Origin of the sequence: Aerosakkonema sp. BLCC-F183 (assembly GCF_041929145.1) — a bacterium.
Classification (GTDB): domain Bacteria; phylum Cyanobacteriota; class Cyanobacteriia; order Cyanobacteriales; family Aerosakkonemataceae; genus Aerosakkonema.
The window spans coordinates 57672-114702 of the sequence record NZ_JBHFNU010000074.1 but is presented as its reverse complement, the minus strand read 5'-3'; the positions used below and the strand labels follow the sequence as shown (position 1 = coordinate 114702).

General features: G+C 43.6%; 61 protein-coding genes and 1 pseudogene (2 of these 62 only partly in view). 34 read left to right on the top strand and 28 right to left on the bottom strand.

All coding sequences use genetic code 11. The features are described from left to right. Positions 1-707 carry the 5' end (the start) of a molecular chaperone DnaK gene (gene dnaK / locus ACE1CD_RS22335; protein WP_374794658.1) on the bottom strand. 1213 nt of this gene lie to the left of the window's left edge, so only the first 707 of its 1920 coding nucleotides appear in the window; the start codon lies at positions 705-707; its stop codon lies off the left edge, out of view. A gap of 231 nt (positions 708-938) precedes the next feature. Between dnaK and ACE1CD_RS22330 the strand changes: the two genes are divergently transcribed. The 4 genes from ACE1CD_RS22330 to dusB all read left to right on the top strand — a co-directional run bounded on the left by ACE1CD_RS22330 (position 939) and on the right by dusB (position 4086). Continuing rightward, entirely contained in the window at positions 939-1076 is a 138-nt protein-coding gene (locus ACE1CD_RS22330) for a hypothetical protein (RefSeq protein ID WP_374794657.1), read from the top strand. Between the two features lie 42 nt (positions 1077-1118). Next, the gene (locus ACE1CD_RS22325) at positions 1119-2060 is read left to right on the top strand and encodes an Rpn family recombination-promoting nuclease/putative transposase (protein ID WP_374794656.1); all 942 of its coding nucleotides are present in this window, start codon (positions 1119-1121) and stop codon (positions 2058-2060) included. A gap of 169 nt (positions 2061-2229) precedes the next feature. Then, the gene (locus ACE1CD_RS22320) at positions 2230-2910 is read left to right on the top strand and encodes a Uma2 family endonuclease (RefSeq protein WP_374826273.1); all 681 of its coding nucleotides are present in this window, start codon (positions 2230-2232) and stop codon (positions 2908-2910) included. Positions 2911-3015: 105 nt separating this feature from the next. Then, positions 3016-4086, top strand: coding sequence for a tRNA dihydrouridine synthase DusB (dusB, locus tag ACE1CD_RS22315; protein ID WP_374794654.1), 1071 nt, complete (start codon positions 3016-3018; stop codon positions 4084-4086). 191 nt (positions 4087-4277) lie between these two features. Here dusB and ACE1CD_RS22310 read toward each other — a convergent pair whose 3' ends face one another. The 5 genes from ACE1CD_RS22310 to recN all read right to left on the bottom strand — a co-directional run bounded on the left by ACE1CD_RS22310 (position 4278) and on the right by recN (position 12053). Further along, positions 4278-5282: a DMT family transporter gene (locus tag ACE1CD_RS22310; RefSeq protein WP_374794653.1), complete on the bottom strand. Its 1005-nt coding sequence runs from the start codon at positions 5280-5282 to the stop codon at positions 4278-4280. Between the two features lie 42 nt (positions 5283-5324). Further along, positions 5325-5462, bottom strand: a complete 138-nt coding sequence (locus ACE1CD_RS22305) for a hypothetical protein (RefSeq protein ID WP_374826272.1) — start codon at positions 5460-5462, stop codon at positions 5325-5327. Positions 5463-5598: 136 nt separating this feature from the next. Further along, a complete protein-coding gene (locus ACE1CD_RS22300) occupies positions 5599-6138 on the bottom strand; it encodes an SET domain-containing protein (protein ID WP_374826271.1) in 540 nt (179 codons plus the stop codon). A gap of 267 nt (positions 6139-6405) precedes the next feature. After that, positions 6406-8997, bottom strand: coding sequence for a GAF domain-containing protein (locus ACE1CD_RS22295; RefSeq protein ID WP_374794662.1), 2592 nt, complete (start codon positions 8995-8997; stop codon positions 6406-6408). 1202 nt (positions 8998-10199) lie between these two features. Next, on the bottom strand, positions 10200-12053 hold the full coding sequence (gene recN / locus ACE1CD_RS22290) for a DNA repair protein RecN (RefSeq protein WP_374826270.1): 1854 nt from the start codon (positions 12051-12053) through the stop codon (positions 10200-10202). Between the two features lie 236 nt (positions 12054-12289). On the opposite strand from recN, the gene ACE1CD_RS22285 reads away from it, so the two are divergent. Continuing rightward, positions 12290-14359 carry an ABC1 kinase family protein gene (locus tag ACE1CD_RS22285; RefSeq protein WP_374826269.1) on the top strand — a complete coding sequence of 690 codons (2070 nt, stop codon included), beginning with the start codon at positions 12290-12292 and terminating at the stop codon, positions 14357-14359. Between the two features lie 129 nt (positions 14360-14488). On the opposite strand, the gene ACE1CD_RS22280 is transcribed toward ACE1CD_RS22285, so the two are convergent. After that, entirely contained in the window at positions 14489-15004 is a 516-nt protein-coding gene (locus ACE1CD_RS22280) for a hypothetical protein (protein WP_374794648.1), read from the bottom strand. A 229-nt stretch (positions 15005-15233) separates the two neighbouring features. Here ACE1CD_RS22280 and ACE1CD_RS22275 point away from each other — a divergent pair, with 229 nt between their 5' ends. Next, positions 15234-16844 carry an NCS2 family permease gene (locus ACE1CD_RS22275; RefSeq protein WP_374826268.1) on the top strand — a complete coding sequence of 537 codons (1611 nt, stop codon included), beginning with the start codon at positions 15234-15236 and terminating at the stop codon, positions 16842-16844. A gap of 7 nt (positions 16845-16851) precedes the next feature. Here the strand turns inward: ACE1CD_RS22275 and ACE1CD_RS22270 are convergent, their stop codons facing one another. Then, the gene (locus tag ACE1CD_RS22270; RefSeq protein ID WP_374794646.1) at positions 16852-17280 is read right to left on the bottom strand and encodes a DUF29 family protein; all 429 of its coding nucleotides are present in this window, start codon (positions 17278-17280) and stop codon (positions 16852-16854) included. Between the two features lie 66 nt (positions 17281-17346). Beyond that, the gene (locus ACE1CD_RS22265) at positions 17347-17601 is read right to left on the bottom strand and encodes a YlcI/YnfO family protein (protein WP_374794645.1); all 255 of its coding nucleotides are present in this window, start codon (positions 17599-17601) and stop codon (positions 17347-17349) included. Positions 17602-17659: 58 nt separating this feature from the next. Here ACE1CD_RS22265 and ACE1CD_RS22260 point away from each other — a divergent pair, with 58 nt between their 5' ends. The 5 genes from ACE1CD_RS22260 (at position 17660) to ACE1CD_RS22240 (ending at position 19515) form a co-directional block, all read left to right on the top strand. After that, positions 17660-17878: a hypothetical protein gene (locus tag ACE1CD_RS22260; RefSeq protein WP_374794644.1), complete on the top strand. Its 219-nt coding sequence runs from the start codon at positions 17660-17662 to the stop codon at positions 17876-17878. Then, on the top strand, positions 17875-18144 hold the full coding sequence (locus ACE1CD_RS22255; protein ID WP_374794643.1) for a type II toxin-antitoxin system RelE/ParE family toxin: 270 nt from the start codon (positions 17875-17877) through the stop codon (positions 18142-18144). Before ACE1CD_RS22260 ends, ACE1CD_RS22255 begins: the two co-directional genes overlap by 4 nt. 365 nt (positions 18145-18509) lie before the next feature. Then, entirely contained in the window at positions 18510-18875 is a 366-nt protein-coding gene (locus tag ACE1CD_RS22250) for a hypothetical protein (protein ID WP_374794642.1), read from the top strand. 5 nt (positions 18876-18880) lie between these two features. Next, positions 18881-19198, top strand: coding sequence for an RNA-binding protein (locus ACE1CD_RS22245; protein ID WP_374794641.1), 318 nt, complete (start codon positions 18881-18883; stop codon positions 19196-19198). Between the two features lie 74 nt (positions 19199-19272). Next, positions 19273-19515, top strand: a complete 243-nt coding sequence (locus tag ACE1CD_RS22240) for a hypothetical protein (RefSeq protein WP_374794640.1) — start codon at positions 19273-19275, stop codon at positions 19513-19515. Here ACE1CD_RS22240 and ACE1CD_RS22235 read toward each other — a convergent pair. After that, positions 19490-20083, bottom strand: a complete 594-nt coding sequence (locus tag ACE1CD_RS22235) for a hypothetical protein (protein WP_374826267.1) — start codon at positions 20081-20083, stop codon at positions 19490-19492. The genes ACE1CD_RS22240 and ACE1CD_RS22235 overlap by 26 nt on opposite strands. Positions 20084-20207: 124 nt before the next feature. Here ACE1CD_RS22235 and ACE1CD_RS22230 point away from each other — a divergent pair, with 124 nt between their 5' ends. The 3 genes from ACE1CD_RS22230 to ACE1CD_RS22220 all read left to right on the top strand — a co-directional run bounded on the left by ACE1CD_RS22230 (position 20208) and on the right by ACE1CD_RS22220 (position 21582). Further along, complete coding sequence (locus ACE1CD_RS22230; RefSeq protein WP_374794638.1) at positions 20208-20816, top strand: hypothetical protein; 609 nt, start codon at positions 20208-20210, stop codon at positions 20814-20816. Between the two features lie 200 nt (positions 20817-21016). After that, the gene (locus ACE1CD_RS22225) at positions 21017-21256 is read left to right on the top strand and encodes a DUF2281 domain-containing protein (RefSeq protein ID WP_374826266.1); all 240 of its coding nucleotides are present in this window, start codon (positions 21017-21019) and stop codon (positions 21254-21256) included. Then, positions 21256-21582, top strand: coding sequence for a type II toxin-antitoxin system VapC family toxin (locus tag ACE1CD_RS22220; RefSeq protein WP_374826265.1), 327 nt, complete (start codon positions 21256-21258; stop codon positions 21580-21582). The genes ACE1CD_RS22225 and ACE1CD_RS22220 overlap by 1 nt, the downstream gene beginning before the upstream one ends. Positions 21583-21702: 120 nt before the next feature. On the opposite strand, the gene ACE1CD_RS22215 is transcribed toward ACE1CD_RS22220, so the two are convergent. The 4 genes from ACE1CD_RS22215 to ACE1CD_RS22200 all read right to left on the bottom strand — a co-directional run bounded on the left by ACE1CD_RS22215 (position 21703) and on the right by ACE1CD_RS22200 (position 25618). Then, on the bottom strand, positions 21703-22182 hold the full coding sequence (locus ACE1CD_RS22215; RefSeq protein ID WP_374826264.1) for a hypothetical protein: 480 nt from the start codon (positions 22180-22182) through the stop codon (positions 21703-21705). 8 nt (positions 22183-22190) lie between these two features. Continuing rightward, a complete protein-coding gene (locus ACE1CD_RS22210; protein ID WP_374826263.1) occupies positions 22191-22412 on the bottom strand; it encodes a DUF4926 domain-containing protein in 222 nt (73 codons plus the stop codon). A gap of 16 nt (positions 22413-22428) precedes the next feature. After that, positions 22429-22749, bottom strand: coding sequence for a DUF6883 domain-containing protein (locus ACE1CD_RS22205; protein WP_374826261.1), 321 nt, complete (start codon positions 22747-22749; stop codon positions 22429-22431). Between the two features lie 76 nt (positions 22750-22825). Beyond that, entirely contained in the window at positions 22826-25618 is a 2793-nt protein-coding gene (locus ACE1CD_RS22200) for a valine--tRNA ligase (RefSeq protein WP_374826260.1), read from the bottom strand. Positions 25619-25731: 113 nt separating this feature from the next. Here ACE1CD_RS22200 and ACE1CD_RS22195 point away from each other — a divergent pair. After that, positions 25732-26132: pseudogene (locus ACE1CD_RS22195) on the top strand (GxxExxY protein). A 5-nt stretch (positions 26133-26137) separates the two neighbouring features. Here ACE1CD_RS22195 and ACE1CD_RS22190 read toward each other — a convergent pair. Together ACE1CD_RS22190 and ACE1CD_RS22185 are read right to left on the bottom strand one after the other, a co-directional pair. Then, positions 26138-26686: a carbonic anhydrase gene (locus ACE1CD_RS22190; RefSeq protein WP_374794630.1), complete on the bottom strand. Its 549-nt coding sequence runs from the start codon at positions 26684-26686 to the stop codon at positions 26138-26140. A 348-nt stretch (positions 26687-27034) separates the two neighbouring features. Then, entirely contained in the window at positions 27035-27295 is a 261-nt protein-coding gene (locus ACE1CD_RS22185; RefSeq protein WP_374794629.1) for a hypothetical protein, read from the bottom strand. A gap of 155 nt (positions 27296-27450) precedes the next feature. Here ACE1CD_RS22185 and ACE1CD_RS22180 point away from each other — a divergent pair, with 155 nt between their 5' ends. The 4 genes from ACE1CD_RS22180 to ACE1CD_RS22165 are packed head-to-tail and all read left to right on the top strand — an operon-like array spanning position 27451 to position 32864. Beyond that, entirely contained in the window at positions 27451-29541 is a 2091-nt protein-coding gene (locus ACE1CD_RS22180) for a GNAT family N-acetyltransferase (RefSeq protein WP_374794628.1), read from the top strand. 22 nt (positions 29542-29563) lie between these two features. After that, positions 29564-30007 carry an ASCH domain-containing protein gene (locus ACE1CD_RS22175; protein ID WP_374794627.1) on the top strand — a complete coding sequence of 148 codons (444 nt, stop codon included), beginning with the start codon at positions 29564-29566 and terminating at the stop codon, positions 30005-30007. 53 nt (positions 30008-30060) lie between these two features. Further along, on the top strand, positions 30061-31686 hold the full coding sequence (locus tag ACE1CD_RS22170) for an McrB family protein (protein WP_374794626.1): 1626 nt from the start codon (positions 30061-30063) through the stop codon (positions 31684-31686). Next, positions 31683-32864: an McrC family protein gene (locus ACE1CD_RS22165; RefSeq protein WP_374826259.1), complete on the top strand. Its 1182-nt coding sequence runs from the start codon at positions 31683-31685 to the stop codon at positions 32862-32864. The genes ACE1CD_RS22170 and ACE1CD_RS22165 overlap by 4 nt, the downstream gene beginning before the upstream one ends. 61 nt (positions 32865-32925) lie before the next feature. Here ACE1CD_RS22165 and ACE1CD_RS22160 read toward each other — a convergent pair whose 3' ends face one another. Together ACE1CD_RS22160 and ACE1CD_RS22155 are read right to left on the bottom strand one after the other, a co-directional pair. Beyond that, a complete protein-coding gene (locus ACE1CD_RS22160) occupies positions 32926-33081 on the bottom strand; it encodes a hypothetical protein (protein WP_374826258.1) in 156 nt (51 codons plus the stop codon). Further along, positions 33069-33254: a hypothetical protein gene (locus ACE1CD_RS22155; protein WP_374826257.1), complete on the bottom strand. Its 186-nt coding sequence runs from the start codon at positions 33252-33254 to the stop codon at positions 33069-33071. The genes ACE1CD_RS22160 and ACE1CD_RS22155 overlap by 13 nt, the downstream gene beginning before the upstream one ends. 289 nt (positions 33255-33543) lie before the next feature. Here ACE1CD_RS22155 and ACE1CD_RS22150 point away from each other — a divergent pair, with 289 nt between their 5' ends. Together ACE1CD_RS22150 and ACE1CD_RS22145 are read left to right on the top strand one after the other, a co-directional pair. Next, entirely contained in the window at positions 33544-35244 is a 1701-nt protein-coding gene (locus tag ACE1CD_RS22150; protein ID WP_374826256.1) for an NAD(P)H-quinone oxidoreductase subunit 4, read from the top strand. A 144-nt stretch (positions 35245-35388) separates the two neighbouring features. Next, the gene (locus ACE1CD_RS22145; RefSeq protein WP_374826255.1) at positions 35389-35949 is read left to right on the top strand and encodes a hypothetical protein; all 561 of its coding nucleotides are present in this window, start codon (positions 35389-35391) and stop codon (positions 35947-35949) included. 261 nt (positions 35950-36210) lie between these two features. Here the strand turns inward: ACE1CD_RS22145 and ACE1CD_RS22140 are convergent, their stop codons facing one another. Both ACE1CD_RS22140 and ACE1CD_RS22135 read right to left on the bottom strand, forming a co-directional pair. Beyond that, complete coding sequence (locus ACE1CD_RS22140) at positions 36211-36336, bottom strand: hypothetical protein (protein WP_374826254.1); 126 nt, start codon at positions 36334-36336, stop codon at positions 36211-36213. Positions 36337-36372: 36 nt separating this feature from the next. Continuing rightward, a complete protein-coding gene (locus ACE1CD_RS22135) occupies positions 36373-37377 on the bottom strand; it encodes a phosphoribulokinase (protein ID WP_374794622.1) in 1005 nt (334 codons plus the stop codon). 584 nt (positions 37378-37961) lie between these two features. Here ACE1CD_RS22135 and petH point away from each other — a divergent pair. From petH to ACE1CD_RS22115, 4 genes are all read left to right on the top strand, one after another. After that, positions 37962-39206, top strand: a complete 1245-nt coding sequence (petH, locus tag ACE1CD_RS22130; RefSeq protein WP_374826275.1) for a ferredoxin--NADP reductase — start codon at positions 37962-37964, stop codon at positions 39204-39206. A 166-nt stretch (positions 39207-39372) separates the two neighbouring features. Then, positions 39373-39591 (top strand): hypothetical protein, encoded by a 219-nt coding sequence (locus ACE1CD_RS22125; protein WP_374794621.1) that lies wholly within the window; start codon positions 39373-39375, stop codon positions 39589-39591. Further along, complete coding sequence (locus tag ACE1CD_RS22120) at positions 39591-39746, top strand: hypothetical protein (RefSeq protein WP_374794620.1); 156 nt, start codon at positions 39591-39593, stop codon at positions 39744-39746. Before ACE1CD_RS22125 ends, ACE1CD_RS22120 begins: the two co-directional genes overlap by 1 nt. Positions 39747-39806: 60 nt before the next feature. After that, on the top strand, positions 39807-40022 hold the full coding sequence (locus ACE1CD_RS22115; protein ID WP_374794619.1) for a type II toxin-antitoxin system VapC family toxin: 216 nt from the start codon (positions 39807-39809) through the stop codon (positions 40020-40022). Between the two features lie 273 nt (positions 40023-40295). Here ACE1CD_RS22115 and ACE1CD_RS22110 read toward each other — a convergent pair whose 3' ends face one another. Further along, complete coding sequence (locus ACE1CD_RS22110; protein WP_374794618.1) at positions 40296-40919, bottom strand: Uma2 family endonuclease; 624 nt, start codon at positions 40917-40919, stop codon at positions 40296-40298. Between the two features lie 125 nt (positions 40920-41044). On the opposite strand from ACE1CD_RS22110, the gene ACE1CD_RS22105 reads away from it, so the two are divergent. From ACE1CD_RS22105 to ACE1CD_RS22090, 4 genes are all read left to right on the top strand, one after another. After that, the gene (locus ACE1CD_RS22105; protein ID WP_374794617.1) at positions 41045-42346 is read left to right on the top strand and encodes a homoserine dehydrogenase; all 1302 of its coding nucleotides are present in this window, start codon (positions 41045-41047) and stop codon (positions 42344-42346) included. A gap of 97 nt (positions 42347-42443) precedes the next feature. Further along, a complete protein-coding gene (locus ACE1CD_RS22100) occupies positions 42444-42707 on the top strand; it encodes an Asr1405/Asl0597 family protein (protein ID WP_374826253.1) in 264 nt (87 codons plus the stop codon). Between the two features lie 88 nt (positions 42708-42795). After that, complete coding sequence (locus ACE1CD_RS22095) at positions 42796-43407, top strand: ferredoxin (protein WP_374826252.1); 612 nt, start codon at positions 42796-42798, stop codon at positions 43405-43407. Positions 43408-43448: 41 nt separating this feature from the next. Next, entirely contained in the window at positions 43449-44558 is a 1110-nt protein-coding gene (locus ACE1CD_RS22090; RefSeq protein ID WP_374826251.1) for an S-layer homology domain-containing protein, read from the top strand. Between the two features lie 17 nt (positions 44559-44575). On the opposite strand, the gene ACE1CD_RS22085 is transcribed toward ACE1CD_RS22090, so the two are convergent. The 4 genes from ACE1CD_RS22085 to ACE1CD_RS22070 form a co-directional block, all read right to left on the bottom strand. Then, positions 44576-44935 (bottom strand): type II toxin-antitoxin system PemK/MazF family toxin, encoded by a 360-nt coding sequence (locus ACE1CD_RS22085; RefSeq protein WP_374794613.1) that lies wholly within the window; start codon positions 44933-44935, stop codon positions 44576-44578. Continuing rightward, complete coding sequence (locus tag ACE1CD_RS22080; protein WP_374794612.1) at positions 44922-45158, bottom strand: hypothetical protein; 237 nt, start codon at positions 45156-45158, stop codon at positions 44922-44924. Before ACE1CD_RS22080 ends, ACE1CD_RS22085 begins: the two co-directional genes overlap by 14 nt. 54 nt (positions 45159-45212) lie before the next feature. Continuing rightward, positions 45213-45377, bottom strand: a complete 165-nt coding sequence (locus ACE1CD_RS22075) for a hypothetical protein (protein ID WP_374794611.1) — start codon at positions 45375-45377, stop codon at positions 45213-45215. 307 nt (positions 45378-45684) lie between these two features. Beyond that, positions 45685-45807 (bottom strand): hypothetical protein, encoded by a 123-nt coding sequence (locus ACE1CD_RS22070; protein ID WP_374794610.1) that lies wholly within the window; start codon positions 45805-45807, stop codon positions 45685-45687. A gap of 269 nt (positions 45808-46076) precedes the next feature. On the opposite strand from ACE1CD_RS22070, the gene ACE1CD_RS22065 reads away from it, so the two are divergent. After that, on the top strand, positions 46077-48179 hold the full coding sequence (locus ACE1CD_RS22065; RefSeq protein ID WP_374826250.1) for an ATP-binding protein: 2103 nt from the start codon (positions 46077-46079) through the stop codon (positions 48177-48179). A 649-nt stretch (positions 48180-48828) separates the two neighbouring features. Here the strand turns inward: ACE1CD_RS22065 and ACE1CD_RS22060 are convergent. From ACE1CD_RS22060 to ACE1CD_RS22050, 3 genes are all read right to left on the bottom strand, one after another. Continuing rightward, entirely contained in the window at positions 48829-49965 is a 1137-nt protein-coding gene (locus ACE1CD_RS22060) for a CO2 hydration protein (RefSeq protein ID WP_374794660.1), read from the bottom strand. A gap of 226 nt (positions 49966-50191) precedes the next feature. Further along, positions 50192-51685, bottom strand: coding sequence for an NADH-quinone oxidoreductase subunit M (locus ACE1CD_RS22055; RefSeq protein ID WP_374794608.1), 1494 nt, complete (start codon positions 51683-51685; stop codon positions 50192-50194). Positions 51686-51828: 143 nt separating this feature from the next. Continuing rightward, on the bottom strand, positions 51829-53718 hold the full coding sequence (locus ACE1CD_RS22050; RefSeq protein WP_374794607.1) for an NAD(P)H-quinone oxidoreductase subunit F: 1890 nt from the start codon (positions 53716-53718) through the stop codon (positions 51829-51831). A gap of 642 nt (positions 53719-54360) precedes the next feature. On the opposite strand from ACE1CD_RS22050, the gene ACE1CD_RS22045 reads away from it, so the two are divergent. From ACE1CD_RS22045 to ACE1CD_RS22030, 4 genes are all read left to right on the top strand, one after another. After that, positions 54361-54669 (top strand): carbon dioxide-concentrating mechanism protein CcmK, encoded by a 309-nt coding sequence (locus ACE1CD_RS22045; RefSeq protein ID WP_096545062.1) that lies wholly within the window; start codon positions 54361-54363, stop codon positions 54667-54669. 83 nt (positions 54670-54752) lie between these two features. Continuing rightward, positions 54753-55094, top strand: a complete 342-nt coding sequence (locus tag ACE1CD_RS22040) for a carbon dioxide-concentrating mechanism protein CcmK (protein WP_190466705.1) — start codon at positions 54753-54755, stop codon at positions 55092-55094. A 2-nt stretch (positions 55095-55096) separates the two neighbouring features. Then, positions 55097-55402 carry a EutN/CcmL family microcompartment protein gene (locus tag ACE1CD_RS22035; RefSeq protein ID WP_190466702.1) on the top strand — a complete coding sequence of 102 codons (306 nt, stop codon included), beginning with the start codon at positions 55097-55099 and terminating at the stop codon, positions 55400-55402. Positions 55403-55578: 176 nt separating this feature from the next. Then, a protein-coding gene (locus ACE1CD_RS22030) for a ribulose bisphosphate carboxylase small subunit (RefSeq protein ID WP_374794606.1) crosses the window boundary here: on the top strand, positions 55579-57031 show its 5' portion. The gene runs 182 nt beyond the window's last position; only the first 1453 of its 1635 coding nucleotides appear in the window; it begins with the start codon at positions 55579-55581; its stop codon lies beyond the right edge, outside the window.

Sequence of the window (57031 nt, the reverse complement as noted above, 5' to 3'; positions counted from 1 at the left end):
GCCAAGAAGTCAACGATTTTTTTGTCGAAGTCGTCACCACCCAGGTGAGTATCGCCAGAAGTTGCCAGCACTTCAAACACGCCGTCGCCAACTTCCAGGATAGATACGTCGAACGTACCGCCACCCAAGTCAAATACTAGGATGGTTTCGTTGCTCTTTTTGTCCAGACCGTAAGCCAGAGAAGCAGCGGTAGGTTCGTTGATAATCCGCAGCACTTCAATACCGGCAATCTTACCCGCGTCTTTCGTAGCTTGACGCTGAGAGTCGTTGAAGTAAGCGGGAACGGTGATTACTGCTTGAGTAATCGTTTCGCCCAAGTATTTGCTGGCATCGTCTACCAGCTTACGCAGAACTTGCGCGGAAATTTCTTCGGGAGCGAATTGCTTGCCTTGTGCGGGACAGTCGAGTTTGACGTTGCCGTTACCGTCACGCAACACTTTATAAGATACTTCGGTAGCTTCGTGGGTAACTTCCTCAAAGCGACGACCGATAAAGCGCTTGACGGAGTAGAACGTGTTTTCTGGGTTCATCACCGATTGGCGCTTGGCGATTTGACCGACGAGGCGATCGCCATTTTTAGCGTAGGCTACAACGGAAGGTGTAGTCCGAAAACCCTCTGCGTTGGCAATTACTGTGGGTTTGCCACCTTCCATTACAGCCACACAGGAGTTAGTCGTACCTAAGTCAATTCCAACTACTTTTGCCATAAGAGCGTTCCGGTTCCATTAACTACAAAATTTTTCCATCTCGATTTATCAGCCGAATCCACGGGGAGTGTAGGAGTACAAACTGAGATCGCCGAGTTTACTGAGCAGCGCTTTCCAGCTTCAATACTGTGATTCAAAGAAAGACTAATCTCTATACTGATCGCGAGAGTGCCTTCTCTTGAAGGGGGGTTTCCCGTACCTTGGCGGGACGGTTAGCCTTCAGGAGAGGTTGTGCAGCTGTCATCGCTTTACATCAGTCGATCGCTGTCACTAGAACTAATAGTAGGCACATCCACCGACTTGGGGTTTAGGGCGAACCGTAATCAATTAGTCGTGTTTGCCGTCTGGATGGCAGTTTTGGGGCATTAGGAGAGGGAGGCATGAGCTTTATTTGTATAATCTAAAGTAAAAATGAGTGATTCCAAGCTAAATATGCAGTTTATTAATCCTAAAACAGATTACGCTTTCAAAAAAATTTTTGGTTCTGATGATAGCCAGGGTATTCTGATCAGTTTTCTGAATGCGATCGTTTATCAAGGTCAGCCTGTAATTGTCAGCTTAGAAATTATCGATCCCTATGCGCCCGGTCGCATTTCGGCTTTGAAAAATACTTATTTTGATGTGAAAGCAAAATTGAGTACCGGACAAAATGTCTTGATCGAAATGCAAGCTTTTAACGTGCCTGCTTTTGCTAAACGAATTGTCTATAACTCAGCTAAAACTTATGCAAACCAATTGAGGATTGGGGAGGATTATCCAAGAGTTAGACCTTTGATTTCTGTAGCTATTCTCGATTTTACCCTGTTTGAAGTTTCTGCAACCGTTATTTCCCAATTTATTTTCAAAGAAAGGCGGCAACTATTTGATTATCCAGAGTATCCGATGGAGTTGGTGTTTGTAGAGTTACCGAAATTTCAAAAAAATCTAGAGGAGTTGGAAACTGTAACCGATAAATGGCTCTATTTTTTGCGAAAAGCACCGGATTTAGAAATAGTGCCAGAAAATATGGTAAATGTACCGGAAATTGATAAAGCATTTGCGATCGCTAATCGGATTAATTTGAGTGTAGAAGAGTTAGAAGATATAGAAAGGCGGGAACAGTTTATGGCCGAACAAAGAGGATCGATTGAATTTAGTCGTGCTGAAGGTCGTGCTGAAGGTCGTGCTGAAGGAATTCAAACAGGTCAACTAAGATTAGTGCAACGACTAATAAGCCGAAAATTTGGTGAAATTCCTGCGGAAATTATGAATCGTTTGCAGCAGTTATCATCGGATGATTTAATAGCTTTAGGTGATGCTATTTTCGATTTTGCTAGTTTAGCTGATTTAGTGGCTTGGTTGGAAAGCCGATAATTTCAGATGTGGGAAATCTATCCAAAATGGAAAATCTAACACAAGCACAAGCATATTTAATTCGATAATCCAGCCCTTTTCAGGTGATTGAGATACAACCCGGTTTCTTAGGTAAACCGGGTTGTATCTCAATGATACAATTAATTAATCAATTATCTGTCAGTCTATTATGGTACAGTTTAATCCAGAAATCCGCTTACCAACTGGTGCTGAACTCCCTAATTCCGACGATACGCCTGTGGATAACGAAAATCAAAACTTTCTGCCAAATTTACTGCTATTCTTGCTCAAATTCTACTGGAACCAGCGCAATGATTGGTTTTTTGGCGTGGATATGGCAATCTATCACACGACGGGAGTTAGTCCTCTTGTACCCGTTGTTCCTGACGGCTTCTTGAGTTTAGGAGTAGAACGGTTTAAAGGCGATGCTTTGCGCGTCAGTTATGTCGTTTGGGAAGAAAACAATATTCCCCCGATTTTCGCCTTAGAAATAGTCTCGCAAACTTACGGCGGCGAATACGATAAAAAGATGGATATTTATGCCAAATTGCGAGTATTGTATTATGTAGTTTATAATCCTTACTATTGGCGACGTGACCAACATCAACCTTTTGAAGTTTATCGTTTGGTTAATGGCGAGTACGAACAGCAAATTGGCGAGCCTTTTTGGATGCCGGAAGTAGGTTTGGGAATTGGCAGAGGTCGCTATAATGATGGGGGATCGCAACTTGAGGTATTGTATTGGTTCGATGCACGAGGTAATCGCTATCTGACCGCAGAAGAAAGGTCAAGACAAGCGGAAGAATTATTAGCTCGATATCGGGAAAGATTTGGCGAATTACCAGAATAAAAAAGTATGTTGTTGCGCTTTAGCGGGATCTTAAAGAGCGCCCAAGCGCAACTACATACCTAAGAATAATCTACAATAGAAAAGCTCGATCGCCTTCCAGTCCATATGCTATCTCTATCTCCCAGTCTGCAAGCCAGACTCTCCACTCCTCTGAAAATAGACAAATTTGAAGTAAACAGCCGGGTGCTGCAATCACCTCTCTCTGGCGTCACGGACTTGGTATTCCGTCGCCTAGTGCGTCGCTACGCGCCAGAGTCGATGATGTACACAGAAATGGTGAATGCGACGGGACTGCATTACGTCAAACAGTTGCCCAAAATTATGGAGGTAGACCCGAACGAACGACCGATTAGCATTCAACTGTTTGATTGTCGCCCGGATTTTTTGGCTGAAGCTGCTGTCAAGGCAGTCGCAGAAGGGGCTGATACTATTGATATTAATATGGGTTGTCCCGTCAATAAAATTACTAAAAATGGTGGCGGTTCTTCTTTATTGCGACAACCGGAAGTAGCAGAAGCAATTGTACGGGAAGTAGTCAAAGCGGTAGATGTCCCCATAACAGTAAAAACTCGCATCGGTTGGTCGGATAAAGAAATAACTATTCTCGATTTTGCCAAGCGGATGGAAGATGCTGGCGCGAAAATGATTACCGTTCACGGTCGCACTCGCGCTCAAGGTTATAATGGCAATGCCAGATGGGAATGGATTCGCAAAGTGAAAGAAATTCTGTCTATTCCCGTTATCGCCAATGGCGATATTTTTTCTGTGGAAGCTGCGGTGCGTTGCTTGTCAGAAACCGGTGCTGATGGCGTGATGTGTTCGCGAGGAACGCTGGGTTATCCTTTCTTGGTGGGAGAGGTTGACTATTTCTTAAAAACGGGGAAAGAGAAGGAACCTCCTACACCAATTCAACGCTTAGAATGTGCGAAAGACCATTTGCAAATGTTGTGGGAATACAAGGGAGAACCGGGAATTAGACAAGCACGCAAGCACATGACTTGGTATGCGAAAGGTTTTGCGGGTGCTGGTGAATTGCGGGGTCAATTATCGGTAATCGAAACTCTGGAACAGGGGTTTGATATTTTAGATAGGGCAATTGCACATCTTGCCTCCACTGGCAATGGTAATGCCAACTGGCAGGAAGATGACAGAGAAACATCTCTGGCGCTAGTTTGAGATCGCGAACGAAATTTTAAATTGCAAATTGCAGATTTCAAATTGTATTTTTAAAATTGAAATCTGCAATCTGAAATGTGAAATGGTCATCTCAGATCTGGCAAATCTATCCAAAAAACGGGTTTCTTTTTGGTTTAGAAAACCGTTTTTTGAGGCCCGATCGCACTCATCTCTAGAACCATAACCCACGCTTAAGAATCCAATTTCGATTCCATGAGGTTAGGGTTCAGAAGCGACACGGGAACATTAATTGGCTCGGTATCAGCAGCTGACAGCGCTGCAACAATCGGCTCGTTAACTTGTATTTCGCCATAATCCTCAGTTTCCTGAGATTTACTCTGACCGAAAATCATTGCCACCAGCACAAGCGTTGCGCCAATTACACCCCTTACTCCCAGTTTTTCTCCTAGTAGTAGAAACGAGAAAACGGCTCCGAAAATCGGCTCAAGGGTATACATTAGCGCCGTTTCGTAAGCGTTAACCCATCGTTGAGCCACTATTTGGAGAACAATAGTAGCAGCAGTATCAAATAATCCAAGATATAAGAGTACACCCAAGTTTGCAGTAATTGCCTCATGTTGTCTAAGCAAATCTGGAGCTGCCCAGATTAAAGACACTATGGTTATCACCCAAAGCTGGATCGCTGTGAGTGGCAAAATGGGGTGGCGCAACGTGATGGACTCAAGCTTGAGAATGTAGATCGAGTAGAGGAATGCGTTGCCTAACATTAACAGATCGCCGATAACTATCTCTCCACTCTCCCAACACATCACTCCCACACCAATGAGGGCAATTCCTGCGGTGAGAAAAGTTTTCAAGAATACCTGCCGACCTAGCAGTTGCCCTAGTAAAGGAACTAGGATAACGTTGAAACTGGCAATGAATGCAGCGCGATTTGCAGAGGTAGTCTCAAGGCCAACAGTTTGGAGAGTTAAGGTACTAAAGATTATCAGTCCTAAAAAGACTCCATCCCGTAGCAGGGGAAGATTAAGGAAGCGCAAATAGGGGGTAAAAGGCAATGCCGCTACTGCGAAGCGGGTTGCCAATATTGCCGAAGGAGAAAGACTACTAACGGCTCCTTTGAGGAACGGATAGCTCGTACCCCAGATGAGGGTGACGACAAGCAACACTGCTATACCCCAAGCATGGAGAGTGTTTGGCGATTTTTGAGAGTCATTATTTAATTCTATGGTCATTGAGCAGCATAGCCTATTAGCAATTTAACTACATTCCATTAGTTAACCGTAAAGAGGTTGACTGGAGTAAGAAATATCAATATTTATTGTTTCGTCATCAGCGTAGGTAAAAATCAGGTTAGTTCGCTTGACTTCTTCCCAAAGAGGCAAAACTCTAAGAACAGCTTTGTTCGTTTTCATCAAGTAGCAATCTCCAATATTATGCCCAAACCGTTTAACTAATTGTGGATCGAAATCGTTAATCTACGGGTATTCCGTACTTGCTATGCTAAGTACAGAATACCCGACTTTTGCTCCTCACGATCTCGCCTGGAAACTACTTATTTCCAAGATTCAGCATAACATCATTTAGCTTATTGTTATAGTCAAGTTCATCGACAACTGGTATGAGATAATTAGCGATAAACTCACCATACTTTTTCTTAATTTCGACAGGGAGAAATTTGAATCCAAGGGTCTTTAATCGACATTCGGGAGAGCCACAATAACATTTGGGAATAGCAATAGAAATATACTCTGTTGTCTCGTAGTCCCATGTAATCTCAGTTCCAGCAGGAATATCAACCAATGCCACGAAATCGTAGGCTCCGAATTTATTATTCCGAACCCCTGTGTTTGGGCTGCAAGAGTGATTGATTAATCGTCCGGGTTCATCTAATTCTATATGTAGGTCAAAGTCCATTTGGAAAGAGTGCATAGTTCTTTCTGGCAGAATTTTGACTCGGCGTCCAACTACCACAGTCTCACCTTTACGGAAGTAGCGGCTGGCAAAAACGCTTCTTCCTTTATTTGTTTGTTTTACGAAAATATTTAAGTCCATCATCTTTATTGAAATTGAGGCCGCGATAATTGACATTACTGTTACATATAATACAGTATGATGCTATTTTCGTCAAAGGAACATTCCAAAATTCCAAGGTTTTAATGTCTGAATAATCGGCAATTGCACATCTTGCCTCCACTGGAAATGGTAATGCCAACTGGCAGGAAGATGACAGAGAAACATCTCTGGCGCTAGTTTGAGATCGCGAACGAAATTTTAAATTGCAAATTGCAGATTTCAAATTGTATTTTTAAAATTGAAATCTGCAATCTGCAATCTGAAATCTGAAATCACCAAAGCCTATTTTTCTGTCAGAGTCCAAACTCCATCGTCCCATTCTGTTTCTACAGATTCTGGGTTGTCCAGCCAGTACTGACAGCGCTTCAGATATAGCGAAGCTGCTTTGTCGGGGATACTCATATCTTCCAGAATGATGGCAAATTCATTCATAGCTTTGCGAAACTCCTTATTGAGGTAATAGTTTCGTCCTTCGTGGTAAATATCGATCAATTTCAGCTTTTGGTCTGAAATCGGTTCGTGACGCAAACCTACAAGTTCGTAGATCCTCACCGGTTCGTTTTTACCTTTAACGCGAATGAAGTCCAGTTCCCTGTGCCAGATGCGATCGGCACAAGGTTCGTAAGTATTTTGGCTGATCACAATATCGCAGCCATATTGTTTGCTAGCACCTTCCAAGCGCGAACCCAGGTTGACCCCATCTCCGATGGAAGTCAGTTCCATACGTTGAGAAGAACCTATGTTGCCGCTAATCACAACGTCGGAATTGATGCCAATACCAATCTTAATTTCTTTCTGGTTATGTTCGCGGCGTTTGGTGTTGAATTCTGCCAAGCGATGGCGCATTTCCACTGCTGTTTGCACTCCCATCCAGGCATGATCTGCCAATGGCACGAACGCACCAAAGACAGCCATAATAGCATCACCAATGTATTTGTCTAACGTACCTTTGTAACGGAAGACAGCATCGACCATTGACTCGAAATATTCGTTGAGCATTTGCACCACTTCTTCCGCTTCCATGCTTTCGGTCAAGGTGGTGTAGCTGCGAATATCTGAGAACAGGACGGTAACTTCTTTGCGATCGCCTCCCATCTTGAAATTATCGCCGCTCGCCAGCAGCTGTTCCGCGACTTCCTGAGTCATGTAGCGATACATCGTACTCTTGAGGCGTTTTTCATCGCTGATGTCTTCCATTACCACCAAAGCGCCGCCAATTTTCGCAACATCGATCGCATCTGCGATCGTATTAATTGACAGATTGACGCTATGCTGTTCGCCATTAAGACTTTCTAAGATTTGATCCGGGTAGTATTGGTGGCGTTTTTTCTCATCCGTAGGCGTCAAAGCCATTTCAAACCAGCGGGGGAATTTATTATCCTCTTGTTCTTCTTTGTCTTTAATCTGCACCAATTCTTGAACTGGTTTGCCCTCAAGTTTGTCTTCATCGTTAAACCCTAGCAATCGCTTTGCGCTTTCATTGGCAGCGATAACATGACCGGCTTTATCTGTAGAAATTACACCGTTAGTCAAGCTGCGGAGAATATCTCGCTGCATTTGTTCCTGCTGCTTAATTGTGGCAAACAACTTAGCATTTTGCAGCGCAACGCCAGCTTGAATATTAAACACCTGCATGAATTCTTGGTCGGTGCGATTAAAACTAGCCTTCCAACATTCCGGTGCTTCCGGCCATTTAGTCGCGTCGTAGTCTGGCCAATCCCCCTGTTTTTTCTTGTTGATTAATTGCGTTACGCCAATCAACTCGTTATTGGCATTAAACACGGGCATACACAACATACTGCAAGTGCGATAACCCGACTTTTGGTCAGTTTGTTTAGAAGTCTCCGAACGCGGATCGTTATACAAATCGAATGGTATCATTAGCGGTTCGCGGGTTTCTGCAACCATACCAGCGAAACCAGCCGTTCTGGGAATGCGGATTTCTTTTAATTCACCTTGGATGGGAATTTTTGTCCACAATTGATTGCGATCGTGATCGATGAGCCACAGCGTACTGCGATCGGCATTCATCAGCTTCTTCGCTTCGTCCATCACACGCTTTAGCGTGTCTTCTAAATCGAGACTGCTCTGACTTAGAGCTTGGTTGGCTTTGATCAGCGCATCAGCTGCCCGTTGTTTCTGAGTAGCCATATAGAAAGAACGGGAACTTTCCAGAATTAAACGAATTGAAGGAGCAAATTCTTCAAAAACTCTTTCGTCTTCATCTGTAAAGCCGTTGAGATCGATGCGTTCGGCTAACGATCTGCTCGGATCGTTGGGAGTTTGTAACTTATTGATTAATTGCACAACGGAGACTAATTCTCCTGCTTCGTTCAACAAAGGCAGTACCAACATCGTGTACGTGCGGTAGCCTGTTTTTTTGTCTGTTTGCTTGGCAAATGCAGAGCGCGGATCGTTGTAAAAATCGTAGGGAATATTGATAACTTTGTGGAATGTAGCTGCCTCGCCTGCGATTCCTTGCGTCGCCGGAAAGCGAATTTCTAGAGGGCGACCATCTTCATTTTTAGCAACAATTGACCACAGTTCGTTCTTTTCTTCGTCCAATAAGTAAATTGTTGTGCGATCGGCGTTTAGTAATTCCCCAGTTTTCAGAGTAATGGCATTCAACATATCTTGCAGAATGGCATCAAAACCCTCGCTGTTAGTCAGCATGGTCAAGGTTTGATTCACTACTCGCAGTTTGTCTTCAACGCCAGTGACTACTTCTTTGAAAGAATCTTTATTTAGGGGAGCGAGAAACCCTGCAAAAGAATCTCCCCTTCTAGCCAAGGAACTACCAGGACTGGGCTCATAAGAGTTGGATTGATTTTTTCGATCGGCTGCCTCTCTTTCCTCTGTTGGAGCTAGGTCGATCGTCCTGCCGTTATAACTATCTACTTGTGCTTTTTGATACTGTGGCTTGCGATCCGCTTGCGGGATAACGTCGATCGTCCGAGGTTCATCGTTATGCACTTGTACTTTTTGATGCTGTGGCTTGTGTTCCACTGACGGGACGACATCGATCGTCCGCGCTTCATGAGTATGCTGTTGTGCTTTTTGATGCTGTGTTTTCCCTTCCACTTGCGGGACGACATCGATCGTCCGAGCTTCATGAGTATGCTGTTGTGTTTTTTGATGCTTGGGTTTCGCTTCTACTTGCGGAACTACATCTACATCGATCGTCTTGCCGTCATCAGTATACTGTTGTGCTTTTTGATGCTTGGGTGTGGCTGACACTGGCGGGACGATATCGATCGTTCGAGTCTCGCGATCGTCAGTTAGGGATACTTGCTGTACTGGCTCATATTCCACTTTTGAGGATACATCGATCGTCCTCACCTCATCAGAGGTGCTGTTGTTCGTAGTTGCTGGGAAAGAAAAGTCGGCTTTCTTCTCCTTGTCGCCGTTCTGCTCTCCATTATCGGTGGAACTTGCCCAGAAATCCTCAAGCTCTTCCACCTGAGATACTTGCTGTTTGGGTTGAAGTGGCACTTCTGCAACCCGATCGATGACTGTTGCTTCGGGAGTATGAGATTGTGTGATTTGTTGCACGGGTTGAGCTTCTGTTTCTGGGACTGCATCAATTACAGTCTCTTCATAACGAGCAACCTGTGCCATTTTATGCACGGACTGAGTTTTAATGTAGGGGACTACATCTATCACAATGGCAGTCTGTGCAACAGATGGCAGATGCAAACGCGATGCGATCATAGTTGTTTATAAAGTATTGGAGTTACAGATTGAGTATGTGAAAACCCTACAAGCTTAATTTACAGATAAGTTTACTCTGCTACTTGGGTTTAAGCATAGAATAAATGGGTGTAGCGAAGGCTACCTAATTTTTTAAGATTATCATTGCTAATTCTCACATCGCAGCACCGAATATCTGTGGCTATGATTACCAAATTTTTTACTTGCCTCCTGGGTTGACAATATTTTTAAGCCAAACCAAGAGCCGCAATTGCATTTGTAGGATTTCCGCAAACCACGAGCTTTGCATAAACAGTTTAGAACTGCTTCCCTCTTGTTCCCAACGCCCTAACCCTTACTCCATAAATCCTAGTTTGGTGAAAATGTTAAGGATTATTTAAAGTTCTGTCGATCGCAGTTTCAGTTTGAGAATCTGAATCTGGCAGAGATTCAGACTGAGAACTGGGTGACAATTGCTGCCTTTGACGGCGAGAAGCCGCTTGTGCCAGTAGGGATTCGCCGAAGGCGAAGGAGATCTCTTCAGTGGCAAAGTGTCCGCCAGCAAGCTGAGCCAGTTCTTCGCTGCGAGTGAGATGGTTATCCAGGGAAGACACCCTCACCACAGTGCGAACATCTGAGTTCTGAGTGTTGGATAGATGCCGATCGGGGATTGGTGAGTCTTGAGTATCGATGACTTGTTTATGGACTCGGAAGTGACGATCGGCCATCGCAGCAATCAGGGGTTGGTGGGTGACGCAAAGGACTTGATGATGTACGGATAGTTGATGGAGTTTTTGAGCGATCGCCGCCGCCACTCTACCGGAAACCCCTACATCAATCTCATCAAATATTAGTGTTCCCACAGAATCTACCTGAGTGAAACATGACTTGAGAGCCAGTAAAAAACGACTCATTTCTCCCCCAGAGGCAGTTTCTGTCAAAGGATGTAAAGGCTCGCCTGGATTGGGACTGAACAAAAAGGTAATCTTGTCAGCACCAGCAGCCGTAGGGGGACTCGGAGCGATCTCGACTTTAAACTGCACTTTTTCCATTGCTAAAGGTTTCAATCCCGATACCAAGCGTGCTTCCAGTTCATCGGCGGCGCTGCGACGCAATTGTGTCAGATCGGCACAAACTTTGACAAGAATGGCTTTTCGCTCTTGGTAGATTTGCTCTAGCACTTCGATCGACTGACCGCCGCCTTGCAGTTCTTCTAACTCAGCTTGGATGCGCTCGGTGTATGCGATCGCTTCCGCCAGATTCGGGCCATACTTGCGGCAAATTTGCTTCAGGTCTCGGATGCGCTGTTCCACCGTTTCCAACCGCTGCGGATCGGCTTCCAAACCTTCACCGTAGGCATTAATTTGTCGTCCCGCTTCCTCCACCTGAGCCAACGCAGCGCTGACCATATCTAAGATCTGTTGCAACTGCACATCGTAGTTCACCATATCGATGAGAGTCGCTTCCGCTTCACCCAGAATGTCCGCCGCCGCATCCGCTTCACCATCATTTTGATATAGAGCTTGATAAACCTGATAGCTTTGCTTTTGCAGTTCTACCACATGACTGAGGCGCTGACGTTCTTGGTCGAGATGTTCTAATTCATCGGGTTCTTCGAGTTTAGCGGCACTCAGTTCTTTGAGTTGAAATTCCAGTAAGTCTAACTTTTGCAAGCGCATTTGCTCTGATTGCCGTCGCCCTTCCAGGTGAGCAAATGCCTCTTGACAGGCTGTATATGCCTCAAAAACCGCTCGTCGTTGCTGGAGTAGGGGGGCACCGCCAAAACTGTCCAAGCAGTCACGTTGATGGGCTGGTTGCCCGATCAGAACGCTTTGACCTTGAGCTGTAATTTCCACAACACGCGATCGCAATTGCTCGATCTGCTTTCGATTGACCACCACCCCATTGATCCGCGATCGACTGCTACGCAGGACAGTTTGATTCGTCGTCATTTCGCGACTGCAAACCAAAGAAATTTCATCCAAAAGGTCAATTTCTTGCTCGTTAAGCCATTGGGCCAAGTCCGGCGTCAGTTTAAAAGTCGCCTCTACCAGAGCGCGTTGTGCGCCAGTCCGAATCGACCTGCTGGTAACTTTACCTCCCAAAGCCGCATCGATCGCATCGAGAATAATCGACTTTCCCGCCCCAGTTTCGCCAGTCAAGACATTCAAACCTTGGCCGAATACTAGCTCCAGACGATCGATGAGAGCAAAATTTTCAATCCGCAGCGAGATTAACATGAGGGCGTCGGGGATAGAAAGTCAAAAGTCAAAAGTTAAAAGTCAAAAATTAAGAGGGAAGAGGGACAGGAAGAGGGGAAGTCATCTTTCAAGGCCCAACCAATCCAAAATCCTCTCATCCAAAATCTAAAATCGGATGACCAAACCAGGTATAGCGCAATCATGAGGTTTTCCGGTCTTGATGAATGTCATTGTTACAATGTTTAACATAGACACCCCGACACTTTTCTATATTCATGAATCTAAAGACGGTATCGCCAGCCTCATCTAAATCTTATTCGCAACCAGGGCATCAGGAGCCAGCATACCCAGCCATTGCGGAAGATACAACAGCAATTGTTGCCCCCACAGTAAGTGTAGAGCGGGCGTCCCTGTCAGTAGCGCCAAGTAAATTTGCAACTGCGATCGCCTCTGACTCAGACACAGAAGGGCTACGATATGACCCGGAAGCGATCGCCGAATATTATCGACAGCGCCCTTTACAAGTATGGACAAGATTTTTAGGCATTGTGTGGCCGTTTTTCACCTTTGCTGCCGGCTTGTGGTGGGATCGCAAGTGGGGGCGTATCGCAGAAAACCAACGGCGACGAGCCATTCAGTTGCGGGAGATCCTGACTAAACTAGGCCCAGCCTACATCAAAGTCGGACAAGCTCTCTCCACCCGCCCAGACTTGGTTCCCCCCCTATATCTAGAAGAATTAACACACCTGCAAGACCAGTTGCCCCCCTTTCCCAACGAGGTGGCTTACCAATTTATAGAAGAAGAACTGGGTGCAAGACCGGAAGAACTTTACGCAGAACTATCGCCAGATCCCCTGGCAGCAGCTTCCTTGGGTCAAGTATACAAAGGCAAACTCAAAACCGGCGAAGTTGTCGCTGTCAAAGTACAGCGACCCGATCTAGCCCAAAAAATTACTCTCGATTTGTACATCGGGCGCTCCTTAGCAGCGTGGGCGAAAAAAACGTTTAAATTGGTACGCAGCGATTTGGTCGCCATCCTGGATGAATTTGGCAGTCGCATCTTTGAAGAAATGGACTATATCCAGGAGGGACACAACGCCGAACGATTTGAGCGGCTCTACGGCAATATACCGGATATTTACATTCCCAAGATTTACTGGGAGTACACGCAGCGTCGCGTTTTGACGATGGAGTGGGTCAACGGCACCAAGTTAACCAATTTGGATGCTATCCAACAACAGGGAATCGATGCTCGTCATTTAATTGAAGTGGGCGTTCAGTGTTCTCTCCGCCAGTTGCTAGAACACGGCTTCTTCCACGCCGATCCTCACCCCGGCAATCTCTTAGCCAGTCCGGATGGGAAATTGGTTTATCTCGATTTTGGTATGATGAGCGAGGTGAAACCCTACCAGCGATATGGCTTAATTGAAGCGGTCGTGCATTTGGTAAACCGAGACTTTGAAGGTTTAGCCCGCGATTACGTGAAGTTGGAGTTTTTGACGCCGGATACGGATTTGACGCCGATTATCCCAGCATTTGCTTCTGTATTTAACAATGCACTGGGAGCAAGTGTGGCCGAACTGAATTTTAAGAGCATCACCGATCAGCTCTCGGCGTTGATGTACGAGTATCCGTTCCGCGTTCCCGCTTACTACGCACTGATCATTCGCTCTCTGGTGACTTTGGAAGGGATTGCGATTTATATCGATCCTGAGTTTAAGGTTCTTAGCAAAGCTTATCCCTACGTTTCCAAACGCTTGCTGACCGATCCAGCGCCGGAATTACGTAATTCGCTGCGGGATCTGCTGTTCAAAGATGGCAAGTTTCGCTGGAATCGTCTGGAAAACTTGCTGCGGAATGCGCGGAGTTCTCAAGATTACGATATCAACCAGGTGTTGAATCAGACGGTGGACTTTCTGTTTTCCGATCGCGGTGAGTTTATCCGCAAAAATCTCGCTGATGAAATTGTCAATAGTTTAGATGCGCTGACGCGCAATGCTTTGCAAAACTTTACTTATGCTGTTCGGGAACGGGTTGGCTTATGGGTAAACGAGAAGCCGATCGCTAACGATACGCCCAGTAGCTTAGAGCATATCAAACGGATTTGGCAAATTCTGCAAGAGACTCCCGGCTTTGACGCTCAGCAATTGCTACCGCTGATTCCTAAATTGTTGGTGAAGCCAGAAACGCAACAGATGGGTCAGCAAGTGGCGAGCGGTTTGGCCCAACGTGCGGCGGCGCGACTGATCCGGGAAATTTTGGTCGCGGAAGAAGGCGATCGATCTCAGCAGAACGGTCACAAATCCAACCCTAGATTGGCACTACCAGGAGGAACTAGGGGCTAGGGAAAGAGCGGGGTCGCGGGGTCGCGGAAGAATTAATATTTTCCCTTTTCCCTCTTCCCTCTTCCCCTTTTCCCTCTTCCCTAGCCTCTAGCCCCGACGCCCGACGCCCGACGCCCTAGCCCCTACGCGCTAAGAATTTTTCAGCTTTGCTTCTAAGTCTTGAATCTTATTCTGACAAGCTTCAAGTTCAGAGTTAAAGCGGATCTGCATTTCCTGTTTTTCCGCTTCTAAGACTTGAATCTGTTTTTGCAGCTTGATCTCCAACTGTTGAATTTCTTCCCTACGGGCTTCTAGTTCCACGGAACGGCGGGCCAAATCTTGCTTCTCTATAGTCAGGGATTGCAGCCCTTGTTCTACCCGTTCCTTCTCCTGCTGCAAGAAAGCTGGGGTAATACCGGTGCTGAGATAGTTTTTCACCAAATCCAGCACCCAGTCTTTCGCAGCTTGAACGCTCAAAATCTGCCGTGTTGGGGAAATATCGACTAAAACCAGCGAGCCATCATTACTGCAATCCGCCTCTGTAGCTGAGATTTCCTCTATCTCGGTTATCAATGCCCAAGTATATGCAGATTCTTGGCGAGCTATCAATCGCAACTTGGGCTCGCCTGACAATCCTTGCTTTTGCACCTGGGCCAAATGTAGCATCGCCTTTATTTTTTACTACTTCACGTCCAATTTTATATACAACTCCCCCCACGAAAACCTACACCCTTAAGTCTGGGAGAACGGGTTGCACCTAAAGGTGCAGTATAGTACGCTAATGGACAACCTGGCGAAAACTCTTTAAACCCCCAAAGCAATTGAAAACGCCAGAGCCCAAACAAAGCAATACTAAGGTATTTGAGGATGGGAGGCTGGGGAAAATGAGCGATATATGGAAACAACATCCCCACGTTGGCTAGTTCGGCGAGATATAGACGGATTCTTTGGATTGGCACTTGACAATTTTATTCAAATCCTACTGATTGTAAATCTCTGTGGAGGGGTACTGGGCTTCCCCGCTGCCATGATTTACGGACGCATCTTACCGGGAGTAGCACTGAGTTTAATAGTTGGTAATTTTTATTACAGTTGGCTGGCCTACAAGCAGGGCCAACGGCAGGAAAAAGATGATATTACGGCTTTGCCTTATGGTATCAATACAGTTAGCTTGTTTGCGTATATTTTTTTAGTAATGCTACCGGTGAAGTTGGGTGCGATCGCTAAGGGTATCCCTCCAGAACAAGCGGCGGAATTAGCTTGGCAAGCGGGTTTGGTGGCTTGTTTGGGCAGTGGTGCGATCGAATTCGGCGGTGCTTGGATTGGCAATACTCTCCGGCGTATGGCTCCCCGTGCTGCCCTTCTCTCTACTTTAGGCGGTATTGCGCTCACTTTTATTGCGATCGGCTTTTTATTCCGTACTTTTGCTAACCCAGTTGTAGGTTTAGTGCCATTAGGCGTGATTCTACTCACCTATTTCGGGCGAGTCAAATTCGGTATTCCCGGCGGTTTGCTGGCGGTGTTGCTGGGAATTGCGCTAGCCTGGGGAACGGGATTGATGAGTTGGGATAGCGTCCGTTTTGCCGATGCTGTAAAACCTATAGGCGTTTACTTACCCGGTTTCTTTTTAGGTGATTTGTGGCAAGCACGGGGGGTATTGCTGGAATATGTCAGTATTATCCTCCCGATGGGATTGTTTAACCTCATCGGTAGCATTCAGAATTTGGAAAGTGCGGAAGCGGCGGGTGATACTTACCCGGCTGCACCTTGTTTGGCTGCTAATGGTATTGGTACGATCGTGGCGGCTATTTGCGGTTCCTGTTTCCCCACTACAATTTATATCGGTCATCCCGGCTGGAAAGCAATGGGAGCAAGGGTTGGTTATTCCGTCCTCAATGGCGTGGTGATGGGTTTGCTGTGCTTGAGCGGAACAGTGGCGTTACTAGCTTATTTCGTACCGATCGAAGCGGGAATGGCGATCGTACTTTGGATCGGCATCGTCATTGTTGCACAGAGTTTTGAAGCAACGCCAACTCATCACGCGCCTGCGGTTGTGGTAGGATTGTTGCCTGCGATCGCAGGTTGGGCTGCACTCATCGCCAAAAATTCCCTCCGCGCCGCTGGTTTGGGTACGCCAGCAAAACCATTTACTGCCGATTTAGTACCTCTATTTAAACTTAGCGATACTTACATCGATGGAACTTTTGCCCTCGAACAAGGTTTCATTTTCTCGGCAATGATTCTATCAGCCATCACAGTCCATATCATAGAACGGCAATTTCGTCAAGCCGCATTTTGGTCATTAGGTGCAGCTTTACTTTCCTGGGTAGGATTAATGCACGCTTACAATTGGACAGTTGCCGATACTGTAATTAAATTAGGTTGGGGTGCGGGAAGTTCTTGGGCAGTTGGTTATATTTTGCTAGCAATTTTGTTTTTATATGCGGAATGGCAGGGTAAATTTGAGAGAAGCGATCGGCCAAATAAAGAAACTGAGGCGGAGTAAATCTTTTTCACGCTTCTGGTGAAATCAAAGCTAAAGCGCGATCGATAATTTCTTCTCGATTTACCATATTTTCCAATTCCTCTGTCTCGTAGATACCTTCTGCTACCTCCAGCGATGCTTTATCAATTGCCATTGGGTATGCTGCTTCTAAAACTTCGCGTAATTCTGACGCTGTGAGATAATAACCCCCAGCCTTACGACGCTTATTCTTTTCCTGAATTTCCCTAACGCTATTGCGAATTGAAACATCCCAAGAACGAGTGGTGCGATTTTCAGCCTGCTGCTTAATTAGGTGTAACAGTAAAATTTTGGCATAGCTACGAATATTGTTAATTTTGTCATCGCGACTCATTTCTTCTAGTTCTTCGACTATTACCAACGCTCCTGAAATATCACCTTGCAATAGCAATGATTTGAGAGCGAGTAGTTCTTCCATAATCAATGCCTGAATATTGGATAGTTGATTGCTATTATTATATCCAAAACACTGGTGTCGATGCACTCAGTCACGCCGTCCCTCACCCGATCGCAACTCCCGAATCAAGTCCACAGAACTGGATTGAATACCTGTTTTGGCTTTTACTTCTGCACTACGAGCCACAATGCGCTGATGGGCAGCCAAACTTCGCCGTCGTCGGACTTCGCGTGCGATCGCATCCACAACCATCTCGTTAAAAGACTCATTGCCTTCTTTAAACTGCTTTGCTTGCGCCAACAAATCGGCTGGAATGCGAATAGTTACAGCTTCTTTTTCCATAGTTTAAATTATGCAATTATTATATGATATCATAAAGTATAACTAATTCACGATAGCTATGACTGAGTTACTTGAACGAGCGATCGCCAAACTGAAAACATTACCTACTAGCGAACAAGATGCGATCGCTGCCATGATTTTGGAAGAACTAGAAGATGAAATCAAGTGGGATGCAGCATTTGCAAGTTCTCATAACGCTCTTGCTAAACTTGCCGCCGATGCAATGGCAGAGTACAAAGCTGGGAAAACCCAAGATTTAGACCCGGAAACATTGTGAACTCACGCACAACTACCCAGTTTCGTAAAGCTTTTGCTGACTTGCCCGCCCAAGTTAAAGAACAGACACGGGAGGCATATCGACAATTCAAGCAAGATCCTGGGCATCCAAGCTTACGCTTTAAAAAGGTGCATCCAGAATTACCAATCTACTCTGCGCGAATCGGCAAAAGTTATCGCGCAGTTGGACAATTGGATGGAGATACAGTTATTTGGTTTTGGGTTGGTTCCCACGCAGAATATGATAAGTTACTGTCTCAGATGTAGCGACGCAGGCTAACATTTTGATTGAAGATACTTAAATTTATATAACTTATTGCATCATCGCGAGCGAATCGATCTCATTCTGGTAGCACAGGCAATAAATCATTCCCTGATTTTGATTAGTCGCGATCCAGCCTTTGATGCTTATTCAATTCAGAGATTGTGGTCATAAGGAAAATTAAATGAGGTTTTAGATGTTATAATATCATTCTCATAACGCTCTTGCTAAACTTGCCGCTGATGCAATAGCGGAGTAAAAAGCTGAAAAAGTTTTAGATGATTTACGATGCAATGGCTGAGTATGGAGGATGAAATGGTTGTTACACTACAACTGCGCCAAATAGATGTTCAACCAGTTTTAAATAATAATGGAACCTAGTCACTCACAATCATCCCAAATCATTACGCTTTACAAAGCACCTCAAAAACGCAAAGGGCAGAAATTACTGAAAGAAGGATTTCAAATCGTTGATTTTCCCTATAATCCTCCTTATCTTGATGGAAATTGCTATTTTGCTGGCCCCCACGATCGAAGTATTGCAGAAGAGTTTAATCAAAGCTATAAAGAAGGGATACTAGAGGTTTCAATTGATAAATCAACTTACGAGCAGTATTTCAAGTCGCTAGAAAATCGCTATGATGAGAAAGACGGTTATGAGCGAATTGAGGTAGTAGTGCCTCAACGCTTGTTTGCCATACTGAATCAATTTCCACGAGTCCTCAAACCACAGTGAATATTATGGATAGTCAAAGCTGGGAACAAATTAAGTTAAAGTACAAATTGGGGCAATTTTTGCTGGGTAAAGTTGAATATCATGCTCCTTTTGGAGTATTTGTTAATATTGGTGAAAATGATGTCAAAGGCTTGATTAAGATTCCAGACTTTTTGGATAACGGAGAGATGAGTGAAGAAATGTATCCTGAAATTGGTGCTGCGATCGGTGCAATTGTTGTCGGATATAACGATCGTAATTGTCGTGAAATCTATCTTAGTGCGAAGCCTAGTGTTTTGCATGAAATTCTTGTGCCGCTGAGAAGTCGTCCGGTTCTGGTTTGAAATAACTTAAGAATGAGGGGATATAATTAGAGCAAACTGGTAAACAAATTTTAGAAAAAAAGTTACTTACCAATGTGAACATTACAGACATCAAAACAGCGGTGGCGCAACTCTCACAAGATGAACTGGCAGAATTTGTCGAATGGCTCAACAAGTTCCAAGAGTCTCAGTGGGATAAACAAATTGAACAAGATAAAACTAAAGCAGAAATTATCAAAGATTTCCGTCAAGCTTGGCATGAAGCAATGACCGGACAAACTATTCCTATTGCCCAAGTTTGGGAAGGCATATTCATTCATCCAAATTTACCTGATTAACTACATCCAAAGGTATCTCCAACGCCTCTGCAATTTGTTCGTCACTTAAGCCAAAATTCCTTAATTTATCAATTGTTTCAACCTTAGTTTTATCCTTGCTTTGCTGTTGAAAATCTGGAGTTGCAGGCTTACTTTTTTTTGGGGTAGCAGTAGAGGGAACAGGGCAATTTTTGATAGAACCAATATTTACAGCGTTTTTATTGCGAGTATTTTTATTACCAAAAGTTATCTTTACATTTATTTGCCGTTCTAATACAGATTCAAGATTACTTTTCTTTACTTTTTCACCAAAGACATCAGATAAAATTTGCAAAAGTTCGTGACTGGCTTTTTTAACGTGCTGGGCGCTATAACCGTAAGTTTCTGAAACATCTGCATATTTTTGCCCATTTAGTATTCCCGCGATAATCCTCCGTTGCAAGTTATTCAGATGTTGATTTGTCTTAGCGTAGACAGCTTCATCAACAGATTGCAATATCTGAGGAATGTCCATAAGTGGGTAGATGAGGTAGTTATAGTTACTATATCCAACTTTTTCCCACTTTTTGCAACTTTTTTGGGTGGTCATCCCAATTATTTATATTTATTTAAGAAAGATCCAACTTTTTCCCACTTTTTTGGCTTTTCAGGCGTTGAGGGGCAGAGCTAGCATAAGAAATGGAAAGTTCCATAGGGCAAAAGGAAACAAGAGAATGCTTAAGAAAATTACTACTTCTTCAGCTATAGTTTTGATATCAGCGCTTTCGGTTGTTACTTTTTTATCTTTACCTAGTGAAGCACGCAATCGTTGCCGAGGGTTGGGGCAACATTTAGATCCTACTATGCAATGCAACGTGACAGAGTTTACTGCTCAAGCTCCAGTTCCTTCTAGTCGTCCCGGCATTGCTGAAATTCAGCGCGTACACCATGAAGTGATAGGAGTGACTGGTGGCAATGCTTACGTAGCTACTGCTCAGAATATGCTTGCTAATGGAAAAACGCTTCGAGATGTAAGAATTTATTTGATTGACAACTTCTCTGAAGCAGCAATTCAGCGTGTACACACTGAAGTGATAGGAGTGACTGGTGGCCGCGTTTATGTAGCTGATGCTAAGGCTATGCTTGCTGATGGAAAAACGCTTCGAGATGTAAGAATTTATTTGATTGACAAATTCTCTGAAGCAGCAATTCAGCGTGTACACAATGAAGTGATAGGAGGGAATGGTGGCCCCTCTTACGTAGCTACTGCTAAGGCTATGCTTACTGATGGAAAAACGCTTCAAGATGTAAGAGAGTACCTAATCAGGAACTTTAAAAGGTAACTTAAATTAATAATACTTGCATTAATTTTGGGTAAGTAGACCCCAGAAACCCGCTTTCTTCAAGAAACCGGGTTTCTATGTAAAGTCACCTGAAAAGCGCTTTATTCCTAAGATATGATAGAGACAACTTCTAGAAAATTCTCTATGAGCATCAGTCTCACTTCCGAAGAAGAACGTTTTTGTTTTGACAAGGAGAAATTATGACTACCGATACTGCTTTATGGAAAATCGTTGTTAATATGCCAGATGATCTCAAGAAAGAACTTCTGCATTATGCAGAATATTTGCTTGAAAAGTATCCAAATTCTCCAGAAAATACCAAACAAACCCAAGAAATTGCTGATAAACGTCCTTTAGCGGGTTCAATGAAAGGAACTTTTGTTTTGCCTTTGCCGGATGATTTTGATGAACCACTGCAAGATTTTGAGGAATATATGTAATGGATTCTATTTTGTTAGATACCCATGCTTTTATTTGGTTAGCAGAGGACGATCCAAATTTACCTGTTTCGCTGCGAAATGCGATCGAAAATACAGATAACGTTTTTGTCAGTATTGCGAGTTTTTGGGAAATATCTATCAAAATTAAGATAGGTAAACTTTCTTTGCTATCTGACTTTAATGAGATGGAATCTAGCTTTCAATCTACAAGATTTAAGCTATTGCCAATTTCCTTAAAAGATACAATACAGCTTTATAATCTCCCCTTATATCATAAAGATCCATTCGATATGCCTCCGGCAGGCTACGCCAACGTATTCTGGTAGCACAAGCAATAAATCATTCCCTAGTTTTGATTAGTCGCGATTCGGCTTTTGATGCTTATCCAGTTCGGCGAATATGGCTATGAATAAGCGGTAGCTACAGTTTACAGATTGGACTATTTGTTAACATGGAACTGTAGGTATATTGGTAATGCAAGTATAAGACCACATAGTATTTGGCCCAACTTTGAGAATCATATCTTCAGGAGTAAACATTTCCCAATATGGTAAACCAGAATTATCCTCAATTTCTGGGATAAGAATCAATTCATATCCATTGGAGAAACCCAAATTAAAACCTAACTCTGGAGTAGGTACAAACCAACTAATAGGATTATTTTCGATCGCTTTAATTTTTTGTCGAATATTTTCCGCATCTTCGTCAGAAGTAACAATAGTTTCTCCTTCCGATTTAAGTTTCCAAGGATTTCCTCGCGTTCCTACTATCCACTCTCCTTTTTCTTTACCAGTCATCGATTTTTGTGAGTAAGGAATTCTTGCGCCAATATGAAGACTTAACTCATCTCCATAACTTAAGTTGGCTTTCCAACAGATTTGGAAGAAAACCTTGATTGTGATATTTGCTATTTCCTTATTTTCCAAATCATTACCTATCGAGACATACTTACCACTATCGGTTCAATTTTGGAAACTGCCACTGCAATAACTGTAAACGCCTCACCTTCTTCATTCAATACCTCTAAAACATAACCATCTTCCTGTCCTTCAGGTCTTGGGCAATAATCTACTATAATTGCAGTAGTTCCCTTCAGCAAATTGTATTCAGTAATATCTTCTTTTAAACTTACTTCCGAAAACATTTCAAATTCCATAATTCACCTCTTATAGCTAATTTGGCAAAAGTGTAACAAATCTTGTCTCATTAGAAAATGAATCTACAATCCAGAAAGTCGCTACTTGAAGACTAACTCCATTAGAACCTACTAAAACTCCTTCAATCTTATAGATATTACCAAAAGAACTTTCCTTATCTAAAGTAGCTTCATTCATCAGCAAGCTTCTTAAGTCCCGTTCAAGTTGTTGCCAGTTATCAAGAGTATATCCTGCTTGAGCTAAAAATCCAGACTTATCATCTTTTGGTTTCCATACTAGCAAATATCTTGTCAGCTTTGCTTCAGGAATAACTGCATTTGGATTGAGATAGGTCACTTGCGTAATTCAGGATAAATCTAAAAGTCCAAGTTCTTGCCCCTAAAGTAAGGTGGGCAATGCCCACCCTACCATATTAACCCAATTGGTTCAATCTTTCGCGCAAAATCTCTGCTTGCTTCTGTGCTTCCGCCAACGCATCTCTAGCAGCTTGCACCACTTCCGGCGCAGCTTTATCCACAAAGTTAGGATTGCTCAAACGCCCAGAAATCGATTTAATTTCCGCTTCTATTTTAGTTAATTTTTTCTGCAACTTAGCGCTTAAAGCTGCCACATCTACGATACCAGCTAGCGGAATTAAAACTTGCACAGTACCGACAACACCCGCCATATTCTGCCCAATATCTCCATCCAAACTAGGAGTAATGGTCAGATTTTCCACCTTAGCTAAAGTTTGAATATAACTTTCGCCAGATGTCAGTATTTGCCGTTCTCTGTCGCTTTCACTTTGCAAGATTGCCGTTACTTTCGCACCAGGTTTAATATCCACTTCAGCGCGGAGATTTCGCAAAGTGCGAATTGTGTTGATTAGCAAATCGAAATCTTGTTCTAATTCGGGATTAATCAGCGCTGTATTTGCTTTTGGAAAAGCTTGCAACGCCAATGATTTATCCTCGCCAGATTGAGTGAGAGTATGCCAAATTTCTTCGGTAATATGGGGCATGAAAGGATGTAGTAATTTTAAGGTTCCTTCCAACACAAAAGCGATAGTTTGTTGGGCAACCTTTTTAGAATTAGCATCGCTATCTTTTTGCAGGCGAGATTTCACTAATTCGATATACCAATCGCAGAAATCACCCCAGAAGAAATCGTACAAACCTTTGGCAGCTTCTCCCAAACTGTAACTTTCGATATATTTGCCAGTTTGTTGCACGACCTGATTATATCGCGAGAGAATCCAACGGTCTGATAATTCTAATCCAAGGTTTGTAGTAAGGACTTCAGTCCTCGCTTCGGAAGGACTAAAGTCCTTACTACGAACGTTAATTGGTGGTTCGCCTAATTGTTGCGGCGTTTGTTCCTCCAAATTCATCATCGCAAAACGAGAAGCATTCCACAATTTATTCGTGAAATTGCGCGAAGCTTCTACCGCCAAAGATTCACCCGTTTTGCGGTTATATCCTTCCATACGGATATCTTGACCCGCACCAGCTACTTGCTTCACCAAAGTGTAGCGCAAAGCATCGGTGCCATATTTATCAATTAAGTCTAACGGGTCGATACCATTACCTTTGGTTTTCGACATCTTTTCGCCATTTTCATCCAACACCAAACCGTGAATGTAAACGTCTTTGAAAGGCATTTTCCCGGTAAAATGTCCTGCCATCATCGTCATTCTAGCTACCCAGAAAAAGATGATGTCAAAACCAGTAACTAGAGTAGAAGTTGGATAGTAAAATTCCAAATCCTTTGTATTTTCCGGCCAACCTAATGTAGAAAAAGGCCACAATCCAGAAGAAAACCAAGTATCCAATACATCTGGATCTTGTTTTAGCTCGAATGGCTTTTCCCCATTAAAAAAAGCTTTTGCTTTCTCGTGGGCTTCTACTCCGCATCGCGCCACAAAAAAGGGCGTACTATCAGTTATTTCGCCATTAGTTTCGCTAACAGCATACCAAGCTGGGATTTGATGACCCCACCACAACTGACGAGAAATACACCAATCTTTTAATTTGACTAACCAATCGCGATAAACTTTTGTCCAGCGTTGAGGTACAAATTCCGGCGAGTTTTTCTCATCCAAGAATTGTAACGCTTGGTCAGCCATCGGACGAATTTTGACAAACCATTGAGTAGAGAGAAGAGGTTCGATCGCAACTTTACCGCGATCGCTATAAGGTACAGTATGTTTATAATCCTCAATCTTGACCAAAAATCCATCATCTTCTAACCGCTGCACCACATTTTTCCGCGCTACAAAACGGTCTTGTCCCACAAACGGCCCTGCATTTTCATTCAGCGAGCCATTCTTATTCATAATATTGATAAACGGCAAATTATGCCGCTTACCCATTTCAAAATCATTCGGGTCATGCGCTGGCGTCACCTTCACACAGCCAGTACCGAATTCCATCTCCACCAACTCATCGCCAATAATCGGAATTTCCCGATTCATTATTGGCAAAGTGACAGTTTTACCAATCAAATGTTTGTAGCGATTATCATTAGGATTCACCGCCACCGCCGTATCACCCAACATGGTTTCCGGTCGAGTAGTCGCCACTTCCAAATAACCCGAATTATCAGAAAGCGGATAACGGAAATGCCACAAATTCCCATTCACTTCCTTATCATCCACTTCCAAATCTGAAACGGCAGATTGAGTAGCCGGACACCAATTTACCAAATAATTGCCGCGATAAATCAATCCTTCATCGTAAAGTCGAACAAAAGCTTCTATGACTGCTTCTGATAAACCTCCATCCATCGTAAAGCGTTCCCGCGACCAATCTACAGATAAGCCCAAACGCCTGAGTTGATATACAATTGAACCGCCAGAATTTTCTTTCCATTGCCAAGCGCGTTCTAAGAACTTCTCGCGTCCCAAATCTTGGCGAGTTATCTTCTCTTTTTCCAGTTCCCGTTCCAACATAACGTGAACTGCAATGCTGGCGTGGTCAGTTCCGGGTACCCAAAGAGTATTGCGTCCAGTCATCCGGTGATAGCGGACGACGATATCCATAATTGTCTGTCCCAAAGCGTGACCCATGTGCAAACTACCAGTCACGTTGGGTGGCGGAATGACCATGCTGTAAGATTCGCCGCCTTTTGCTGGGTCAGCTTTAAAGATTTCTTTTTCTTCCCAGAATTTTTGCCATTTGGCTTCGGTGTTGCTGGGGTCGTATTGGGGGGGGAGGGTTGAAGTCATCTGTTAAGGGAAACGCTGTTTGTATTAAAATTTTGACATAGAGTATGGAGAGAGAAGAGGAATGAACCGCTCCAGACGCAGAGGACGCAGAGAGAAGAGAGTTGGGAGAGGAGATGAATCAGCTTTATGCTGTGATTGGGGCGGCAATTGAGGTGCATCGGGTTTTGGGGCCAGGTTTTTTGGAATCGGTGTATCAGGAAGCGTTGGAAGTGGAATTTCAGATACGGGGGATACCTTGTCAGCCTTAGAAGCCAGTCGCAGTGACTTACAAAGGTCATCAAGTTGGTGAAGGTAAATTAGATTTTTTGGTTAATGATATTCTAATTGTCGAATTGAAAGCAGTAGAAAATTTAGCTCCCATCCACGAAGCTCAAGTTACTCATATCTTAAAATGACCAACTATCCCCTCGCCCTTCTGATCAACTTCAACGTCTCTGTCCTTAAAGAAGGTATAAAACGCATCATCTCCTCTGAATCTTCTCTCTGCGCTCTCTGCGTCTGGAGCGGTTCGTAAAAAAATTATCCTCTAGCCAAAGGTGAAATAGCTTTTACTTCCGCATTAAGAGTAACAAAATATAATTCTATATTCAAATCTGGATAGCGATCGCGTATTTGCCAATAAGCCCGACTCAAGTATTCTTCATGCAGTTTTTCTTCTTTTTCCTCATCTTCACTTAATTGCGGATCGATCTTATCTGCATAAGCGCTACAATCTTGATGATCGAATATCATTACTTTTTGAATATGGTGCAATCGATAAGATAACTCTAATTGATCCCAAAAAGCCTCTGCATCTGCTTGGTGAGGAATTCCACTTAATGCTAAGGAAGCACCTGCTAAAGCAGTTAAGTCATATTGATTACCGAGATGCTGTAATGATAAAAAGTAACGTTGTGCTTCTAAAAGACGAGAGTCAATGCAACTGAGGACTAAAGCTTTGGTCGTGTTGGCTGCTTTGGCTGGCTGAGTATTTGATAGAATTGCCAGAGAAAGCGCTCCTGGTAGAAGTTGCAGAAAGTTACGGCGATGGATACCCCCGCAGTTCGGGCAATTGGGACTTTGGTTCATGGGATACTAGATTCGGTGGATCGTACTGGTGATTATCACTACTGATACCAGAAAATCCTGTTTTTCGATAGAGTTACGTTATAATATTTTTTTCGATAACTTAGCAAGCTATTTCGATCGGCGATCTTGCAAATGTACGATCGCGTAATATGCCTACTGCATATTGCAACTATTGAGATAGTAGTATATTGATATTGAAGATGTGGAAGTCCGAGCGCAGCTTAGCGATCGCTCTCAATTCCAAAAGTCGATCGGCATTAATCTGTATAATATTTGCCTCCTTTTTGGACGCAAATATTTAAAATAAAAATTGACAGATTGACCTAAATATGCGTTACCTAATTTTTATCAATATTGAGTAACAACATCTTGAACTTTTTCAGCCGGATTTACTACTACAAATTGTTCGGGGAAAAGAATCACATTTTCGTAGTCGAAACCTCCCACCCACCTTTCATCGGGAATAGCGAGATCGACGGCGTAGCCTTCTTGAGGTTGTTCATAGCATTCTATAATTGTGCCTAGTGTTCCTTTTGCTAAGACTCTATTGCCAAAGTCTACAGGAATATCTACCAAGGTTTTGATTTCATCGTATATTTTTGCTTTCATGTTGATTTATCCTATTGTTGGGGAACTTTGAGCCATAGTTTACTGCACGGAAACTTGGTATGTATTAGAAGCTACGGTAGGTTATGAGCTATATTGAGGTAAAATGGGGGAGAAAGGGCGATCGCACTTAATTTAGTAGTCTATTTTTACCAAAAATGAAACCAAAAAGTCAAATAAAAATTCAAGAAATTGACGACAAATCCCCTCATTTGCAAACCGTTATATCTCTGGGTGATGCCAACAGATCAACCCTTGGTTTTTTTCCTGAAGGCGCTTTTATTCAGCAGGCAAAACAGCGGCATATTCTTGTAGCTATCGGTCCTCAAACTGGATGTATTGGCTACCTTTTATACCGACAATCCTATGATCGTATAACAATTGTTCATTTGTGCGTAGATCCCGCCTACCGAGGAAAAGGAGTAGCCAGAGAACTTGTAAAATATTTGCAGAAAATAACTCAAGAATACAGGGGTATTGGCCTTACTTGCCGTCGCGACTATGAAATAAGTAAAATGTGGCCAAAGTTAGGATTTGTTTACCAGTTTGATAAACCAGCAAGAGAACGTGGTAAGCAATTGACCTATTGGTGGTTAGAGGATAAGCATTTACCTTTAATATATACAGCTAACCAACAAATTCTTGAATCGAAATTAGGCGCTATTATTGATAATAATGTATTTTTTTATATGGTTGATGACGAAGATAAACATAGTCAAGAATCAAAGGCTTTAATAGCTGATTGGTTACAATCAGAAGTAGCTTTATACATAAGCAACGAAATTTTTAATCAAATAAATAACATTAGTCACAATGATGAAAGAGAACGGAAGCGGCAATTTGCCAAGGAATTTAATTGCTTGGCAACTATTAATAATGATAACTTGAACTCTGCTTTGCAAAAATTGGAAAATTTCTTGCATAAAAATAGCCTCGTACTAGACGAATATGGACATCGGCATTTAGCTAGAACGTTAGCCTCAGAGATTCAATTTTTTATAACTTTAAACCCTGATTTAATAAGATTATGTGACAAAATTTATAAGGAATTTAGAATTTCTATTGTCACTCCTACAGAACTAATTATTCAATTAGAAAGCATTAGCAAAAAACCAGACTATCAACCTGTTCGTTTAGCAGGTACTTCGTTACAACAAAATCCTGTTATTAAAGGGAAAGAGAATATTATAAATGACTATTTTCAAGCTTCAGATAAGGGTGAAACCAAGGCGCAATTTCAGCAAAAATTACGTCGGTTTATAGCAGAGCCAGATAAATTTGAGTGTTTGTTTGTCGTGGAGGGAGAAAAGCATCCGCTTGCCTTAATTGTTTATGACCGACTCAATAAATATGAGCTAGAAATTCCTATGATCCGCGTGGCAAATAATTCCCTAGCAGCAACTCTTGCTCACCATTTAATCTTTCAAGCTACATCACTTTCAGCTAAAGAACAGCGTCAATTTACTAGAATTACCGATCCCTACTTAGGAGAAAATATTACTACAGCAATTGCAGAAGATGCTTTTGTTAGAGTAGAAAATGGATTTTTAAGAGCAAACCTAGCCTTTTCCGAAACTGCATCTCAATTATCATCACGGATCATCAATTTAGCTAACCAAATGGGACAAGAGTATAATTTCTTACTTAAAATAGCTGAAATACTTAACAATGAAGATTCTATTAATGATATTCAGACTATGGCACAAATAGAGCGAAATTTATGGCCAGTGAAAATTATTGATGCTGACATTCCTACGTTCATAATTCCTATTGAACCTCGTTGGGCAAAAGATTTATTCGATTATAAATTAGCACTTCAATGGCTATTTGGTGCTAAGACTGAACTAGCGCTTAATCGCGAAGCTGTATATTACTGTTCTGGGCCTTTGAAAGGTTTAAAGGCTCCGGGAAGAATTCTTTGGTATGTTAGTGCTGGTGATAAGCGGTATTGTGACGTTAAAAAGATCCGAGCTTGTTCCCGTTTAGATGAAATTGTAATAGGCAACCCAGAAGATTTATTTAGACAATTTAGGAAATTTGGTGTATATGAAAAGGAAGATCTTTTAAAGTTGATAAAAAATGAGGTAAACAATGATATAATAGCTCTTAGATTTAGTGATACAGAAGTGTTTTCCAACCCTATTACATTGAAAGATGTTCAAAAAGTTTTAGGAAATAAAACAACAATGCGTTCCCGTTTTAAAATCACAAAATATTCCTTTATTACACTATATACTATGGGTATGTAAAGTTATACAAAAGGAGATAGTGATGCAAGAGAATATACTACTATTGTCGATCCGTCCTGAATACGCACAAAAAATTATTGACGGTACAAAGACTGTTGAATTGCGTCGAGTTCGTACTCGATTAAAGGCGGGTGATTTAGTTTTGCTATATATTTCATCTCCTGAAAAAGCTTTAGTAGGTTCATTTGAAGTAGAGCGAGTTATCGAATTTAAAAATTCACGAAAAGCCCTGAATAATTTTTGGAATGAAGTTAAAAACAATGCTGGGATTGAAAAACAAAAATTTGATCGTTATTACCAAGGTGCATCTGTTGCTGTAGGTATTTTCATTAAGAAATTAGAGATTTTTCCCCGTCCGCTTGAATTAGAACGTTTAAGAAGAAAGTTACCTAATCTGAAACCTCCACAAAGTTATCGTTACCTCAAAGAAAATGAATTAGAAGCTGTGAAAAGACTAACCCAATAAGCAAAATATATTTTAGATAAAATTATAAGTTAATTATATTTTGAGAGTTTGTTATGCTAGTAGAGAACTTAGATGAATTTATAAGCCTATTTAATGAATTTATCAACTCATATCCCTACACACCAAATGGGTTGAATCATAAATCTGCCTACGATAAACAGCGTCAGCAAGGGCGTCTTAATTTTGAAGCGATACTCGCCGCATCTGAGTCTGGAGAAGATGTTACCGAAGCCGTACTGTTAAAGCTACTTCCTTATAGAGAATATCCTGATAATAAGCAAAGGCTAGTTTGGATACATCATACTTCTACTCCTGCTATTGATGTGAGAAACAAGTTTGAAGCTGCGGGGTGGACACAGCCACAAGACTGGCAACCAATTGCCCAAGCTATTCTTAATTTTGTCCGTCAGTGTAATGACGATCCAAGGCAGTTATCAGCAGCCTGCAAAGAATTCTGTAAACTTCACTACTCCAAAGGCTTCCAGATATGGATGATCACCCCTATTCTTAATGCTCTGCGACCAAATGACTTTCTATTGATTAATAATGAATCACGGCTAGTTATCAACTATTTTGCAAATACATCTTATGAACAGAAATTGATAGACTATCCAAAGATAAACTTTACTGGACGTAAGCTAATTCTTGAATTAGCTAAAAAAATGCACCAAGCTGGTGTTCCAGCTTTACGAGATGATGACTTATTCGATATGTTTTCTCACTGGCTGGTAGGAATTAAAAATTATAATTTATTTGGTATCAAAAAGGATAATTTTAATTCTGAGCTAACTATTCCAGATAATAAGCTCATAAATCTTAAACATAGTAGCGAAAAAATCGATTTACAACCAGAGTATACTTTCAGTAAATGTGCTGAAGATATTGGTTTTGATGAAGAAAGATTAAAGCAGTGGGTACGCGCTATAAAACGCAAAAAACAAATAATCCTCTACGGATCACCCGGAACAGGAAAAACTTTCATTGCTCAAAAACTCGCTCAACACTTAATCAGCGATAGTGACGGCTTCTCCGAATTAATACAATTTCATCCAGCATACACCTATGAAGACTTTATCCAAGGCATCCGCCCACAAAGCCAAAATGGACAATTAACCTATTCAATAGTTCCAGGTAGATTCTTAGAATTATGTAAAAAAGCTGAATCCCGTGAAGGTATTTGTGTTTTAATTATCGATGAAATTAACCGCGCAAATCTCGCGCAAGTATTTGGCGAATTGATGTATCTTTTAGAATACCGAGATAAAGAAATTCCTCTCGCTGGCGGTAACACTTTTCGCATTCCCTCAAATGTTCGCATTATCGGTACAATGAATACAGCCGATCGCTCGATCGCACTCGTAGATCACGCGCTACGTCGTCGCTTCGCATTCATCGAAATTCGCCCCAACTATGACGTACTGCGGAATTATCACGAAAAGAAAAACACAGGTTTTAAAGTTGATGGCTTAATTCAGGTTTTGCAAAAATTAAATTTGGCGATCGCAGATAAAAACTATGAACTCGGTATCTCTTTCTTCTTAACAGAAAAGCTAGCTGAAGACATTGAAGATATCTGGAAAATGGAAATAGCACCGTATCTAGAAGAGTATTTTTTCGACCGACTGGAAAAAGTAGATGAGTTTCGTTGGGATAAAATCGAAAAGCAGGTATTTCCATGACTCCGCCGCAACATATAGAGTTAATTGAATACAGTTCAGAAACGTTTGAAATTAACGAAATTGAATATGCGATCGCAGAAAATTTATGGCGCAATTATGATCGACAAGTTACCGTAGACTTCCCATCTCCCAAAACTGGCGGTAAGTGGAAATTAACCGCTAAAGGATGGGTAGGACATATCCAATTAACTCCAGATTTTCACGTGTCATTATTGCCAAAAGTACCATTAGGTACTCTTTTCGGAATGTTTGATTATGCTTACAACCTGAAAAGCTTTCGCTTTCTCCCAGGTCTAATTAATTGTAGATCGCTAGAAGACTTTTACAATCAGCTTGCTCATGTTTTAGCACAACGAATTCTCAACCGAGGTCGGCAAGGATTTTATCGTGCTTATCTGCCAAAAACAGGCAATCTTGCTTATGTTCGCGGTCGTGTAGATATGCGCCAAACTATCCAAAAACCTTGGGAAGTAAAGCTAAAATGTCATTACGAAGAACATACTGCTGATATTGAAGAAAATCAGATTCTTGCTTGGACGCTTTTTCTTATTCTTCGCAGCGGTTTATGTAAAGAAAGAGTATTACCAAAACTAAGACAAGCATATCACGCTTTGCAAGGATTAGTAACGCTAAAACAATTTAAATCAGAAGATTGTATTGGGCGAAATTATCATCGCTTGAATCAAGATTATCAAGAATTACACGCTCTTTGTCGCTTCTTTTTAGATAATACTGGGCCAAGCCATGAAAAAGGCGATCGCACTATGTTACCCTTCCTAATTGACATGGCAAAACTATATGAACTTTTTGTCGCGGAATGGCTAAAAGAAAACTTACCATCCAACCTATTTCTGAAATTTCAAGAACATATAAATATTAGCGATCGCATTTCATTTAAAACAGATATAGTTCTTTACGAAAACTCAACAGGAAAACCCAGCTACATTCTCGATACAAAATACAAAACTACCACTTCCACAGCATCCGATGATGTGGCACAAGTTATCGCTTATGCTGTTTCCAAACAATGCCAAGAAGTAATTTTATTATATCCAGTTTCCCTGACTCATCCACTAAATGAACGAGTGGGAGACATCCGAGTTCGTAGCCTCACATTTTCCCTTGATGGCGACCTCGAACAAGCTGGTCAAAACTTTTTACAAGATTTACTTTCCTAACTCTTCAAAAAATGAAACCAGCACCGCAGCCGGTTACTCGTCCTAACTTACGCGGCTTGACCTAGTTTAACAACTGAGAACCAAACTCCACAGCCACCTCATCAGATTGATAACCTGATGGACTCATCACGACGATGCACCCGTCAACTAGCTCCATGCGATAGCCGGGATGCTCTGTCTGTAGTTTCTCCAAGTCTTTAATCGTCAAAGATGACATAGAAGCTCCAGTGCGATCGTCCGCCATACTATATATTCTGCTTGTTTCCTACCCTGTCGATATCCCAAAACACCTGAATTAGCTAGGTTTATCCCCATCTGAGTCAAAGCGATCGAAAAGTTCCTATGGGAAGCTTTGGCTTTTGCGATCGCCTCCCGCCTGTCCAGCCACAATTACCCTTCCTCGACTGCCACTTTCGGTTTTCTCGGATTTTTTGTCTAATTTGTTGTATTAATTAATACTTTATTATTCATTAATTTTATTTATTTGTAATTCCCTAAATCCATTGTTACTTGGCATTATAAAATTTTTGTATGCGTAATAAATTAAGTAATTTTTGCAACATACCTTTACTATAGATACGAATGTATGGATATCTGAGGCAAAGATTTATGACTGAATTGTTACAAAGTTTAATACAATAGACTCATCCATAAGAACTAGGTATTTTTTCTTAGTACCATGATGGCCGATCAATTTCCCTGGCTGACTGCGATTGTCCTGCTCCCACTCGTTGCTTCCTTTATCATCCCCGTGCTGCCGGATAAAGACGGCAAGCGCGTGCGGTGGTATGCCTTGGGTGTAGGCATCGCGGATTTTGTGTTGATGTGCTATGCCTTTTGGAACCATTACGATGCGAGCAGCGCTACTTTTCAACTCGCAGAAAAGTATGCCTGGATACCTCAGTTAGGTCTTAACTGGGCAGTTTCGGTCGATGGAATATCCGTTCCGTTAGTGCTTCTGGCTGGATTGGTGACGACGCTCTCTATACTGGCGGCGTGGCAAGTCGATGTCAAACCGCGTCTGTTCTATTTCCTGATGCTGGTGCTGTACTCGGCACAGATAGGAGTATTTGTTGCCCAAGACTTGCTGCTTCTCTTCATTATGTGGGAGATAGAGCTAGTTCCGGTTTACCTGCTCGTCTCCATTTGGGGTGGCCCAAAACGTCGTTACGCAGCTACAAAATTCATCCTTTATACAGCAGCAGCTTCTATATTTATTCTGGTCGCCGCCCTGGCAATGGCGCTTTACGGCGGCGGCAATTTGACCTTCGATATGGTCGAACTCGCCATCAAAGATTATCCGATCGCATTAGAACTGCTGCTTTATGCTGGATTGCTGATTGCCTTTGGCCTCAAGCTGGCGGTCTTCCCCCTGCACACATGGTTGCCTGACGCCCACGGCGAAGCTTCCGCGCCCGTATCGATGATTCTAGCAGGCGTATTGCTGAAAATGGGCGGATACGGACTGATTCGCGTGAATATGGAGATGCTCTCCGATGCTCACGTCTACTTTGCACCGATTCTAGTAATTCTGGGCGTTGTCAATATCATCTACGGTGCGTTGGCTTCTTTTGCCCAGACCAATATGAAGCGTCGCCTAGCCTACTCTTCAGTTTCCCACATGGGATTTGTCCTGCTGGGGATTGCCTCTTACACCGACTTGGGAGTCAGCGGTGCGATGCTGCAAATGATTTCCCACGGTTTGATTGCTTCGGTGCTATTCTTCTTGGCAGGCGTGACATACGATCGCACCCATACAATGGCAATGAACGAAATGGGTGGCGTCGGTCAAGCTATGCCCAAAGTGTTCGCCCTCTTTACAGTAGGTGCGATGGCGTCTCTCGCACTCCCCGGTATGAGTGGCTTTGCTAGCGAACTCTCGGTCTTCGTGGGTGTGACCACCAGCGATATCTACACCTCCACCTTCCGCACGGTCACTGTATTCCTCGCCGCAGTCGGAGTTATCCTCACGCCGATTTATCTGCTCTCCATGTTGCGCCAAGTATTTTACTACACTGGTGCCACCTGCGATATTGCACCCTCCTGCGATATTAACGATATCAGCTTGAGAAATGAGGGACATGAAGAAGCAGTTTGTTTCGGTACAAGTTGCGTCCTTCCTATTCACGCCAAGTTTAACGATGCCAGTCCGCGTGAAATATTCATCGCTGCCAGCTTTTTAGTGCTGATTATCGGTATCGGTTTCTATCCCAAGTTGGCTACGCAAGTGTACGATGTCAAAACTGTAGCGGTGAACGCTGACATTCGTCAATCTTATACCCAAATTGCAGAAGGAAATCCTCAGATTTATGCCCAGGAATTTTTGTCTCCTGTAATTGCTAAGTCTGAATTAGAACCTGTTTTGGGAATTGTGAAGTAAAGTTATCTGCTTTTACCTGGGTTGAAAATTGAGCGATCGTTCTTTCTTAATCGAAGGAGCGATCGTTTTTTTATTGCACTCCCGTTCTTGACGTGATAATAAAAATTTAAATGAGACTGCTGACATTGACACGAGAGCAAGCAGATGGGTATCGAAAGCCAGTTAAAGCAAATATCTATCCCAACTTTAGAAACGTTAAGGCAAAACCCCTCGATCGTCTCTTCATTTTTTGCTGCTAAGTGGCTTCCAGAGTCAGCGTTTTGGCAGCGAGCAACATATTTTACTGGCGAATCTGCTCAAAAAACTAAGCAAGAAGCACGCGCCAGATTTGGGCGCGTGCCACAAAATCGTAACCGATGGATAGGTAGCTACGACCGGATAGCTTTGGAGGAGCAGTTTCTTTCTGAGTGGGAAACACCAGAGTTAGATTTGCACAAAAACTTTCAAGGGTTGAATTTTCTACTGGCAGGTTATATTCCCGGTCATGTCTCATCAAAATGGACAATTCCAGAGCTTAGAGCTTTCGTAGGCACTCAAAGCCAGAAACCATTTCTGTCATCTCTTATTCAAGCTTTGGTGGGCACTCAAAGTCCGAAAGATTTTCTTTCATTCTTTGCCATAGAAAACTCACAGTGGGATGGTCTACCTCTAGTTAATGCAATTGGTGCTGGAAACGAAATTGGTTACGAAACAGGTTATGGGTAAGTCCGTTATCTGCTACCTGATGAATGTGGCCAAATATTAGATGGTTTGCTCTTTCTATCACTAGAGGGGTTTCAGGAACGGTACAGGCGGGAGTCTGAAAAGGCAGAGCCTTTACCTTGGATTGAGTGGTCTGAGCAAGAGATGCTGGACTGGCTAACAGATTATTACAACAAAATTAAAGATTACTATGAGGATACTTTCATGAGCAAGAGAGCTATGTTACTCTACTTAACCTAACCTGTACTATTTCTTAGCTGTTGGCTACAGGTCTAAATTGCCGAGATTATGGTAGAGTGTTTCCAAATTGCTAGCGATCGCAATACTAGCGCAGCTATTCGCCAATGGCGAAGGAAGCTGGTAGGCGACAAATAAAAAAATTGGGGACACTCGACGCGCCCCCAAGACATTTACCAAAATTTGGCTCTACACGTTAACTGCAACCTTGGCTTCCTTAGCAGTCAACCGCTCGTAAGTTGCTCGCATTTTTAGACCGGTGAGGACTTGGAAAAGTCCCGTTCCGTTGTTAGAACCGGGATATTCCCTATGCTGTAGCAACAGATGGGTCAGCTCTCCGTGGTACTTGGCCGAAGTTTTGCTCAAATGGCTCTCGATATAGATTACTTGCTCCAGATTGTCTAATTGTCCATCCACTTCCAGCACTGAGGCGGGGTGACCGTAGTAAGAATCTGGGCCGTAGTGCATCTTGATACCTGGGTAGGAGCAGGTGAGCTTAGTGCCGCAAGGTCTCCAGTCAATCGTAGAGCCTTCATCAAACAGGTAGGCTGGCTCAAAGCCTTCCACTCCATCCTTCTGAATCAGGCGCACCCGCAGGATCTTACCTTCTTTGTCATCCTTGAGTAATTGCGTGGGCAATACTTGAATTACAACATCGGCAAACTCTTTTTGAGGCTCGATGTAAGCGGTAAAATCTGGGCGGCGAGCGTTGATGGCAGCAATCACATCTTCGTAGGTGTGACCGCGCTCGGACATATCCCGCTGGATTTTCCAAGCAATTTTGACTTCTTCGCTGATGTCGAGGTACACGCTGAAGTCGATTAGCGATCGCACCCGTTCATCGTACAGGGGATGCAGCCCCTCGATCACCACGATATGATTTGGCTCCACCACTTCTGGTGGATCGATCATGCCGGTTTCGTGATTGTAGATCGGCTTGTTAATCGTCTGACCGTTCTTGAGCGCCTTAATTTGCTCGTACATCAGGTCAAAGTTGTTTGCCCTGGGGTCAAGCGCGGTAATTCCCGTTTCTTTGCGCTGCTTTCTGTCGAGACTGTGATAATCGTCCAGACAAATTACGGTGACAAACTCTTTCCCAAACAAATCCGTTATGCGGCGCAAAAATGTGGATTTACCGCATCCGGAGTCTCCGGCGACGCCAATTAGAACCACGCGGTCCGGCTTACTGGTCATAGCTTCCCTCTGTCGATTATGATTCTCTACTAACCGGGTCTAAACTTGAGCTAAATCCACAGCCTAAAGGTCACCCTTTGATTGGAACCGCAACTGTCTTTTTGAGGGACGTTGCGCTTTCGCGACAAAGCACGAAAACAAACCAATCCGTGTGGCAGTCTGGCATCTGCCCTTTAGGGAAGACTCAAGCCTTCGATGAGTAAGTATTTACTACTACACTATTATTGAAAGATCTTACCAGAGTGGGATCTGCCTTACAAGGCATAAAACAAAGTGGAATCGTTTTAGCTCAAGTATTTATGCTAATGTTAGTTGTGCATTTTTTATAAAAAAAATGTAAAACTGACTCGACGGTCACATTCTGTAGGAGGTTTACCCTGTAGGGTGAGGGAAGGTCTGATGTCGGATTTTCCACTCCTGGGATCTTTGACCGGTGAGCTTAGCTTTGCAACACTATAAAAGGCTGCTTTCTTCAGCTCTTTTGTTCTAACCCCAGCTATCTGGCTGGTGGTGGAATTGTCATGTGGTGGCAAGGGAACTTGGCAGCAGCAACAAGTGAAGTTCAGTTCGGAGAGATCGAAGCAATGTACAATCCTAGCGCAGCTGGTAGTGCTGCTAACACGGTATCTGGTAGCCGCGTTTTTGTTTACGAAGTGGTGGGTCTGCGTCAGAACGATGAAACTGACAAAATGAGCTACCCGATTCGTCGCAGTGGCAGCGTATTTATCACTGTGCCCTATAACCGCATGAATGAAGAAATGCGGCGGATTACGCGCATGGGCGGCCAAATTGTGAGCATCCGGCCTTCAGGGCAAGAGCAAAGCAATGGCCAAGCGATATCTGACAACGCAGGAGATGTGAAAGCGACATCAGAACCAGCACCAGAACCTGCGAAGTTAGAGGAAAAAACCAAGCCTATGACTCAAGCAAAGGCTCATGAAAATGTGGCGGTTAATACTTATCGTCCCAACAATCCCTGGACTGGGAAGTGCATAAGCAACGAGGAGTTGGTTGGCGAAGGCGGTATTGGCACTTGCCGTCACCTGATGTTCGACCTTGAGGGTAGCGAACTGCGGTATCTGGAAGGCCAAAGTATTGGGATCATCCCACCGGGAACGGACAAGAACGGCAAACCCCACAAGTTAAGGTTATACTCGATCGCCTCTACTCGTCACGGCGATCGCGTCGATGACAAGACGGTATCTCTCTGTGTCCGGAAGCTGGAGTACAAGCATCCAGAAACCGGCGAACTTGTCGAAGGTGTTTGTTCTAGCTATCTCTGCAAGCTCAACCCCGGCGATGAAGTGAAAATCACCGGGCCAACAGGCAAGGAGATGCTCTTACCGAACGACCCGAACATCAATGTGATTATGATGGCGACGGGTACTGGGATTGCACCCTTCCGCGCTTACCTGTGGCGGATGTTCAAGGATAACGAAAGAGCTGCCAACCCGGACTATAGGTTTAATGGCTTGGCTTGGCTGATCTTCGGTGTGGCAACCAGCCCGAATATCCTGTACAAGCAAGAATTAGAGGAAATGCAAGAGCGCTATCCCGATAATTTCCGCTTGACTTATGCTATCAGCCGCGAACAGAAAAATGCCCAAGGCGGCAAGATGTACATCCAAGATAGGGTGGCCGAAAATAGCGCTGAACTCTGGAAACTAATTCAGCAAGAAAATACTCACACTTACATCTGCGGTTTGAAGGGTATGGAAGATGGTATCGACCAAGCTCTTACCGAAGCAGCTAGTAAGGATGGAGTTGCTTGGAATGAGTATCAAAGAACTTTGAAGAAAGCCGGTCGCTGGCACGTAGAAACCTACTAGGCAATGGAGAATTGGGGATTGGGAATAAGATTATTTTGATTCTCGATTTCTCGGTTTTCTATTTTTAATAGGGATTCGTATAGTAGGGTGGGCATTGCTCACCCTACAATTGTTAGTAGGGTCGGCGGCACAATGATTTACGCACAAAAATAAGGAGGCGATCGAAATGACACCCCAACGGGTAGCAGATATGACTATTGAAGAACTCAAAACCCTCATTAGCCAGGTGGTTGAAGAAAAGATCGGTTACTCGCAACGACCCCAAAGTCCAAAGGATACACGCTCTGTACAACAGGTTTTAGCAGCGATGGATCGGATTAGGTGGACACCGCCAGCAGGAGCGCCATCAGTTGTGGAAATGATACGCGAGGATCGAGATAGTTAATGGCTAACTATGTTGTTGATACAAGTGTGGTGAGTCAGTATTTCATCTCCCAAACTTACACCCCACAAGCGCGGATTTTGGTTGCTCGGATGTACGCAGGCGATGAGTTATATATACCGGAATTTTCCTTGCTAGAGTGCGCTAATGTTTTGTGAAAAGAAGTACGTTTTCGCGGACTCACACAGACAAACGCAGCAGAAATTATTTCTGAATTATTGAGAATACCGTTTCAAATTGTGCCAGTTAAACATCTGCTACCGCGTGCTTTGCAATTTGGTTTAACTCATCAATTAGCAATATATGATTCTTTATACATTGCCTTAGCATTAGATCTGAATTTTCCGTTAATTACAGTTGATGATAAACAATTAAATGCGGCACTTGCTTGCGGTGTAGCGATTAAACCGATAACTGATTTTTCACCTATGTGATATAATGAGCGGAATCGGCAAAGTTTGACTTGCCATTTCGGACAGACAAAAAATGAAAAGGGAATATGGCAATTAGACTGTCAGCCTAATATTCAAGAGGAAAGCTAAAAATATGGATGAAAAAAGTTTCGAGAAATATCTCGAAAGTGAATTTGAGAAAAAATTGCCAAACTTCTCTCAAACCCTTCTATTAGGGTGCGTCATACGAAGTTATTGATTCGATCCAATAAGAATTGGAAACTCTGACCCACGCTACCATAATGTGCTGCTAGATTAAATTGTTTCCGGGTCAATTCCTAACTCTCGCAATTTTGCTGCTAATCTTACAGCTTTGCGTTCCAATTCTACAAAGTCAATAAACTTTTGTCCATCGGGTCGGTAAAGTTCCAACCCTTCATCTGAAAGCTCAAACCGCACTCCCAAACGGGGACTCACCCAACCAGACATCGACTCAATTACATCTAATATCCCTTCATTTCGCAGCCATCCATCCAAGTTCTTCTTCTTAGGATCGTACAGATAATACTCCTCCACATTATATTCGTTATAAAATAGAAGTTTTTTATTCATTTCCTTCTTGGTGTTAGTTTCAGAAAGAATCTCAAACACGACTTGAGGAGCAATATTATCTTCATGCCACTGGAGGTAAGATTTGCGTTCTTTTTTCTCTCGACCGAAGACTACCATCACATCGGGAGCTTGGCAAATGTCCTTTCTTCCTTCGACTGGATACCAGATTAAGTCTCCCGCGATAAATACGTTCGGATCGTCCTTGAATATGCCATCTAAGTTCGCTTTTATTTTGGTAATCCAGTTATATTGAATTGTGCTGTCTGCCATCGGCTTGCCATCACTAGACGGATAAATAATTACGGGTTTTTCATCTGTTTGTTGCATAATTTATACCGTTTAGATGAATAAGAAATAAATATTAATGCTGACCTGGAAGGGAATAGTTAACTTTGGTAACTATAATATCTTACAATGGGTGGGGTTTAATTACGTTTCAACGGGTCAGAAGCGTGGGTTTCAAAATAGGTTTGCTGGGATTGGGAACGGTAGGCGCGGGGACAGCGGAGATTTTGCTGTCGCCAGAAGGTCGTCATCCGCTGGTAGGGGAGTTGGAAATTTATCGGGTGGGGGTACGATCGCTCGATAAACCCCGCACGGTACAATTGCCACCGGAGATCCTGACAACGGATCTGCAAGCGATCGTCACTGACCCGAATGTTGATATTGTGGTAGAGGTGCTGGGTGGATTGGAGCCGTCGCGATCGCTCATGCTTACAGCCATTGCCCACGGTAAGCACGTCGTTACAGCCAATAAAGCAGTAATTTCCCGTTTTGGCAGCGAAATCTTCACCGCTGCGAACGAAAAAGGCGTTTACGTGATGCTAGAAGCTTCTGTCGGCGGCGGTATCCCGGTAATTCAACCGCTCAAACAAGCTTTGGGAGTTAACCGCATTCAAACGGTTATCGGTATTGTCAACGGTACAACTAACTATATCCTCACCCGAATGCGAGATGAAGGTGCCGACTTTGGGGAAGTTCTCGCCGACGCGCAACGGTTGGGTTATGCTGAAGCTGACCCGACGGCAGATGTGGATGGTTTGGACGCTGCGGATAAAATTGCCATCCTCGCATCTTTAGCTTTTGGCGGACGCATCAAATTAGAGGATGTCTATTGTGAAGGAATTTCTCAGGTAGGTGCGGCGGATATCGCCTACGCCGAGAAGTTGGGATTTGTGATTAAGTTGCTGGCAATTGCCAAAAAATTAGATGCCAACTCGGAACTACTCTCGATCAGAGTTAATCCCACCCTTGTCCCGAAAACTCATCCCCTAGCCAGTATCAACGGTGTCTATAACGCGATTTTGGTAGAAGGGGAACCGATCGGTCAAGTCATGTTCTACGGAAGGGGTGCGGGTGCGGGCCCAACTGCCACCGCCGTTGTCTCCGATATTTTAAACATTGTCTCTGTCGTCAAGTCTTCCCAACCATCCCAAATCGAATCCCTGCATCCACTTCTCGCTTGTTCTCATCAACACTATTGCCAAATTGCGCCAATAGAAGAATTGGTAACGCGATTTTACGCTCGCTTCTTGACCAAAGACTTTCCTGGTGTTGTAGGCAAACTGGGGACTTGCTTTGGCGATCGCGGCGTCAGCCTGGAGTCTGTCGTACAGACAGGCTTCCAAGGTGAATTGGCAGAGATTGTCGTTGTCACTCACGATGTCCGCGAAGGTAACTTCCGCCTAGCTTTGGACGACATTCGCAGCCTGGAAGCTGTGGATAGGGTTGCCAGTCTGCTGCGGGTTCTTTAAATTTTTGCAGAAGTTTTGAAAATTAATGTCAACAAGTACCTCAACTTAGTGTATAAATGAATTGAGAATAATTTGCAGTTAAGTTGAAACAAATCGGATGGAGCAATCGAGCGTTAACCAGGTGGCCAAACAGGTTGTGGGCATTCCGCGAGGCGAGCGCTGGCAAGCTTACCAAAGACTGCAATCGCTAGGTATTGCGTGCTGGTGTACCGAGGGGGGTGACCTGCAAGTCGAGGTAAATAGCCCCTTGGCAGCGATCCAAGTGTGGAGTGCGATCGGGCAATTAACTCGCCCTCGACACGACTTGGCAGTATGGCTGGATCGGTGTTGGCAACTGAAATTTAACAAAACCGGTATGTGACCTTGGCGAGATGAATTTCTCTCAAATTGAGAATAATTATTGAATGTAAAAAGGATTTGCGATCGTGGGTAAACACAAAAGCTCTCAAATGTCGCCATTTCACCTGGAAGGACGTTTCCTGGGTTATGAAGTGGAGGAAGCCTGCAAAATCAAGCGGATGAGACTTGCTACTGCCGAAGGCGAGCTCTGGCTTAAACTCTCGAAAGAAGCGAGGGCGACGCTCAGCCGCTATCGGGTTCTCGTACCGGGGGATTGGATCGAAATTTTTGGTGAAGAAAAGCTCGATCGAGAAACAGGCGAACATAAGATAAAAGTCTATGAAGTATTGCCTAAAGCCGCTCTAGCGGCGACATCAGCATCGCCCTTAGAGACTGTTACCTCAACCAAAGCCGCTAAGCCTGCCAAAGTGCAGGCTTGTATTTTAGTATGTCAAAAATCAGATTGCTGCAAGCTTGGCGCTAGACAGGTTAGTCGCTTCTTGGAGGAAGGGTTGCGCGATCGCGGTTTGTCGGGAGAAGTTACAGTCAAGGCAACTGGCTGTATGAAGCAGTGCAAGGCAGGGCCAAATATTGTCATGCCCGATAAAACTCGTTACAAGCGAGTAGATATGGAAGAAGTACCCCAGTTGCTGGACAAGCATTTTCCCGTTGCAGAAACTATGCCGGTAGAGGCAGTTCCAGAATTGGCAATAGTACGGTAATCTATATTAAAATTGCCGTTTGCTGTAGGAGGGCGATCGAGATGACAAATTCCCCTTTACCAGACCCCCAGTCATCTCCAAAAGATCCATTAGGATTTGATGAGTTCATCGGCATCTTGGTTGCCTTGTCCACTATCGGCAGTATTTTGTTTTGGGCGGTATCTCAAAAACCGCAGAGTTTGAATTTTATCGGCGTTGCTCCGCCTGAATTAGTCCCCGCTACACGAAAGTCTGCTTCTCGTTCACCAGTTCCACCTGTAAGTGCCAGTCCTTCGGCAAAAGATCCCGTGGCGATCGTTCCGGGTGAAAGGGCAAAATTGCCTACAGGGATAGCTGCCGCAATCCTTCCTATTCAAAAGGCACAAACTTCTCCAAAAGCAGCTGCTGCGATCGTTCCCCGCCAGAAAGCGCAACCTTCTCCCAAGGTAGTAGGTGCGATCGCGCCAGGAAAGAAGGCCCAACCTATTGGCAACCCAAAACGGTCTGGTATCGAAACCCTACCAAAGATAGTCACCGCAGTTCCAGCTGCATCGGCTGCACGAAAAGCTTCTACACCAGCCAAACAAGTTAAATTTTCCGATGTTCCGGCTAACTTGTGGGCAACTCCATTTATTGCAGCTCTGACTCAGCGCGGTGTTTTTACAGGATTTACCGATAAAACTTTTCGCCCATATCAAGCAATGACGCGAGCTGAATTCGCAGTCAGACTAGATAAAGCATTTAACAAGAAACCAGAAGAAGCGGCGACAGCTTTTGAAGATGTGCCTAACAACCACTGGGCATATTCATCAATTAAAGAAAGCGATATGGCAGGATTTATGGAGGGATATCCTAAAGATTATTTCCGACCGGCCAAACCGGTGACCAGAACAGAAGCTATTGTTGCACTGGCTAGCGGTTTGGATTTGAAAGTACCCGCGAATCCAGAAAAAATATTACAAAGTTACAAAGACGCAGCTCAGATTCCCAAATATGCTAGAGGCAAAGTAGCAGCTGCTATCCAGGCTGGTTTAGTAGTAGGATCTAACTCAAATTTGTTGAGACCGAATCAACCAGCTACTCGTGCGGAAGTGGCAGCTTTTCTCTATCAAAGTTTGGTGAAACGGGGTAAGGTGAAAGCAATTAATTCTAAGGCGATCGTCAAACCTTGATTTAGTTCGGGGTCAGCTTAGAATTCTCTTAGGAATCTTTCTACTGTAGCAATTACTTGGGTCAATGTATCGTCTGGCATTTTACACAAAAACTCTGCCTGTCGTGTTTGCCAGTCGAAAGATTTAACTTGATCTGCAAGTATTACTCCCGATACTGCCAAACCTTCTGGAATAGCTACTTCAAAAGTATACCCCTTGACTTTGCTAGTAATAGGGCAAACTAAAGCTAGCCTAACCCTGCGATTGTATATGTTTGAGGAGATAACTAAAGCAGGACGACGACCAGCTTGTTCCCTTCCAGACTGAGGATCGAAGTTAATCCAAACAACATCTCCCTTAGCGGGAATATATATGTCAGAACTACTAGATGATTTCACTAGGTATTACCTCTTCAAGACCAATTTCACCATGTAGCTGTTCGGGGGTAATTTTGTTTAGTCTTTCGTTCATTTCTTGTACTTCCTTAGTTAAGGAAGGCAGTCTGAAAGCGATGATTCGGATGGCTATTGATTCGATCGATTCCTCGCTCAATTCAGCAACGTGGTTAAGCTGCTCAAATAGAGACTCGGATATTTCTAACGTTAGTTTTTGGGTACGCATTTTTTACCTGCTGCGATCGATCTTTGTCCTGAGTTTATTTTGCTTGGGTTAATTTTAGCATTTTTGCCCTACCGCTTCCCCAGCATCAGGTTGGTTAGATTCATCTTTTGATTCATCTGTAACAGATGAATTAGATTTTTCTGCGCCATTCAATTCATCTTCTTCAAACAAATATGGACAGGCTCGTTTTAAACCTTCGAGAAACTTTTCAGTTGTCACTTCCTCAAAATGTTTGAGAAGTATAGCTAGGGCGTCGGGTCGAGGGTGTCAGGAATTAAGAATGTCCTAACCGCCAAGGCGGTTGCTATATTTCGCCAAATTTTTTTGGGTCTATCATTATTCAATTCCTCGCTAAATTTCTATCAAATGAGAATCTTCGATAAGAGAAGTATCCCGGACGGCTATCTGAACGTGGGCGCGATCGAATACAGCAGAATTGGGGAAAATGCGATCGCCTTCTTGAAACTAACTTCCAATAGCAACAATTATTTGCTTATATACCTGCTAAAATTTTTCAACAGTATAGTCAAAAAATGCACAGTTTAACCTGTGAGCTTTCGATCGTTCGCGGTTCTGTTGAGGCAAAGGCTATTGCTGCTGCTTCAGCGCTTGTGCCATGATAGCCGTAGATGCGAATCCTGTCAGTCATCCACGGTTAATTAGTGTTTAAATAATATAATAGCTAAAGGAAAGATTTAACTTCTTTATCGTAGTATATATTATATTGTTAATATACCGCTAGCAAAAATAGTGAATAAAACCAACTTTAGTAAAATAAGCGAAGCAGAACCTCAAAAGACCGAGCTTTCAAAAATTAAGACTTGTAAATTAATTATAAATAAAGGATTACCATTACAGCTTCTTCTAATTGTTCCGTTCGTTTTACAAATCTTTGGAGCAGTCGGTTTGGTCGGTTATTTGTCGTTCAGAAATGGACAAAAAGCTGTTAATGAACTGGCGAATCAGGTGATGGATCGCACTAGCGATGTGGTAGAGGAACATCTTAAATCTTATCTATCAATTCCTCAAACCCTCAATGAGATCAATGCAGATGCGGTTCGCCGGGGATTGCTGAACGTGCGCGATCGTGAAATAGTAGGAAAATATTTTTGGGATCAGATGCAGGCGTATGACCTGACTTATATCGGCATCGGACTGACGACGGGCGAGGGGATTGGAGCGGCTCGTTACGATGGCAAAACCATCACCATCGATGATTGGACTGCCAAACCGCCTAACAACGTCTATACTTACGCTACAGATAACCAAGGTAATCGAAAAAAGCTCAATTATCGTTGGGATTGGAACAATTTTACCGAACGCTGGTATATCGAACCGATTCAGGCTCGTAAACCAATGTGGACAAAGATGATTACTAATAACTTTCCTAGTGGCCCCTACATTGCGATCTCTGCTAGCCGTCCCATTTATGATGCCCAAAATCATTTGCTGGGGATGATTGCCACTGATATCCATTTGCTCAAACTCAGCAGTTTTTTGCGTAATTTGAATATTATTCAATCAGGAGAAGTATTTATTTTACAACGCGATGGAATTTTGATTGCCACTTCTAGAAACCAACAACCATTTGCCGTCATTAATCATAAAGTTCAGCCATTAAAAGCGATCAATAGTAATATTTTCATTATTCGATCAATTACCCAAAAAATTGAGCAAGAAGTAAATGGTTTAGAGGCAATTACTGAAGATCAAGAATTTCATTTATATCTTAACGGCAAAAAGCATTTTGTGCAAGTTCGACCTTGGCAAGATAAATATGGATTGAATTGGTTAGTAGTAATTACTGTACCGGAAAGTACATTCATGGCGCAGATTGATGCCAATACCCGCACTACGATCGCTCTTAGCGTGGCAGCATTAGTCGTTGCCTGTGCAATTGGCGTACTCACCTCTCGTTGGATTGCACGTCCAATTCTACGTCTAAATCAGGCAAGTGAGGCAATGGCATCTGGTGATTTAGACCAGACAGTGAAAAATAGCAAAATTCGAGAACTCAATACCCTGTCTAACTCCTTTAATCGCATGGCAGAGCAACTGAGTGAATTATTCGCTGCATTAGAGAAAAGTAAACAAGAACTGGAACAGCGAGTCGAAGCACGCACCCTTGAACTTAAAGATACACTCAGGGAATTACAGCGTAGCCAATCTCAAGTCATTCAAAATGAAAAAATGTCTAGTCTAGGACAATTGGTAGCTGGAGTTGCTCACGAAATTAATAATCCTGTCAGCTTTATTCATGGCAACATTATCCATTTAGAAGAATATATCCAAAATTTGTTAAAATTTTTGCAATTATATCAGCAACACTATTCTAACCCAGTTTCTGAAATTAAAATTGCCGCTAATGAGATGGAACTGGACTTTTTACAAGAAGATCTTCCGAAGATAGTTTCTTCTATTAAAACAGGTACTGATCGCATTCGCCAAATTGTACTTTCTTTGCGAAACTTCTCTCGTATGGATGAAGCTGAGATCAAGCTGGTCAACATCCATGAAGGTATCGATAGCACCTTAATGATTTTGCAACATCGTCTGAAAGCTCAACCAGAAAAACCAGAAATTGAGTTAATTAAAGATTACAGCACTCTACCTCTTGTAGAATGCTATGCTGGACAGCTTAACCAAGTATTTATGAATATTTTGATGAATGCAATTGATGCCTTAGAAGAAAACAATACTAAACGTAATTATCAAGAGATGAAGGCGCATCCCAGTCAGATTAGGATTCGTACATCAGTTATTGATGCCAAGTGGGTGGAAATTGCGATCGCCGATAATGGAATTGGTATGTCCAAACAAATTCAGGAGCGAATATTCGATCCCTTTTTTACTACCAAACCTATTGGGAAAGGAACCGGACTGGGTATGTCTATTAGCTACCAAATCGTTACTGAAAAACATCACGGTAACTTGGAGGTATTATCTACGCTTGGCGAAGGTACGGAGTTTAAAATTCAAATTCCGATTAAACAGGAAATTGGCGAGCTGTTTAACGGTTGAATATCCTTGGCAATTAGCAGATTATAGCAAATGTCCTAACTGACTTTTATCGGTTGCTGTAACGCTCTTGTGTCACTTTCAGCAGATAAAAAGCTGAAATTATTATGCAGAGTGACTTCTAGCAACTAAGCTACGTTTCAACGTTTCTATCAGCTTGCGATCGCTAAATCATTCACTAGGGAAGCTTCTCACGATTTGGCTGATATTTTCCTCTCATCAGAATGACAAAAGAGCGGTAATACCAAATCTGCTTCGATGACCCCCTTTTATCTCACTCGGCTGTTGAGACGTTTTATGAAACGTCTTTACAATGAAATGGCCAAAAATTCAAGGGTGTAACAAATCCGGATTTGGTAAAACTAGCAGTTCGGTTAATATCTTGTGGGTAGAAAACTTATAATTTCCTCAGAAAACCGGTTTCTTAAATAATATAGCAACCGCCAGGGCGGTTAAGGCATCCTAAAACGCCAGAACCAATTCACAGCAAGCATTTCACTTTTGACTTTTGACTTTTGACTTTTGACTTTTGCTATACCTTTGCCAAACCCAAAAAGGAATGATTTGTAGGTTGGGTTTCGCTTCTTTCAACCCAACCTACCGAAAAATGGCGAGGGTATTGTTAAAGAAACCGGGTTTTTCTTCCGTCGCCTCAAAAGTTCACTTGACACGTATACAAACACGCATTTGGATCGCTATTCGCCACCATCAAACGAGAAGTAATAAACCTATCCATCCATTTTTCCAAATAAACGCGATTTGCTTGTTGCTCAGATGGATCTGTTGTATTAATCGGATAAGGTGCTAAACCCAAAATTGCCGCTGTCGTCACGCAAAACATCGACTTTTGGAAACTTACACAAATTTGCACGCGCAAGTCATCTTCTCGACGGCGATTGCGATTGTACAAATCGTGCAGGTAATCTGGAATAAAATGGCGCATATCCTGCATTAGCTGAGTTGGAGGAATCCCCGCACCACCTATAGGTAATGGGTCAGCATACAAAGCGCCATATTCAAATTTGCTTTGATCTATGGGAATTTGACGAGCTTGTGCGTTGAACGAAACTGTACCGGGAAAAGGCGTTCCTCGGAAGAAAACCGCCTCCACGTAAGGTACGCCCGTATCCATCAGGAAAGTTAAACCCGCTGATTTGGGAATAATTTCATATTCCTTACCCTCAATTTTTACCGAGTAGGTAATCGGCAAATTAGCAGATTCTACCAATCCGTTGAGGATATGCTCGACTACCAGGGGAATGGAGTTAATTTCGCCTCGATCGTAGCGGTCAGATAAAGTCAGGAATATGGGAGCCATTACCCGCCAAAATTGACCGAGCGCACTGTAATAAACTTGTAGACGTACCTGTTCTAATAGAAAGTTAGGGAACAGTTTGTCTAAACCTCTAATTAAGAAATGGCCCTTAGTTTTGGCATTAATTGCGGCTCTCGCTCTTTCCTTAAATTCCTCAGAATCTATGTAAGTATCCAAACCGCCGCCACCGTGCCACATCATTGTTCTCATGCAGTACTCGGCGTACTCAAAATTAATGCGATCGTGCCACCAGTGTTGCAGCAATTTTTTTATGGAAACTTCGCCGTTGAAATATTTAAAAAATGGAAACAGCACTAAAAATTGATGCTCGGCGATGTAGAGAAGATTGTTATAGTACGCATCTAACACTACACCGTAGCTTTTCAGAACACCCACAACTTCTATCAGATTTTCTGGCGTATCGGCGAGTAACGCACCGCCTGCTTTCAGCCGTTCTATGTATGGGGAAAGCATATGAGCGGGTTTAGAGTTTAAAATTGGGTATTTTATATTATTTGTATTCTCAACTTGTCCAGATTCTGCACTTGTTTTTGTCATTATTTATTCCCTCTCCATCTAATATCTAAAATTGCCGACACCATCATTTAAAATTTTAGATTTTAGGCCCCAAGCAATTTTTTATTTAGATATGATGAATCTAAAATTGCTGGGGGCAAAGTCAATCTAAAATCTAAAATCTTTAATCTAAAACCGTTTGAGTGTTCGCCGTTAACTGTTGACTGGTAAGAGTCATAGTTGTTGTAGTGGTTTCAGTCCAACGCACGATCCAGTTAGGTTGCAGTCCCAGCATCACGATCAGCATAGCTAAAGCGATCGCAGGAGCTCTCTCTTTCCACTGCACTTGCGGTAAGTTTTCTACCACTTCCGATAACCGTCCGAAAAAGACACGGTTCACCAAAAGCAAGAAGTACACTGATGTTAAACCAGTACCCACCAAGCAAAGCAGAGTTTGGATCGGGAAAACCGGGTAACTGCCGCGAAAAACCAAAAATTCCGAGATAAAACCCACCATACCAGGTAGACCGGCACTAGCCATCACCCCTAAGACCATAAGGCTACCAACTACTGGCAAACCGCGTTCTGGGTTAAGCAGTCCTCGCAGTACTTCAATGTCGCGAGTACCAGTCTTTTTATATACAACGCCCACCAGTAAAAACAGCAGTGCCGAGATTAAGCCGTGGCTCGTCATTTGAATGACAGATGCCAGTAAGCTCAGAGGTGTAGCGGCGGCTATGGCTAAAAGGATGTAGCCCATGTGACCGACAGAACTGTAGGCCACCATTTTCTTCATATCTGTTTGCGCGATCGCATTCAACGACCCGTACAGCACGCTTACTACCGCCCAAGTAGCAAGACTGGGTGCCAAAATTTGCCAAGCCTCTGGAAACAAACCCAAGCCGAAGCGCAGCAAACCGTAAGTTCCCAACTTCAGCAACACTCCAGCCAAAAGTACCGAAATCGATGTTGAGGCTTCTACGTGAGCATCCGGCAACCAAGTATGAAACGGCACCAAAGGTATCTTGATGCCAAAGCCCACCAACATAGCGCCCAGAAGCAGGAATTGCGTTGCCAAAGGTAAACTATGATGACGTAGCGATTCGTATGCAAAAGTGGAAGCGTCGCTGAGGAAAAATAACCCAAAGAAAGCTGCGAGAATTATAATTCCCGAAATAGCCGTATAGATTAAAAACTTGGTTGCTGCGTAGCCACGTTTTTTGCCACCCCAAATGGCAATTAAAAGATACAGAGGAATCAGTTCTATCTCGTAAAATACGAAAAACAGCAATAGATCCTGAGCTACAAACGCACCGGCGACACAGGCATTCAACACTAACAGCAAAGCGTAATAAAACCTGGGTCGTTGGATAGCCTCATCTGTACTGACGATCGCAAGACAAGTCAAAAAAGCATTTAAAACTAGCAAAGGCAAAGATAAACCATCAACACCGAGGTGATAGCTCAAGCCCAAAACATCAATCCAAGGTAGGATTTCTACAAATTGCTGGCTGGCACTTTCTGTGTGAAATTGATTCGCCAGTACAAGCGACAAGATAAACACGCCACTGGCAACTATCAAAGTAAATTGACGAGTTACCTTTGGAGTTATATTTCCGGGCCAAAACGCCATTATAGCGGCGGTTATAATTGGCACCCAAATCAAAGCACTCAGCATAGGTAATAGGGGGGAAAGGGGGAAGAGGGGCAGGGGAAAATGATTAATTCAAATTGGCGATTTGAGACAAATTTGAGATTTGAGATAGCAAATTTAATAAATCTGAAATCTCAAATCTGAAATTTGAAATTGACTGATGAGCGCTAATCAAAAGCTAATCGCCAAAATTCCCCGTCTAAAATCATTTTGAAAAATGAGGGCTCAAATAACCAGGTCATTAGGAAGCCAAAAAAGCTGATTCCCAGAAGAATTATCAGCACATAAAATTGGGACTGACCGGAAGCGCTGTACTTCAAAGTTTGACCGCCGAAAATTGTGCCCAGACCGAGTAAGTTAACGAATCCATCAACAACGTAGCGATCGATCCAAGCGTTTAATTGGGAAAGGCGATCGACTGCAAATACTACAGTCAAGCGATAAACGCGATCGATGTAAAAGTCGTAACCCAACAAATCCTGCAAAAACCGCCAAGGCAGAAACAGCGATCGCGACCAAGCTTTGTTGAGATAAATAATTGACCCGATCGCACAGCCTAGAACACCCGATGTCACCAGCAACACCGCCGCTTTTGGGTTGACGTATTCCCAATCGGGTAGCAGCAACAAGCGCTGCATGATCGAAGGTACTAATAAAGTCGCGATGGTTAAAGTTACCATCGGCACAGCCATTGGCCAGGGAACCTCTGGTGCCCGTTTCGTCTTAGGTTGAGGTTGGCCCAAAAAGACGAGACGAAATACGCGGGTTAAATTTAACGCCGTCAGGGTATTGACCAACAGCAAGATTGCCACCAGCAAAGGTCGATCGAACAAATAAATATCAACGCCTCGGTGCAGGGCCCAAAAGCCTCCCAAAGGCAGCAATCCCACCAAGCCAGCGCTGCCAACCACAAAAGCAGTAGTAGTTGCAGGCATCCGAGACCACAGACCGCCCATTTCGGTTAAGTCTTGGTTGTTGGTTGTCATAATCACAGAACCAACACTCATAAACATTAGCGCTTTGGCGATCGCATGAGCAAACAGCAACAGGAGAGCAAAACCCGTCCATTGCGTGCCTACAGCGATAAATACCAAACCCAAATAAGCGCTGGTGGAATGGGACAAAGCTCGCTTAATATCGATTTGGGCGATCGCCACCAAAGAAGCGCCGATCGCTGTCACAGAACCGATCACCACCAAAGCATCCAAAGCTACAGGCGAAACATTCAAAATCGGTTGAAGTTTGATCAACACATAAGCACCACCAGCTACCACCACCGAGTTCCGCAAAATCGAAGCTGGGTTCGGCCCTTCCATCGCCTCATCCAACCAAAGGTGCAGCGGAAACTGAGCGCATTTACCTATGGGGCCAGCGATCAAAGCCAAGCCCAACAAAGTCGCAGCGGTGGGAGGTAAATAGGCAGTATCCGCCCATTCGTATAAATCGATAAAATTCAAGCTTCCTGCTTGAGTGGCCAACACCACCACTCCCATCAGTAGCAGCACGTCTCCCACGCGCTTGGTCAAAAAGGCATCTCGCGCTGCCGTCACCACCAACGGTTGAGCGTACCAGAATCCCACCAACATATAAGTAGAAAGGGTGAGAATTTCCAGCAGCGCGTAGCTGAGAAACAGAGAATTACTCAGCGCCAGACCGCTCATTGCCCCTTCAAAAAATCCCATCAGCGCAAAAAAGCGAGCTAGCGCCCAGTCTTTTTCCATGTATCCCAAGGCGAATAGCTGCGCCAGCAAGCTCAGCCCCGCTACCAAATCCATTGCCCCAACGCTCACTTGCGAGATTTCCAGGGCAAAGGACAAATCTAAATCTGCTGCTTTGAGCCAGTGGAATACTAACTCATAGGGCTCTCGATTCCAGGTCAATCTGAAGACGATAAAGCCATGCAAAAATGCCAAAAACGTCATCAACAGATTAAAGTAGGCAGCCGGTCGCGGGCCTGTACGATGGATGATGCCCATTGACCAGGGTAGGGTCAAAACCGCACCAAATAAGCCGTATACGGGCACCCACCAACTCGTTTCTAGCAGGAACTCAGTCATCGACATATCCCCATAATTTGCCTCAACCGCATCGAACTCCTTTAAAGCAATTTATGCCTTTTGTCAATCTTTATGTGAATGTAGAAGGCTTTGCTAAAAGGTGAGCAATAACTTTTGTATATTATTGATTTTTGTATATCTTAACCATATAAAGCACTCTATAGAAGGATTGTGATGCCAAAAATCCTTAATTACCTATATAAATTTTTGTTATAAATAAAATATTTCTCGGTATTCTTACAGAAGAACCGAGATCGATCGGTATTAGGGCCAAGGCAGCCGACAGGGGATGAGCAATTGTCGTCGGTTGTTATCGGTTATTGATGACCGATCGCCTATTACCATATTTAGCGCCCAGTTTCGATAAGTCTGGTTTAACTAAAAGTAATAAAGAAATTATAAAACATTTCGTCCGCACCAGATAAATACATAGAATAGTCAAATATTAAGTTATTTTAATATTTTTAATTTGAAATCATCATTGTAATTAATATTGTCAAGGAACCCAGGCTTCTTTATTCTTAAATTTGGGAATGCTAAAAGCTTTTTATTGAGCCAAGCAAAATGGGCATTTCCGTCAAATTTTCCAGTAAAAGTACCTAATAGTACAATTACTTACGCTCGTCCGGTAGGAGAATCAAAATGCCAATTGCTGTCGGAATGATTGAGACCAAAGGGTTTCCGGCTGTGGTAGAAGCAGCCGACGCTATGGTCAAAGCAGCCCGCGTCACACTTGTAGGTTATGAAAAAATCGGCAGTGCCCGCGTGACCGTAATAGTACGGGGGGATGTCTCGGAAGTGCAGGCTTCGGTGGCAGCGGGAATAGAAGCCGCCAAGCGGGTAAATGGAGGCGAAGTTTTATCCACTCACATAATTGCCCGTCCCCATGAGAACCTAGAATATGTACTGCCCATTCGTTATACGGAAGCTGTGGAACAGTTTCGTACCTAACTAAACTGACACATTAAGTTGTGCAGTACTAATAAAACTTTCAGTTTTGTTCATTTTTACGAAGTTTATCAAGGATTAAAGCAATGGCAATTGCAGTTGGCATGATCGAAACCCTGGGCTTTCCGGCAGTTGTGGAAGCCGCAGACGCAATGGTAAAAGCCGCTCGCGTCACCCTCGTAGGCTATGAGAAAATTGGTAGCGGTCGCGTGACGGTAATTGTCCGGGGCGATGTTTCCGAAGTGCAAGCCTCGGTTGCAGCTGGGATTGAATCCGTGAAGCGGGTTAATGGCGGTCAAGTATTGTCCACACACATTATTGCGCGTCCTCACGAAAACCTAGAGTACGTCCTGCCGATTCGTTACACCGAAGAAGTGCAGCAGTTCCGCGATAGCGTCAGCGGCATTCGTCCATACAACAGACCATAAAAATGCAAATTGCCAAAGTTCGCGGTACCGTCGTCAGCACCCACAAAGAGGCAAGTCTCAGGGGAGCGAAATTGCTACTGTTGCAATATATAGACGAAGAGGGACGCCTACTGCCCAAATACGAAGTAGCAGCAGATCAAGTGGGTGCGGGAGTGGAGGAGTGGGTACTCGTCACTCGTGGAAGTGCCGCTCGTCAAGTTGAGGGCAACCAAACGCGCCCACTAGATGCTTTGGTAGTGGCGATTATTGACACTGTAAGTATTGACAATCGCGTGCTTTACAGCAAAAAAGACCAAGACCGCAAATAGGTCATTGGTCATTAGTCATTAGTCATTCACAAAATGCAGCTAATGACTGATGACTGATGACCGATGGCTGCAAAAAATTGACAGCCTATGTTTGGCGTGTGTATCGCCAAACATACGCCAAACATACGCCAAACATACAACCAACTGACAAGCGTTCAGTTAAGAGGAACACGGTTATGGTACTCCGCAGCGTAGCTGCCCCGCCGACCCCTTGGTCGAAAACTTTGGCTAAACCAAAAATTGATGAAACAGCATACGTGCATCCATCCTCCAATGTGATTGGAGATGTACGGATCGGCACAAACGTAATGGTTGCCCCAGGCACTTCTATCCGGGCAGATGAGGGAACGCCTTTTCATATTGGCGAAAGTACCAACATTCAAGATGGCGTAGTCATTCACGGTTTAGAGCAAGGACGGGCGCAAGGAGATGACGGCAATTCCTACTCCGTTTGGATTGGGAAAAATACCTCCATCACCCACATGGCTTTAATTCACGGCCCCGCCTATGTTGGCGATGATTGCTTTATCGGCTTTCGCTCTACAGTATTTAACGCCCGTGTGGGAGACGGCTGCATCGTAATGATGCACGCGCTGATCCAGGATGTGGAGATTCCCCCCGGCAAGTATGTTGCTTCCGGCTCAATCATTACCAACCAACAGCAGGCCGATCGCTTGCCCGATGTGAGCGAAGCAGATAAGCACTTCGCGCATCACATCATCAGCATCAACGACGCTTTGCGAACCGGTTATCGGTGCGCCGAAGATGTAGGCTGCATCACATCCATACGCGATGAATTAGATCGATCGCAACCAAATAATGGCACAAAAAATTCCAACGGTCAGGTGAAAAGTATGCGCTTAAGTCCAGAAGTCAGCCAACAAGTGCGTCAAATGGTAGCACAAGGATATCGGATCGGTACAGAACACGCCGATGAGCGACGTTTCCGCACCAGTTCTTGGCAAAGCGGCCCGATTATCCAGGCAACCAGAGAATCCGAAGCCATCTCCGCCTTGGAAGCTAGTTTGGATGAATTTACGGGAGAATACGTGCGCTTGATTGGCGTTGACCCCAAAGCGAAGCGGCGAGTTCTGGAAATGGTGATCCAACGGCCCAACGGTGCAGCTCCCGTGAGTGGGAAAGCTCCTGCGATTGCCACCAACAGCAGTGCGATCGACAATTCAGTTCCAAGCTCGCAACTGGAAGCAGGAGTCGTAGAACAAGTGCGTTCCCTACTCGCTCAAGGATACCGCATCGGCACCGAACACGCCGATGCGCGACGCTTCCGCACCAGTTCCTGGCACAGCTGCTCTCCCATCGACAGCAATCGAGTATCTGATGTAGTCCAAGCTTTGGAAGCTTGTATAGAAAGCCATGCCGGAGAATATGTCCGTATGATCGGCATCGACCCCAAAGCGAAGCGGCGCGTGATGGAGCAAATCATCCAACGACCGGATGGCAAAGTTCCGCAAATGTCCAAACCTGCTGGAGTCCAAACAAGCGAGACCCCAGTCAGCAAAGCGGCGAGCTCGAGCAGCAGCAGCTTGAGTTCCGAAGTGCAAGAAAAAGTACGTTCTCTCCTGGCTCAAGGCTATCGCATCGGTATGGAACACGCCGATGCGCGACGCT

Coding starts and splice junctions, on each gene's coding strand:
- ACE1CD_RS22325 (WP_374794656.1), top strand. CDS start 1,119: ATGAGTGATTCCAAGCTAAATATGCAGTTTATTAATCCTAAAACAGAT.
- ACE1CD_RS22320 (WP_374826273.1), top strand. CDS start 2,230: ATGGTACAGTTTAATCCAGAAATCCGCTTACCAACTGGTGCTGAACTC.
- dusB (WP_374794654.1), top strand. CDS start 3,016: ATGCTATCTCTATCTCCCAGTCTGCAAGCCAGACTCTCCACTCCTCTG.
- ACE1CD_RS22310 (WP_374794653.1), bottom strand. CDS start 5,282: ATGACCATAGAATTAAATAATGACTCTCAAAAATCGCCAAACACTCTC.
- ACE1CD_RS22305 (WP_374826272.1), bottom strand. CDS start 5,462: ATGAAAACGAACAAAGCTGTTCTTAGAGTTTTGCCTCTTTGGGAAGAA.
- ACE1CD_RS22300 (WP_374826271.1), bottom strand. CDS start 6,138: ATGTCAATTATCGCGGCCTCAATTTCAATAAAGATGATGGACTTAAAT.
- recN (WP_374826270.1), bottom strand. CDS start 12,053: ATGTTAATCTCGCTGCGGATTGAAAATTTTGCTCTCATCGATCGTCTG.
- ACE1CD_RS22285 (WP_374826269.1), top strand. CDS start 12,290: ATGAATCTAAAGACGGTATCGCCAGCCTCATCTAAATCTTATTCGCAA.
- ACE1CD_RS22280 (WP_374794648.1), bottom strand. CDS start 15,004: ATGCTACATTTGGCCCAGGTGCAAAAGCAAGGATTGTCAGGCGAGCCC.
- ACE1CD_RS22275 (WP_374826268.1), top strand. CDS start 15,234: ATGGAAACAACATCCCCACGTTGGCTAGTTCGGCGAGATATAGACGGA.
- ACE1CD_RS22270 (WP_374794646.1), bottom strand. CDS start 17,280: ATGGAAGAACTACTCGCTCTCAAATCATTGCTATTGCAAGGTGATATT.
- ACE1CD_RS22265 (WP_374794645.1), bottom strand. CDS start 17,601: ATGGAAAAAGAAGCTGTAACTATTCGCATTCCAGCCGATTTGTTGGCG.
- ACE1CD_RS22260 (WP_374794644.1), top strand. CDS start 17,660: ATGACTGAGTTACTTGAACGAGCGATCGCCAAACTGAAAACATTACCT.
- ACE1CD_RS22250 (WP_374794642.1), top strand. CDS start 18,510: ATGGAACCTAGTCACTCACAATCATCCCAAATCATTACGCTTTACAAA.
- ACE1CD_RS22245 (WP_374794641.1), top strand. CDS start 18,881: ATGGATAGTCAAAGCTGGGAACAAATTAAGTTAAAGTACAAATTGGGG.
- ACE1CD_RS22235 (WP_374826267.1), bottom strand. CDS start 20,083: ATGACCACCCAAAAAAGTTGCAAAAAGTGGGAAAAAGTTGGATATAGT.
- ACE1CD_RS22230 (WP_374794638.1), top strand. CDS start 20,208: ATGCTTAAGAAAATTACTACTTCTTCAGCTATAGTTTTGATATCAGCG.
- ACE1CD_RS22225 (WP_374826266.1), top strand. CDS start 21,017: ATGACTACCGATACTGCTTTATGGAAAATCGTTGTTAATATGCCAGAT.
- ACE1CD_RS22220 (WP_374826265.1), top strand. CDS start 21,256: ATGGATTCTATTTTGTTAGATACCCATGCTTTTATTTGGTTAGCAGAG.
- ACE1CD_RS22210 (WP_374826263.1), bottom strand. CDS start 22,412: ATGGAATTTGAAATGTTTTCGGAAGTAAGTTTAAAAGAAGATATTACT.
- ACE1CD_RS22200 (WP_374826260.1), bottom strand. CDS start 25,618: ATGACTTCAACCCTCCCCCCCCAATACGACCCCAGCAACACCGAAGCC.
- ACE1CD_RS22190 (WP_374794630.1), bottom strand. CDS start 26,686: ATGAACCAAAGTCCCAATTGCCCGAACTGCGGGGGTATCCATCGCCGT.
- ACE1CD_RS22185 (WP_374794629.1), bottom strand. CDS start 27,295: ATGAAAGCAAAAATATACGATGAAATCAAAACCTTGGTAGATATTCCT.
- ACE1CD_RS22180 (WP_374794628.1), top strand. CDS start 27,451: ATGAAACCAAAAAGTCAAATAAAAATTCAAGAAATTGACGACAAATCC.
- ACE1CD_RS22175 (WP_374794627.1), top strand. CDS start 29,564: ATGCAAGAGAATATACTACTATTGTCGATCCGTCCTGAATACGCACAA.
- ACE1CD_RS22170 (WP_374794626.1), top strand. CDS start 30,061: ATGCTAGTAGAGAACTTAGATGAATTTATAAGCCTATTTAATGAATTT.
- ACE1CD_RS22165 (WP_374826259.1), top strand. CDS start 31,683: ATGACTCCGCCGCAACATATAGAGTTAATTGAATACAGTTCAGAAACG.
- ACE1CD_RS22160 (WP_374826258.1), bottom strand. CDS start 33,081: ATGTCATCTTTGACGATTAAAGACTTGGAGAAACTACAGACAGAGCAT.
- ACE1CD_RS22150 (WP_374826256.1), top strand. CDS start 33,544: ATGATGGCCGATCAATTTCCCTGGCTGACTGCGATTGTCCTGCTCCCA.
- ACE1CD_RS22145 (WP_374826255.1), top strand. CDS start 35,389: ATGGGTATCGAAAGCCAGTTAAAGCAAATATCTATCCCAACTTTAGAA.
- ACE1CD_RS22135 (WP_374794622.1), bottom strand. CDS start 37,377: ATGACCAGTAAGCCGGACCGCGTGGTTCTAATTGGCGTCGCCGGAGAC.
- petH (WP_374826275.1), top strand. CDS start 37,962: ATGTACAATCCTAGCGCAGCTGGTAGTGCTGCTAACACGGTATCTGGT.
- ACE1CD_RS22125 (WP_374794621.1), top strand. CDS start 39,373: ATGACACCCCAACGGGTAGCAGATATGACTATTGAAGAACTCAAAACC.
- ACE1CD_RS22120 (WP_374794620.1), top strand. CDS start 39,591: ATGGCTAACTATGTTGTTGATACAAGTGTGGTGAGTCAGTATTTCATC.
- ACE1CD_RS22110 (WP_374794618.1), bottom strand. CDS start 40,919: ATGCAACAAACAGATGAAAAACCCGTAATTATTTATCCGTCTAGTGAT.
- ACE1CD_RS22100 (WP_374826253.1), top strand. CDS start 42,444: ATGGAGCAATCGAGCGTTAACCAGGTGGCCAAACAGGTTGTGGGCATT.
- ACE1CD_RS22095 (WP_374826252.1), top strand. CDS start 42,796: ATGTCGCCATTTCACCTGGAAGGACGTTTCCTGGGTTATGAAGTGGAG.
- ACE1CD_RS22090 (WP_374826251.1), top strand. CDS start 43,449: ATGACAAATTCCCCTTTACCAGACCCCCAGTCATCTCCAAAAGATCCA.
- ACE1CD_RS22080 (WP_374794612.1), bottom strand. CDS start 45,158: ATGCGTACCCAAAAACTAACGTTAGAAATATCCGAGTCTCTATTTGAG.
- ACE1CD_RS22070 (WP_374794610.1), bottom strand. CDS start 45,807: ATGACTGACAGGATTCGCATCTACGGCTATCATGGCACAAGCGCTGAA.
- ACE1CD_RS22060 (WP_374794660.1), bottom strand. CDS start 49,965: ATGCTTTCCCCATACATAGAACGGCTGAAAGCAGGCGGTGCGTTACTC.
- ACE1CD_RS22055 (WP_374794608.1), bottom strand. CDS start 51,685: ATGCTGAGTGCTTTGATTTGGGTGCCAATTATAACCGCCGCTATAATG.
- ACE1CD_RS22050 (WP_374794607.1), bottom strand. CDS start 53,718: ATGACTGAGTTCCTGCTAGAAACGAGTTGGTGGGTGCCCGTATACGGC.
- ACE1CD_RS22045 (WP_096545062.1), top strand. CDS start 54,361: ATGCCAATTGCTGTCGGAATGATTGAGACCAAAGGGTTTCCGGCTGTG.
- ACE1CD_RS22040 (WP_190466705.1), top strand. CDS start 54,753: ATGGCAATTGCAGTTGGCATGATCGAAACCCTGGGCTTTCCGGCAGTT.
- ACE1CD_RS22035 (WP_190466702.1), top strand. CDS start 55,097: ATGCAAATTGCCAAAGTTCGCGGTACCGTCGTCAGCACCCACAAAGAG.